A 57,671-nucleotide genomic window follows, 5' to 3' on the forward strand; every position below is an offset into this window, starting at 1 on the left:
ATCAGCTTTGCTACGCGTTTGGACATGAACGGGGCCGGATCGGTTTTCAGCATTTTGGCAACCGCACCCTCGGCCACCGCGTTGCGGTTTTTTGATCCTTCGGGAACGATATCAAGCAACAGCACGGGCGTGCCCGAGTTGGCGATATGGGCGGCAATCCCGGCCCCCATAACACCGGCGCCGATAACGGCGACCTGTTTGATGCTGGTCATTACATCGCCTCCAGAATGGTCGCGATCCCCTGACCCCCGCCAATACATTGCGAGGCAAGTGCGTATTTGCCGCCTTCACGTTTCAGAAGGGCGGCTGCCTTGCCGACAATACGCGCACCCGTTGCACCCAGCGGATGCCCGATGGCCAGTGCGCCGCCATCGATATTGACGGTTTTGATATCCAGACCAAGGTCGGAAATGCTGGCCATTGCCTGCGACGAGAAAGCTTCGTTCAGTTCAACAACATTAAGGTCGGATGCCTTGATACCGGCACGCGCCAGCGCCTTTTTCGAGGCACCAACCGGGCCGATCCCCATGATTTCCGGCAGGCAACCGTCAACAGCAACAGATTTGATCCGTGCCAGCGGTGTGAGGCCGTGTTTCTTGGCATATTCCTCGGAGCAGACCAGAACCGCAGATGCCCCATCGGTCAGCGGCGAGGATGTGCCCGCAGTCACAACACCATCCGCCTTGAAAGCCGGTTTCAGATCGGCAAGGCCTTCGGCTGTGGTGTCGCCGCGAATGCAGCCATCTTCGGCGATTGTGCCATCGGGGCCTTCAATCGGGATGATTTCATCGACAAATTTGCCTGCTGCCTGTGCGGCGGCGGCCTTTTTATGGCTTTCTACGGCAAAGGCTTCCTGATCGGCGCGCGACAGGCTGTATTTGGTTGCGACGTTTTCCGCCGTATCGCCCATGCCCATATATGCCTCGGGCATTTCCTTATACAGGGCCGGGTTTGGCATCGGGTTGAAGCCCATCATCGGCACGCGCGACATGCTTTCGATACCGGCACAGATGAAGGCATCACCGGCACCAATCGCAATGGCACCGGCTGCCTGATGGATCGACTGCATGGATGATCCGCAGAAACGGTTGACCGTGACACCGCCGACCGAGCGTGGCAGACCGGCAAGGAAAGTGATCAGGCGGGCGACGTTAAGACCCTGTTCGCCTTCGGGGAAGGCACAGCCCAGAACCAGATCCTCGATCGTGTTGGGATCGATACCGGTTTTATCCACCAGACCTTTGACGACCTGTGCCGCAAGATCGTCAGGACGGACCTTGGCAAGGGCACCTTTGCGTGCCGGGGTGAAAGGCGACCGGACATATCCGGCAATAACGGCATTGGTCATGGCGAAGTATTCCTTCCTGAGCTGTCAGCGATTCCGGAAAGCAATTGTTACGCTACCGGATCGAGTCCTTTTTCTTTAAGCGCATCAATCGATTGTTGTTCGATGTCACGCAATTCATCCAAAGTGACGTCCAGTGCCTGGCGTTGATCTTCCAGGGCTTCTATCCGTTCCCGGACCCGGGTCAGCAACATCCTGATCTGTTCGGCCTGGGTGGGGTCTGCGCCATAAAGATCCAGATAATCTGCAATCTCTTTCAGCGTGAAACCCAGTCTTTTGCCCCGCAGGATGATCAGCATTCTGGCTCTGTCCTGCCGGGTGTAGATCCTTGTCGTGCCGGCACGTTGTGGTGCTACGAGACCTTTTTGTTCGTAAAACCGGATGGTGCGTGGCGTAACTCCCAGATTTTCGGCCAGTTCGGGAACGGTATAAAACCGGTCGTCAATTTTCGTCATTTGATCGCCCCTATGGTATATATTTTTATCTTTACGTCAATTAGTTTACGTTAACGTCACTTGGATTTTTTCCATTCTGTGTGACATGACGTTAACGTATTGAATTATTGTGCTTTTCCCTCGCGTTTCAGACGCTCTTCCTCGACCAGTTCCTTCTTCGACAATTTGCCGACCATGGTTTTTGGAAGTTCTTCCCTGATCTCGATTTCACGTGGCATTTCGATTCTCGAAATCTTGTCATCAAGGAATGTTCGCAAATCTTCGGCGGTTACATCGGTGACATTGTCCTTCAGACGCACAAAGGCCTTGGGTGCCTGGCCGCGATACTGATCGGGAACGCCGATAACCGTGACCTCGGCGATCTGTTTATGCAGATAAAGCGCTTCTTCGATGGCGCGCGGATAGACATTGTAACCGCTGCATAAAATAACGTCTTTAAGTCGATCAACCAAAAATATATATCCGTCCTGATCGGCATAACCCACATCGCCGGTCTTAAGCCAGCCATCGACAAAGGTTTCCCTGGTTGCGGTTTCGTTCTGCCAGTATCCCGGCATTACCTGCGGGCCGCGAACGCAAACCTCGCCCTTTTCCCCGGCAGGCATGACCTGATCGGGCCGATCAAGCGATCTGATCTGGATATCGGAGCCGGGCAAGGGAATGCCGATTGATCCTTCCTTATTGACGCCTTTGACCGGATTGCATGTGCAGACCGGGCTGGCTTCGGTCAGGCCATAGCCTTCGACCAGTTTGGCACCGGTGATTTCTTCGAACCGGTGTTTGACTTCAACAGGAAGCGGCGCGCCGCCCGAAATGCAGCAACGGACCGAAGACAGGTCATGTTTGAGCGTTTCCGGCGAATTATTGATCGCCGTGTAGATCGTCGGCACACCGGGGAAGATCGTGACGTTTTTCTTGTCGAGTGCCTTTAGCAACGCATCAAGTTCGAAGCGCGGCTGCAGAACAAGTTCCGCCCCGAGATTGATCGACGTGTTCAGTGCCACGGTCATGGCAAAGACATGGAAGAATGGCAGTACGCAAAGCGTAACTTCGTGCCCCGGATTTGCATCGGGCATCCAGCGTGTCAGCTGATCGACATTGGCGCTGAGATTCCCGTGGGTCAGCATTGCCCCCTTGGGGCGACCGGTTGTGCCGCCGGTATATTGCAATACCGCCAGATCGTTGACCGTCACGTCGGCAACGAAGCTTATGGGTTTGCAATCAGCCAGCCGCGAAAAAGGAATATGGCGCAGATCTTTGGGGATTTCGGCAAGTTCGCTTCGTTTGAACAGGCTGAAAAGAACGCTTTTGACCGGGGGAAGGATGTCGCTCATCTCGCAGACGACGATCCGCTTCAGGCAGGTTACATCCAGGCAATCGGCAACCTTGGAATAAATCTGCTTCAGATTAAGCGTTACCATCAGGCGGCAACCGGAATCCTCGATCTGATAGGCGATCTCGCGCTTGGCATAAAGCGGGTTGAAATTGACAACGACACCGCCGCATTTCAGCACGGCATAATAGCAGATCACGTAGTAAGGCGTGTTGGGCAGGCACAGCCCGACCTTGTCGCCTTTACGCACGCCGAGCTGATGAAAGCCTTCGGCGACGCGATCAATTTGTCTGGCAATGTCTTCGTAGTCGTAGATACGACCCAGGAAATCAAGACAGGGGCGCTTGGCAAAACGTTTTGCCGCATCATCAAAAATCTCGTGAACCGGGCGCATGCGCACCGGCGAGCTGATATCGACACCGTTTTGCAGGACAGGCGCGTCTTGGACGTTTATTTGGTTCATACGCGTTAACTCCATTACGTTAACGTCACTTTGCGGGCAAAAAAAACCGCCCGACGCGGAATGGCAAACCGCCATCCCGCATCGAACAGTATAACCGATCAGAACTTGAAATTCGCCTGTAGAGCGATGATGTCGACGTGTGCGTCGTAATCTGCCGCGTAACTGCCAAGGAATGTATCCGTCTCGTCAACGCGTGCCGAGTTTGCGAAGACGTGTGTATATCCGAGGCTTACGGCCGCCCAGTCTGCAACCTTGTATGCGGCACCAAGTGAGACCCAATAACGGTCGGAGTCAGGCAGCCGAACGTTGCGATATTCGGTTTTTATTGGCGATTCATCAAAGGCGACGCCACCCGTAAAGGACCAGTTATCGTCATACTGGTATCTTGCGCCAAGTGATGCAAACCAGGCGCTACCCCACTTGTATTCGTCAGAGGTTGAGCTTTGCGTTCCGGCTTGCGGACTGATGTCACCATCATAATTGAAGGTGAGCGTGTCGATGGAGTTCCAGTTGGTCCACTGGGCGTCTGCCATAACGGTCCACTGACTGCTCAGTTCCTGGGAGACGCCAAAGGTGATTGATTCTGGCGTGGCAACCTTTGCCGTCGCATTCCGGTCGGTATAACCAAGTGCGTTGGCGGCTGTATCAAAGTCTATTTTGCCGTCAAGTTCGTGCTTGATTTCAGAGTTGTAGGAAAGACCGATTTTCGTACCATCAATCACTTCCCAATTGATACCAGCGGCCCAGCCGGCATCCACTGAATCACCACTTACTTCACTGTTTCCTTCACCGGCACCAGCAAGGTTTGGAACCGATCGGGCGAGCGACGCATCCATCTGCTGAATTTGAGGTCCAGCACCGATCGACAACCCGTTATCAAATCTGTAGGCAAGAACAGGCTTGATATTGATGGTTTTGATTTTGGAGGTTGTACCATAAAAGCGCCCTGCAAAATCAGGTTCATAGTCAGTGACGAGTCCCCAAGGTGATGTAATTGAAACACCCAGATTTAACTGGTCATTTAGTTTCCAGACGGCATGGGCGTTAGGTACAAACGCGTCCTGTGCCATATCTTTATAGCTGCCGTTATTGAAGGTTTGAGTATTCGTTACAGCTCCGCCAGAGGCCACAATGTTCTTTGCTTTCGCGACAGGCATAATCAAAGTGCCACCAACACTGTAGCTCGTTTCCTTATATTGCCCGACGGTACCGGGATTGTAGAACATGGTCGAAGCATCGGTTGAGAGCGTCGACATGCCAGCAAAGCTGGAACCCTGTAATGTGCCGCTGGTTTCGCGTACCTGGAAACCTGATGCATGGGCGCTGCCGCTTGCGGCAAGTGCGCAGATAAGTGCTGTTCCGGAAGCTGCCCCCCACAGGCAGCCTTTCTTGAATTTGGACGTCATGGGTTTCTCCCTGGATCATAACGGTTTTTGGAATTTGCGCTTTTTGCGCCCGCTTTTATTTTTGAAGGTCTTTGGCATCGACCCGGATAAAGTCGATGTCGTAACCCTTTCTTTTGAAACTTGTTTTCAGAAGCCTGCCGTCGTCGCCATACCAGAGATCGCGTTGGACATCCCCGGTCATGACATAGTGTGTGGCGGGTATTTCCCGGTTATTGATGGCAAGTGTTTCTGTCCCGGTTTTCCGGGTTGTCACAGCGTAAGGTTCGGCATTGATTACGCTGTAAAGGCTTGTTTTCGTGGTGACGTCCTCGCGCCAGAGCGTAAGGGGCCATGCGCCGTCACAGGCATCGCGTTTCGCAACACCCTTGCCGGCGACCTCGAAACAGTCACCTTCGTATTCAGCCTTGTAGGTATATGGGGAGCCGTCATCATTTGTATCGGTATCAACGGACACAAGTTGATCGTTCCGCCACTTTTCAAGGCGTGAATGGCCATATTGGAATTGAAGAAAAAGGACTTTCACATCGGTGCGTGTGGTGATGGCGGCTGTATAACCATCGGGCGTGTCGGTGATTTCGACCGTTTCAAAGCCGATCGGTTCACCATCCTTCAAGACCTGGTAATTCAGCGTTTCGTCGGCATGTGCCGATGAGATTGCACCAAGGCTTCCGATCAGGCCGGCGGCCAAAGTGCAAAGAACGGTGCTTTTGATAAAGCTGTGCCGCATCCCTGTTCCCCTGACGATAGAAATCAATCCAGCATGGATGAAAGTTTTGCCGCGACTCCCATGGAGCCCTTGATCTTGAGCTTGCCCATCGTAAAGGCGAGCATCGGATCAAGTTTGCCAGCAATCATCTTTTCCAGATTGGCTTTCTTGATTTTCAGGATGCAGTCCGCGTCGCTGATATCGTCGTCGCTGATTTCCGGTTCCGGACCGGTAGCATCAATGACGATATGTCCGTCTTCGCCGCAATCAAAGGCAACCACGGCATTAAGGCCGCGCAATTGCGGAAGTTTCTGTTTTACGGATTCGAGGATATCCTCCACGAACGCCTCCCTCTGAAGCTGATGTTGTTTTTCTGATTATGTCAGCACTGTAACGTAAAGTGACGTTAACGTAAAACAAATTACGATAGGGATATTTAGGCTCCTATTAAGTCACTGATCTGGATAAATAATCAACTGCAGGATTGTGGTTCCAGACAGCAAAAAGGACCCGAAAGTTTCGGGTCCTTTGCAAAGGCATCAAGATGCCGGTACGCGTATAGGTCGTGTTTCGGACGGGCAGTATCAGGAAACGATCTGCCAGCTTCCGTCAGGTTGCATGCAGGCCGTACCATAGCTTTGCTGCTGCTTTCCGCCGATGACCGTTGTTGCCGTATATTCCCGGCAATAGCGGCCAGCCGTATTTTGCCAGGTTCGGGTTGGTGTCATATCGAACTCGCGTTGCGACTCCGGGTTGATCCAGCGCGCCGTCTGTCCATCGGGAATTTGTTGAAGGGCATACCCCGTACAGGCGGCATCTGCCTGATCAAGGCTTTGCCCGACCGAGTATCCACCCAGAAGACCAAGGATCGCACCGCCAATCATCGCGGCATCACGACCGCTGCCTTTACCAATTGTCGATCCGATAGCCGTTCCTGCGCCGCCGCCGATCAGTGCGCCAATCACATCGCGGTTGCATCGCAGGAAATTGCCATCCGAAACAAACATGTCGGATCGATAACCACGGTCATAATTCTTGTGGTGTTGTTTCGCCCGGTAACCGTGTGCAGGTGCCCAGGACGGCGGATCTGCAAAGGCGGTCGCCGGAATTGCGACAGGTGCGGCAATTCCAACCGAAATGGCAATCGCCATAACGTGCCTTGTCCATTTTGAATGTGTCATTTCCGGCGCTCCTCATTTTCATGAAGGATGTAACCGGCACCTGTACCGACCAGCCCGCCGATTACTGCGCCGCAGGAAATACATCCGCCCGTGACGGCTGTACCAACAACGCCAACGCCCGCGCCGATGGCGGCGCCGCTCAGCATTTTCTGATCCCTGTCACCCAAACCGCTGCAGGCCGATAATCCCAATGTGCTCGCAACGGCCAATATAATGGCTGTGTGTCGCATCTCTCTCATGTCCTTCCCATTTTGTTTTGTCGCGGCGGCATTCCGGGAAATGGATAAACCACCGATGAAAGCAGTCTGATCGGGCAATAAGGAAGGGGTTTGGCGGCTTTAAGGGAAGAATGCGGCAGATAAGGTAACAAAAAGGCATCCGGGAGTGCCTTGATTCAGAACGTGTTTCCGGGGTCGATCAATCAAATTCCAGAACATCATTTGCGTTGAAACGGTTCAAACATCCCGATAGCTTGTTGGCGCGATCACGAGCGCGATAACAAAAACGCCAAGATACCAAGGGAAACGTCATGACATTTGCCGCGTGGTTGTCCGTTGCGACAATCTGCATTCTGGGTGCGATGACGCCCGGTCCCAGCCTTGCGGTTGTTTTACGTTATTCCGTCGGGCAGTCCCGTCAGGCTGGGTTTGCCTGCGCGGTGGCGCATGGCCTTGGGGTCGGCTTTTATGCCGTCATCACCATGACCGGCCTTGGCATACTTTTCCAGACGGTTCCGGCATTTCGCAATATCGTCAGCGTTCTTGGCGCGCTTTATCTGATCTATCTGGCGATCAGGGCATGGCGTGCGGCAGGATCGGGTGCGCGGTTCGAGTCCGAGCAGGGCGGGCAGGTTGCCGAAACAATGACGCAGGCGGCGCGTGACGGTTTCATGATTGCGTTTCTGAACCCAAAGATTGCGTTGTTCTTCCTTGCCCTGTTCAGTCAGTTCGTATCCCCGGAATTCGAATGGGGGGGTAAATTCCTGCTGGCTTTTACTGCCGCGGGTATTGATGCGGCCTGGTACTGCCTTGTTGCTGTTGGCTTGTCGCATGGCGCGGTTTTGCCATGGCTGCGCGCACATTCGATGTGGATCGAACGCATCATCGCGATATTGTTTGTCGTGATTGCGATGCGGGTCATCATTGGCATTTTGCCGGTTTGACCAAACGCGTTTTTGATCACCCGGTTAGCCGGTCTGCGACGCAAAGCTTTTTACTTCTTCGATGATCCAGTTCCGGAACGCCCGCACCGTCGGGCGGTTCCAGCGGGATTCCGATGACACGAGCCAGTAGGCATAGGGCGTCGGGGCGCAGATTTTGAACGGTTCAATCAGATCGCCATTGCGCAATGCGTCCTGAATGATGACGGGCCAGCCAAGCATTGCACCATGTCCGGCCATTGCAGCCTCAAGTGCGAGATATCCGTCGGAAAATGTGATTTCCTGCCCCGAAAGCGGTTCATCCGTTCCGGCGGCATTGAGCCAGTCCTGCCAGGCGAAAAAACTGAGGCGGTCGACAATGCGGGGCCCGCGCGCGATGTCGGCCGGCTCGCGAAAGCGGTCCTTGAGTGACGGGGCGCAAACCGGCAGCATCTGCTGTTCAAGAAGCTTGTACGCCCGCAATCCTTCCCAGCCACCGCGACCGAACCGTACCCCGATGTCAACATCGTCACGATCAAACGATGTCAGCCGATTGTCGGTTGAAATCCGGATATCAATTTCCGGATGGCGGTCGCGGAACCGGCCAAGACGCGGCACCAGCCATTTTCCGGCAAAAATCACCCCGGTTGTCACGGTCAGGACGTTTTCGTCCTGCCGCGTTGCTGCGGCAATGCTGTCGCGGATGCGGGTAAATGCATCGCTTAATCCCGGCAGCAAGCGTTGACCTGCTTCGGTCGGGATCATGCCCTTGTCTGTTCGGGCAAAAAGCTCCAGCCCCAGAAATTGTTCAAGCGTTTTAAGCTGCTGGCTAACTGCACCTGGCGTGACGTTGAGTTCGTCGGCCGTGCGCAAAAGTGTTCCGTTTCGGCCAATCGCCTCGGCGGCGCGCAGGCTGTTTAACGGGGGAAGTGGCGTTCGCTTCATTTTAGAAAATCTAAAACCATTTCAAAATACATGAATTGAACCATTCACGCGATCTGTTGGAATGTCAATCACGCAATGCCTATCAGTCTTGGATCGGCAGAGCAGAAGATTTAGTTCATCTAAAGGTGGAAGGTGAAATGAAGGATTTCCTGTGCGGTCTTTTTCAGATGTTCTTTGCGCCACCGGGTGAGCCTGATCCCTTGGCGGGTTTCACGCCCCGGATGCTCGACGATCTGCCATTGCGCCCGTGCGGTGTTTTTACGGGCTACTGTCATTTTCAAAATACAGGAGAACATAATGAGCATCGCGAAAACGACGAAAACCCATCCGTATCATATCGTTGATGTTTTTGCGTCATCGGTGCTTGGCGGCAATCCGCTTGCGGTGGTGATGGATGCGGATGATTTATCGACCACCGTGATGCAGGCGATATCGCGCGAGTTCAATTTGTCTGAAACGACCTTCCTGATGCGTCCGGAAACTGCCGGTGGTGCGGATTGGAAACTTCGCTCCTTTACCGGTGCCGGGGTCGAGGTTGGTGGAACCGGTCATAATGCTTTGGGGGCATGGTGGCTGCTTGGTCATCTTGGTTTGTTACCCGCCGGTCAGAGGGAATTTACCCAGGAAATCGGTGGCCGTGATCTGCCTGTTGAAGTCCTGAAAGGAAAAGACGGGATTACCGTGACCATGGATCAGGCGCCGGCGGAAGGCCGGGCGGTTCTTTCTGATCTGGATGCGCTTGCCTTGGGGCTTGGTGTTTTGCGTGACGACATTGGTATTGGCAATGTACCGGTGCAAACGGTTTACACCGGCACGGCGCATCTTTTGGTCCCGATGCGTAGCCGATCTGTCATTGCCAATGTGGAGCCCGATGTGCGCCGTCTGCGCGATATTCTGACAACGGTTGGGGCGGAGGGGATTTATCTGTTCTCGCTTGATCCGGAAGACAGAAGCATGACCGCGCATGCGCGTTTCTTCAATCCGACTGCCGGTATTGTCGAGGACCCGGCAACGGGCAGTGCCGCGGGGCCGCTGGCCTGGCAACTGGTGAAGTACGGTTATGCGGATGCGAACGCACCGGTCAGAATCATACAGGGCGTTGAAATGGACCGGCCCAGTGTGATTCGCATCGAGCTGGATGGTGATTTCATCAGATTGTCTGGTGGTGCGGTGCTTGCGGCATCCGGGGAATTATTTGTGTAAGGGCGGCTTCGTTTTTACAAGGGTGACCGGCGGGGAGGGCTTGCTTTGCCTTGCCGGTAATCCCGAATTGTCGGATTTGCGTTGAGCGACCCGGTTTCTGCGGCTAGCATGCGGCCAAACAAAGCAAAATTCTGGAAACGTTCGAAAATCTGCCAAAAGTGCCACGGGTGACACATATATTATGTCCCCATGTCGCGGACAAAATCAGACAGGTTCTCGTACTGCTTCGTTGTTTTGCCGTTCGTTCATGCAATTTCGGGCTTTCGGGCCCGTGATACTCAGGCTTTCCCCGCCACCACCCTTGCCGGAGTATTCCGATGACCCAAAATCAGGACGGTGTTGCACCGTCTGAAACCTTGTCTGCTGTGTCCCCAACGCAGCAGAATGAAGACATTCGATCCGCCGATCCTGCGTCACGCGGATTTCGTTACCTTGGTCCGCATATCGGCTTTTTGCTGGCGTTGCTGCTGCTGGCAGCCAACATGCGTGGCAGCATTGTTGCCATGGGGCCGCTTGCCGAGATTGTTGGCGTTGATCTGCAGCTTTCGGGCGTGCAGCTTGGCCTGCTGACGACCATCCCGGTTCTTAGTTTTGGCGTGCTATCGATATTTGCGCCACGTCTTGGGCAGCGGTTCGGGTTGGAGGCAACGCTTCTGACCATGTTGCTGTTTATCGCCGTTGGTCAGGGGCTTCGCGCAACGGGCAGCTATGGCATCATGATTGTCGGCACGATCATTCTTGGATCGGCGATTGCCGTTTTGAATGTGCTGACACCGTCGCTGGTGCGGCGCAGTTTCCCGACCCGTGTTGCCCTGATTACAGCGCTTTACACCTTTACCATGTCGACCGGTGCGACTGTTGCGGCATTTGTTGCAATTCCGATACGAAATGCGGCGGATGGTGATTGGCGGTATTCATTGGGGATCTGGGCGGTGTTTGCAGCCCTTGCCTTCCTGTTGTGGCTGCCAATGTTGCGCTATCGCCACAAGGGGCCGGCACCCGTTTCTGTCACACAGGTTTCGCTTTGGAAAAATGTCGAAGCATGGTGGCTTGCGCTGTTTTTCGGGTGCCAGTCGCTGATGTTTTATACCGGTACGGCCTGGGTCGCGAAGGTCTTCATCGATAGCGGCATTTCAGAGGGTGAGGCCGCAACCCTTCTGACGATTTTTAACGTGTTTGGCATTCCGGCCGCGTTTGCCGCCCCCCTGATCTATTCAAAAATCGCCAACAAGAAACTGGCGATGGTCATTTTGCATGTTCCGCTGATGGTCGGCATTCCGGGGTTTGTTTTTGCCACGACCGAGCTTCCCTATCTTTGGGCGTTCTGCATGGGGCTTGGGCAGGGTGCGATGATCAGCATCGCATTGACGCTGGTGGGTATTCGCGGTGCGGACCCGCAGACCTCGGCACGGTTATCGGGGATGTGCCAGTCGATCGGCTATTTGCTGGCGGCTATCGGCCCAGTTCTGTTTGGTGCCCTGCATGATCTGCTTGGCAATTGGGAGGCGGCCCTGTCCTTCCTGTTTGCGATTGTGTGCATTCAGATGATTGCAGCGCTGCGTGCGGGATCGGCCGAAAAGATCGGCGGATAACGTTTCACGTATCGCCTTCATCAGAGTTGATTGCCCGGACGTCAAACCGTCCGGGCTTTCTTTTGTGCGGGTGATGAGTTTATTCGGCGGCTTCGGCAAGCGGGGTGATATTGCGCGCTTCGTTTGCCAGTTGATCGAGTTTCTGAAGGACTTCGTGGGTTGCGGTTTCCATGCGGGCGAAGGCCGTTTCCGCAGCCACAATATCGCGGTTCCTGAAGGCCGTGATCGCCGCCTGACCGGCTTCGTGTTGTGCCAGATGCGGTGCCCGGATCGCGTCAAAAGACGGCAGATGGCGGAATGGCTTTGATGCCGGGCTGTCATACCATTTGCCAAACCGGCAGGCTTTGGCATCGCCCATGTGGATATCGGCACTGCTGCCCAGTCCGGCCAGAAGTTCGGCAACGGATTTGAAGAAAACGGCATGTTCGGCGCGGGCACTTCGTATGGTCCGGTTTGGAATTTCATACTGAACCAGTTCGGAAACCTGCGTTTCGATCAGGCCTTCGACCTGACCGATAACACCGATGGCCGACCGGATGGCCGCAACCTGCCCGCCGGTTTGTCCGGCGATGCCGGTAATGCCATCGCGGACGGCATCGGTTGCCCTGTTCTGTTCATCAAGGATGGTTGAAATATCGGCGATACGACGCGTCGTGTCTTCCATCTTGGTGCCGATGTCACCCATTTCGCGGGCAACATCATTCATCACATTCTGCCCGCGTGAAACGGCATCATTGCCGCGCGCCATGGCATCGACAATCCCCTGTGTTTCGCCCTGCAGATTGACAATGCGGCTGCGGATTTCCTCGGTCGCGCGTGCGGTCTGCTGGCTAAGGGCCTTGACCTCGCCTGCGACGACGGCAAATCCCTTGCCGGCTTCGCCCGCGCGGGCGGCCTCGATTGTGGCGTTGAGCGCCAGAAGGTTGGTTTCGGCGGCAATTGCTTCGATGGATGCGACAATCTCGCCGATTTTTTCTGATGCCTCGGCCAGGGCATCGACCCGGCCAGATGCGTCCGACACCGCATGTGCAATGTCATCCATGCTACCAACGGCGTCCTTGACGGTTTGCTGGCCATTGCGGGTGGCGGTGATGGCATCGGTCGCGTTATCGGCAGCAGCGCGGCCATTTTCGGCAATGTGGCTGATGCCTGAAACCATTTGATCAATGGCGGCCGAAATCGATTGTGCCTTGCGGTCGACATCCTCGATGACATTCATCATGCGGGCATTGGATACGGCACTTTGGTTGATCGCAACGGACAGATCCATCGTGCGATCAAGCTGCTGATCGGCAAAGGCGTTTTCCGATGCGTTATGGCGTTTGACGGCACTGGCATCGCAATAGGCGGTCAAGGTCAGTTCGATATCGAGCAGCATGACCGATGTCAGCGAAGTGACAATGCTTGCCGCCTGACCGGCATTCCATCGATGGCGGGTAATGATCGCCTCGATCAGGGCATCGGTGATCGCATTATAGGTCGCGACGTAAAGTTTGGGGGTAATGCCGTGGGTTTCGTGGGCCTGGCCGATCTGGCTGGCCTGGATGACGAAAGCCTCGTCAATCTTGCCGTCAAACAGGTTTTTCCAGTGATTTTGTAATGATTTCGTCAGGGACGCGATGGTCGCCTCCGAAAGCGGGGTGGCTTTCAGGTCGTCACTTTGGCTGATGGTTTTGTAAAAGCCTTCGGCGCGTTTGGCCGATTGATCGTGGATCAGTCCGGATGCCTTGCGCAAGGTGCCAAACGTTCCGGGCAGCACATTATAAATATCCAGACGATTTTCCAGTTGCGACACAACCAATTCCCCTTACCCCGATCTGACCGCGCGGATGGCGGTTCTTATACATATGGGTGGGAACTTTAGGGTTGGTGAATTCAATCGGCAATGAAATTCGTTGTCGGGATATATCCGTTGTAAGATGTCATGCAGCGTTTGACTGGGCTGATTCCGTTCGACAGGTTGCAATGATCCAGTCACGGAACGCCCGAACCGCAAAATTGTTTTCCTTTTCTTCGGGATAAACAACGTAATAGGCATGCCGGTTGGGGATCGATACGTCAAAGGGGGCGACAAGCCGCCCGTTATCAAGTTCTTCGCGCACCAGAAATTCCGGCAGAAGGGCCAGCCCCAATCCGGCGACGGCGGCCTGGATCACCATGTGGAAATGTTCGAACCTGGGACCGGCAAGTTCATCGACAACCGCAACGCCGGTTGCGGCCAGCCAGTCCTGCCACGCGCGCGGACGGGTGGAATGTTGCAACAGGGTGCAATTGCGGACCCGTTCACGCGCAATCGGCAGGTCATCATTTTCCTTAAGGATTTTGGGCGCGCAGACCGCAATCAGGGTTTCGCCCATCAGGCGGTGAAACACGCAGCCGGGCATGTTGTCTTCGCCAAAATGGATGGCGATATCGATGCCTTCGCGGGTGAAATTGAATTCGCGGGTCTGGGTGATCAGGTTAAGCTGGATATCCGGCCACGTGGTTTTGAAATCCCCCAGTCGCGGCACCAGCCAGCGCGCGCCAAAGGTCGGCAATGTCCCGACATTCAGCATCCCGCCCGCATCGGAATAGGCCATGACCTGCAAGGTTGCGGCTTCTGCGCGATCCAGAAGATCGCGCACCTGTGCGGCATAGGCTTCGCCCGCCGCCGTCAGTTTCAGGCGTTTCTTCACCCGACGAAAAAGATCCCGGCCCAGATATTCCTCCAGTGCGCGGATTTGTCGGCTGATAGCACTTTGCGTCACGTTCAGTTCCTCGGCCGCACGGGTAAAGCTGAGATGCCGGGCAGAGCTTTCGAAAAATTGCAGGGCTGTGAGGGACGGCAGGACGCGACGCATGTGTTTTGATCCCCAAGTTCATTACCAAATGGAATGATATGGTGCGAATATATCGTTTGTGAGAATTCCTGCCAAGTCTTAGCATTTCAATGGTTCGGAACCCCTCGTGCCACCACATGATCCTTCCGGACAGTAAAATTGATCGGGTAATTGATAATATTACGGAAGGAGAGGCAGAAATGCCCCAGCCAGTTAAATCCCCGCTAGACAGCCAGCTTGGTGCCGTTCTCAAGGCTGTTCTTGGTGCGGAGAAGGCCGATTATCTGTTTCGCATGATTGATGTTCATGATCGGCTTCTGGCCGATCCTGCGAATGAGGTCGGAAAAGTCAGCCGCCTGACGATGGCGCAGGCGCTTAACATGATCCTGTTTGATGGTCTTTTGGAAGCCGTTCCCGAAGGCAAAGCCTATTCCGAGGATAAACTGGCCGCGGGCGAGCCGATCATTTTCGATCATGGTGCCATTCGTACCGTCGATGGCCCGGCAACCGGCGAATTGCCGCGCGGTCATGTTGCCATGGCGCGCATCCTTGCGCCGCTTGGGTTCGATGTTGCCGGTCTTTACCCGCTGTCGCGTTTGAAAATGACGGGTCGGGCGTTTTGCCATGCTGATGAACCTGAACTGATTGCGCAGTTCTTTGTGTCCGAACTTCATGTCGAAGAATTCAGCCCGGCCTTCCAGCAGGCGGTTGCCAATACGGTTGGCAAATCGGTTGATCCGCTGTCGCCCGGTGCCAAGGTCCTGCTGGATCAGTTGGCCGATAACGGCAATATCGGTTTTGCCGATGCCACCAAGCTTCTGCCGGTTCTGGTCAAATGTTTCGGCGCGCAGCACGGCCCGGTAGCCGAGGCCGATTATGAGGTCCTTTTGGCAGAGTCGGCCGAAATGGCGTGGATTTCGACCGAAGGCAATGCGTTCAATCATGCAACGGATCGGGTTGACGATATCGAGGCTGTCGCCAGCGAACAGCGCGCCAAAGGTCGCCCGATGAAGGAAAAGGTCGAGATTTCCAGCACCGGATCGGTGCGTCAGACCGCATTCAAGGCAACCCGTGTCCTGCGTCAGATGCGTGATGCCAATGGCGATCTGGTGACCCGCGATGTGCCCGGTTCCTTCTATGAATTCATCAGCCGCGATCACGTGCGTGACGAGACGACCGGTGAACAAAAACTTGATCTGCGATTTGACAGCAGCAATGCACAGGGCATCTTTAAGATGACTGCCGGAAGCAAGGCGGCATAAGGAAGCAAAAAGGCCGGAATGCCGGAACGGATTGTACCGTTCCGGTTTCAAAACATTCTATCGGGTGACAGGCGATCATGGGATCAGTGGACGAAAATTATGATGTCATCATTGTGGGCGGGGCTGTTATCGGAAGCTCCGCCGCATGGTTTTTGACCGGGCGGGATGATTTCAAGGGCCGTGTTCTGGTCATTGAAAAAGACCCGAATTATGAATTCTGTTCGACAACCCTGTCGGCGGCCTCGATCCGTCAGCAGTTTTCGACCCCGATCAATATTGAAATGTCGGGTTTTGGCATTGAATTCCTGCGCAACCTGAAACGTGATCTTGATCCCGAAGTCGATATTTCCTTCCATGAAAAGGGCTATCTGGTTCTGGCTACCGAGTCCGGGCGCGATATCCTGCGTCAGAATCACGCAACCCAGACCAAGCTGGGGGCCGACATCGTCTGGATGGAACCCGACGAACTGGCGGCCAAATATCCGTGGATGAGCACATCCGATCTGGCGGCGGCCTGCTGGGGCCGTACCGGCGAGGGATGGTTTGATGCCTATTCCCTGATGCAATCCTTCCGCAAACAGGCCCGCCGTCAGGGGGCCGATTATATCGACGGCGAAGTTGTCGAGGTTCTGCGCGATGGCGATCAGGTCACGGGTGTGGTCCTGAAAGATGGACGGCGGTTTGGCTGCGGGGCGCTGATTAACGCGGCGGGAACCGGTGGATCAAAAGTTGCCCGCATGGCGGGGCTTGAAATCCCGGTCGAGCCGCGCAAACGGTGCATCTTTGTGTTTGATTGCCGTGATGCGGCCGACATTAACGCGGCCTGCCCGATGCTGATTGATCCAAGTGGCCTTTATGTCCGCCCCGAAGGCGATCTTTTCATTACGGGCATTGCACCGCCCGCGGACCGTGATCCGGAATGCTGGGACTTCGAAGTCGATTACAGCCTGTTTGACGATATCATCTGGCCGGGACTTTACGAGCGTTGCGAACGGTTTGAGGCGATCAAGATGGTCAATGCCTGGGCCGGGCATTATTCCTATAACCTGCTTGATCAGAACGCGATCATCGGTCCGCATCCCGAGGTAAAGAACTTCTTCTTTGCCAATGGTTTTTCGGGCCACGGATTGCAGCAAAGCCCGGCAGTTGGCCGTGGCCTTTCGGAACTGATCGTCGCAGGCCATTACCAGACCCTTGATATGTCCGTGTTCGGCTATGAGCGCATCCGCGACAATGCCCCGGTTCTGGAACTGAACGTGATTTAAATCGATTTCGTAACGAATATTCGAAATCAATAACTTAACGATGAAAGCCGGAGCAACCCCACATGCCCCGTGACGATATGACCAACCAGACACAAGATGCCGCGATGGACGCCACCACTGTCACGGCACGCCAGAAACACAGCGTTTCAAATGGTATTCGCACTCTGCACCCGATTTATCTGGATCGGGCGCTTAATGCCGAAGCCTGGGATATCGATGGCAATCGTTATATCGATTTCATCGGCGGGATCGGGGTGCTGAATACCGGGCATCGCAATCCGGTCGTGATGGACCGTGTGGCAGCGCAGTGCGAACGTTTTACCCATTCGTGCTTTAACGCGTTGCCCCATGAACCTTATGTCGCGGTAACCGATTGGCTGGCGCAAAACTGCCCGATTGAAGGTCCGGCAAAATCGATGCTTACCAATTCCGGGGCGGAGGCGATGGAAAATGCCCTCAAACTCGCCCGCGCCTTTACCGGCCGGACGGGTGTTCTGGCCTTTGAAGGGGCGTTTCATGGCCGAACCCTTGCGACCCTTGCGCTGACGGGCAAAACCAAACCCTACAAGACCGGGCTTGGGCCGCTTCCGGGGCCGGTTTACCATTTGCCATATCCCTGCCGTGAAACCGGTGTATCGGTGGCCGATGCAATGGACGCAATTGCCAGATTGTTTGCCGTATCGGTCGACCCCGGAAGCATCGGTGCCGTGGTGATCGAACCCGTGCAGGGCGAAGGTGGTTTCAGGGCGTGCGACGCGGCGTTCCTTGCCGAACTGCGCCGTCTTTGCGATGCCAATGGCATGGTTCTGATCGCTGATGAAATCCAGTCGGGCTTTGGCCGGACGGGTAAGATGTTCGCCATCGAGCATGCCAATGTCTGCCCCGACATCCTCGTGATGGGCAAGGGCATTGGCGGTGGTTTCCCGCTGGCGGCGATCACGGGGGCGGAGGATGTAATGAATGCCCTGCTGCCCGGTGGTCTGGGCGGAACCTATTCCGGCAATCCGGTGGCCTGTGCGGCGGCAACCGGTGTGTTCGAGGTGCTGGAAACAGACGGCATTTTGAACCGTGCCAAGCAGCTTGGCGAAAAATATGCCACCCATATTTCCTGGTTGCGTGATTTGCCCGGCGGGCATGTGATTGGCGCGATGCGGGGTATTGGCGCAATGCGCGCCTTCGAATTGATCGCAGATGACGGGGCACCGTCGCCGAAACGTCTGCAAACATTATTGCAACTGGCCCGTGCAAGCGGGCTATTGTTGATGCCAAGTGGTGAACACGCCAATGTGGTGCGCCTTCTGGCCCCGCTGACCATTCCGTTCGAACAGGTCGATGAAGCTTTTGCCATCATCGGCAAGTTGCTGCCAAAGCTGGCGGCGGTGTCGGATGCGGATGACCGGTCGTGATCGCCGTAAAACTCAAAAAGAAGGGAGCTTAACCGTGAGTTTCAAAAACATTCTGACCGAACTGGGCCTGTCCGAGGCCGAGATTTCCAATGGTACGCTTAAGGTTCAGACCCCGGTTGACGGTTCTGAAATTGCGGCTGTTGCCGAAACCGATCCGTCGGAAATGAACGACATCATTGCGCGTTCGAAAAAGGCATTTGCCCAGTGGCGTCAGGTGCCCGGCCCGCGCCGTGGTGAACTGGCCCGTCTTCTGGGCGAGGAACTGCGCGCGGTCAAGGAACCGCTGGGACGTCTGGTGTCGCTTGAATGCGGCAAGATCTATCAGGAAGGTCTTGGCGAAGTTCAGGAAATGATCGATATCTGCGATTTTGCCGTCGGCCTGTCGCGTCAGCTTTACGGTCTGACCATCGCGTCCGAACGTCCGGGCCATAAAATGATGGAAAACTGGCATCCGCTGGGCGTTGTTGGCGTCATTTCGGCGTTTAACTTCCCGGTTGCCGTCTGGTCTTGGAATACCGCGCTTGCACTGGTCTGCGGGAACTCGGTGATCTGGAAACCGTCGGAAAAAACCCCGCTTACCGCCCTTGCCTGCCAGAAAATCTTTGAAAAGGCATTGGCGAAATTTGGTGATGCGCCGGAAGGCCTGCATCATGTCGTCATCGGCGATCGTCGCATTGGCGAAGCCCTTACCGACAGCCATGATGTGGCACTTGTTTCGGCAACCGGTTCGACCCGTATGGGCCGCGAAGTTGCCCCGCGTGTGGCGGAACGTTTTGGCCGTACCATCCTGGAACTGGGTGGCAACAATGCCATGATCGTGACCCCGTCTGCCGACCTTGATATGACTGTGCGTGCGGTGGTCTTCTCGGCGGTTGGCACCTGTGGCCAGCGTTGCACATCCCTGCGTCGCGTGATTGTCCATAAGGACGTCAAAGACGAATTGCTGCCGAAAATCGTTGCTGCCTATAAATCGGTAAAGATTGGCGATCCGCTTGCCGATGGTACGCTTGTCGGCCCGCTGATTGACGAAGACAGCTTCAACAACATGCAAACTGCCCTTGCCAATGCGAAAAAGGATGGCGGGAAAGTGCATGGCGGTGAACGTACACTGGCCGATCAGTATCCGAACGCCTATTACGTCACCCCTGCGGTTGTTGAAATGCCGTCGCAGACCGAAACCGTACGCAACGAGACCTTTGCGCCAATCCTGTATGTCATGACCTATGAAACGCTTGAAGAAGCCATTGCGCTTCAGAACGGCGTGCCCCAGGGCCTGTCATCCTGCATCTTCTCGACCGATCTGCGGGAAACCGAACTGTTCCTGTCGGCGGTTGGTTCGGATTGCGGGATCGCCAACGTCAATATCGGCCCGTCGGGTGCGGAAATCGGCGGTGCGTTTGGCGGTGAAAAAGAAACCGGTGGCGGACGTGAATCGGGTTCGGACGCATGGAAAGGCTATATGCGTCGTGCGACCAACACGATCAACTATTCCCGCGAACTGCCGCTGGCGCAGGGGATTAAATTCGATATCTGATTTTATTGCTGATCAGGTTCTAACAATGAAACGCCGCTGATTATTCGGCGGCGTTTTCAATTCCAAATGCTTTCTCAGAAAAGTAAATCTTGTGATCTTTCTCAAGTAATTGGTTCCCCGGAAGGTTGTCAAATAGCGCGTGATTTTCGGCTATTGTTTTGAACTTTCTGCCTTGTTCAGAAAAGCTATTGTAAAATAGCAACTTCAATTCTTGATTTGACAATTGGGATCGCACCATTCGGGAGTGGTGTTTTCTTGTATGATCACTTTGGTCGATGAATTTGAATATGTTGTATAAATACCTAAAATAATGAGATATCTTATTAGAATATCCGTTCATAAAAAATGTAGAAAAATTATTTATAATTTCTGATTTTGTATATGGTCTATCTTCAATAATATTATATTCTGTTATTATGTAATCTTTGTATTTTTTGTCCATTAATTGACAAATGTATTCAATCGCATCACGGCCTTTGAAAGTCTTTTTTACGTTGTCATGTTCGATTTCTATCGAATCTACAATTTCGTTAAACATGGACAACATTTGAAATAAAGTGTTTTCAAATTTTTGTGCGTTTATTTGCTCGGATTGAATCTCAAGTGCATCAGCTGACCGTATGAGTTCATTTCTCGTTAGTGACAGCTCCTTACGTTGAAGTGCGATAGTTAGCAGCAAGCCAAGCACAGTCACAAAGGTGAAAATTGGATTTAGAGTTCCGCCAAAAAAGTCACCCCATTGCCCCAGACCCTTGAAAAGTTCTGGATCTCTGACGCCAAACCACAGCAATCCTAGTCCAGTTAATGCTGCAACAATTACAGAAATAACAAAGGCAATTGTAGGCCAGTTATTTTCTTTTACATTGTCGCTCATAGGTGGCTTCTCGTCATGTTTCCATGCTTTCAATGGTTGCATGATGTACCGCTTAATTAAATAAAAAAACGGCCCCGAAGGGACCGTTTTCTTTAATTCTGTTTCCAAGCTTTGGCTGATTAGCCAGCCTTCGAGAAACGCTCTGCAACATATTCCCAGTTAACCAGGTCGTTGATGAACGCTTTGACATAGTCCGGGCGCGCGTTGCGGTAATCGATGTAGTAGGAGTGTTCCCACACATCGCAACCGAGCAGCGGGGTCTGACCGTGAACCAGCGGGTTTTCCGCGTTCGGGGTTTTGGTCACGACCAGCTTGCCGGATTTGTCGAGTGCCAGCCAGCACCAGCCCGAACCGAACTGGGTCACACCAGCCTGAATGAAGGCTTCCTTGAAGGCATCGACGGAGCCGAAATCTTCAACGATTTTCTTTTCCAGTTCGCCCGGAATGTTGCCGCCGCCATTTTTCTTCATCATCTGCCAGAACTCGATATGGTTCCAGTGCTGGGCAGCGTTGTTGAAGAGGCCGGCTTTGGATGCATCGCCATAGGATGCAACAACGATTTCTTCGAGCGACTTGCCTTCAAGGCCGGAACCTTCGAGCAGCTTGTTGCCGTTCACAACATAGGCGTTGTGGTGTTTGTCATGGTGAAACTCAAGGGTTTCAGCCGACATGACCGGTGCAAGCGCGTCATAGGCATAGGGGAGTGCAGGGAGTTCAAGAGCCATGATACAGATCCTCGACTTTCGTTATTGGTTTGTGCGGTCAGCACAGGGCTGATGCAACATATCCCCATTACCGCCTGCCGTAAAAGTGAAAATCCCGTGCAACCTGTTGGAAAACTTGTTGCTCTGGATGATCATTGCCTTTTGGCGGGTTCGGAAACGGGCATGATGGAAAACCTCGTGGTCCTAATCCTCGGCCTTTATCTAGGTCAAAGGCAGCAGCACGCAATGGCCAGACGGGCTTTGCGAATTGAGTTACGCTGCATATCCCTTAAACAAGCGAGCCTGCGCATCGTTCCATGAATAGGGAAATTTTCTGAAATCGGTGAATGATCCCCCGACCAGTGGCTTTGTAAAAATCCCCGTGGTTCCGATAGCATCGTGTTATCGGGCGCGTTGTACCCCGAGCCGTCAAACCGGCCAGTCCGTTATTCCTTGTATAGGCTGACCATGTTTTGAATGTCGGTACCATTGCGGATCATGACGTCATATTCCCCCTTTTGCAGGCGGGAAATATCGATACGGCACGGGAAAGAGCCGCAATCTTTGTTCAGCGCAATCGATCCGTCCTGAAAGGACAGGATGACTTCGCCTTTTGCCTGATCAGCATGGATGGTGACACTGTCGGTGGTCGCTTTCGGTGCGACACGGATTGCAGCCAGTGCGGCTGTCGTCACTGTCAAAACTCCGACGAGGGCGATTACAACCGGCTTGCTGCGCAAAGATCTAAACATGTTGTTTCCTCGCGCTTCTTTTTGGTGATGCAAAGATGCGCGGTGAAGACGGGAAAATGGGGGCGCAAATGCGGCATTTCCGTGCCGAATGTTTCGATTTTCCAACCGTCACACGTAAAAAGCCCCCTGAACAAAAGGTTAGGGGGCTTTCTACAATCAGTTGAGATGCGAAATTTTTATGAAATCTCTATTTCCGGCGTTCCATTGCGGCCTTGAGAGCCGCGGCCATGGCACCACCGTCATTTCCGGTATTGCCCTGACCGCCTTGATGATTTCCGCCGCGTTGCGGGTTGTGCCGCCCGGTGTTTGTGCGTGCCTGATGGCCGGGATTGCTTTGATTGCCACGGGACTCGGTACGCTTTTCACGGGTGCCTTCATAATCCGGGGCCGATTTCATCGACAGACCGATACGTTTGCGCGGCGCATCGACTTCCATGACGGTAACCGACACGATCTGTCCCGCCTTGACGACTTCACGCGGGTCGGAAACGAATTTGTCGGCCAGTTGCGAAATATGAACCAGCCCGTCCTGATGGACACCGATATCCACAAATGCCCCGAAATTGGTGACGTTGGTGACGGTACCTTCAAGTTTCATACCTGTCTTGAGGTCCTTGATCTCGTTCACGCCATCGGTAAATTTCGCGGTCTTGAATTCCGGGCGCGGATCACGGCCAGGTTTATCAAGTTCGGCCAGAATGTCGCGGATGGTCGGGACGCCGAACACATCATCGGCATAATCATCCGGGCGCAGCGTTTTGATAAATGGCGAGTCGCCAATCAGGTCTGCCAGCGGTTTGTTGGAACGCGTGCTGATGCGTTCCACCAGTTTATAGGCTTCCGGATGCACCGCCGATGCATCCAGCGGGTTTTCACCGCCGCGGATGCGCAGGAAGCCGGCACATTGTTCGAACGCTTTGGGGCCAAGGCGTTCGACCTTGCGCAAATCGGTACGCGAACGGAACGCGCCGTTGATATCGCGATAGCCGACAATATTGCGCGCCAGTGTTTCCGAAAGTCCGGCAACACGGGTCAGCAACGGAATAGACGCGGTATTAAGGTCAACACCCACACCGTTCACGCAATCCTCGACCACAGCATCGAGCGATTTGGCCAGTTTGGTTTCCGATACGTCGTGCTGATACTGCCCGACACCAATGGATTTTGGTTCGATCTTCACCAGTTCTGCCAACGGGTCCTGCAGGCGGCGCGCGATGGATACCGCCCCACGCAGCGACACATCCAGATCCGGGAATTCCTCGGCGGCAAATTGTGACGCGGAATAAATCGATGCACCGGACTCGTTGACAATGACCTTGGTTGCCTTAAGAGCCGGGAAGCGTTTGAGTAACTGACCAGCAAGCTCATCGGTTTCACGCGAATAGGTGCCATTGCCAATGGCGATCAGTTCGATCTTGTGGCGTGCTGCTAGGGCCGCCAGCGTATTCAGCGCCCCTTCGACGTCATTGCGCGGCTGGAACGGGTAAACGGTTGCGGTATCAACCATCTTGCCGGTGGCATCAATCACGGCAACCTTAACACCGGTACGGACCCCCGGATCAAGACCCATGGTGGCCTTCTGCCCGGCAGGTGCGGCAAGCAGCAGGTCCTTGAGGTTATCGGCAAAGACCTTGATCGCGTCTTCCTCGGCGCGGTCACGAAGCGTGCCGAACAGGTCAAGTTCGATGGATAGCGACAATTTGACCCGCCAGGTCCAGCGAACCGTATCGACCAGCCATTTATCCGCGGCACGGCCACGATCCGCAATACCGACATGGGCGGAAATCATGATCTCGGCCCGGCCCTGCTCGGCCCGGGGGCGGTCTTCGTCGGCGGCACCCAGGGTCAGTTTAAGTTGCAGGATGTTTTCGTTGCGGCCTCTGAACAGGGCCAAGGCGCGATGCGACGGGCAGGTTTTGATTTTTTCGGAATGTTCGAAATAGTCGGAAAACTTGGCACCTTCGGCCTGTTTGCCATCAATCACGCTGGCGCTGATTTCGCCGTCATTCCACAAAAGATCACGCAGTTTGGCGACCAGATCGGCATCCTCGGCAAAGCGCTCCATCAGGATTTGACGGGCACCATCAAGGGCGGCCTTGGTATCTTCGACGCCTTTTTCGGCATCGACGTATTTGGCAGCTTCGGTTTCCGGATCAAGGTTCGGATTGCCATACAGATCATCTGCCAGCGGCTCCAGCCCGGCCTCGCGGGCAATCTGGGCCTTGGTGCGGCGCTTTTTCTTATAGGGCAGGTACAAATCTTCAAGGCGGGTTTTGGTATCTGCCTCGTTGATGGCCTTTTCCAGTTCCGGCGTCAGTTTTTCCTGTTCGCGGATGCTTTCAAGCACGCTTGAACGGCGTTCTTCAAGCTCGGTCAGATAGCGCAGGCGTTCTTCCAGCGTACGAAGTTGGGTATCATCAAGACCGCCAGTTTTTTCTTTGCGGTAACGGGCGATGAATGGAACGGTTGACCCTTCATTGAGCATCTCGATGGTGGCAATGACCTGTTCGGGTCTAACCGAAAGCTCTTCGGCGATACGCTGGGGAATTGGACGCATGGTTTCTCCTTGGTTTGCTCGTCTGCCTGAAATAGCGGCTTTGTCCACCTACGAAAAGGGTATGTTTGTCCAAATTTCTGACAAAGCTTGGATCAGGATTCAGCTTTTGATTCCAGTGGTCTGAAATCCCTGGGGTTTGTGTGGGTTAACTTGGTCAGTATGAAGCTTGCCGATTTCCTATCAGGACGGTATTGCTGTGCTAAGCACAGATCCGAAATTCAGGTGAAAAGTTAATGTCGGGCACCGAGAGCTACAAAAACGTATATAACGATGATTTCTTCGCCTATACGTCCGGGATTTCTTGGAAATCAGCACAAAGGGTTGTGCCCGTTTTCAGGGAACTGCTGCCGTTCTGTCAAAGCGTTGCTGACTTTGGCTGTGCAGAGGGAGTTTGGCTTAAATGCTGGATGAGGAATGGAGTTGAAGATGTTGTCGGTGTTGACGGCGACTACATTGATAAGAATGCGCTTCATATTCCAAAAGAAAAGTTTTTTGCCTTTAATCTGGACGAGGCAGTAGATCTCGGACGTCGATTTGATGTTGTATGCAGTCTCGAAGTTGCCGAACATCTCAGCCCGGAGTGCTCTCGCCAATTCGTGCAATCCCTGACACGACATTCTGACATTGTGATATTTTCCGCTGCTCCTCCGGGGCAGGGTGGTGAGTTTCACATGAACGAGAGGGAATACGATGAATGGCGGGGATTCTTCTTGGAGGAAGGGTACGAGGCCTATGATTGCATCCGTCCAAAACTGCAATCCTTTCAGGATGTCTCGTTCTGGTATCGCTACAATATCGTTTTATATGTGAGGAAAGATAAGGCAGACCAATTGTCAGAACTCATTAAAACGACCAAAGTTGGAGTGGATGCGAAGATTCTTGATGTCGCACCACCGATTTTCAAACTTAGAAAGTTTATTGTTAAATTTATTCCCTATACTCTGCAGAATAAATTAGCTGCGTTGAAATCTAAACTTCGAAGCATTGCAGGATAAAATGGCTGGAAAGTTCCGCGAAACCGTCATTCACGAGGTGCCAAAAGAAAAGGCCGAACCGAAAACCTCGGAAGAAAAGAACGAAGCCATTGCCGGTGCAGACATGGCACCTGTTCTGTCACAGGATGCAATCAATGCGCTGGCCGAAGCCAAGGCCGCTAAGGAAGCTGCCGCCAAGGCGCGCGAAATCGGGGGGCCCAAAGGCCCCGAGCCAACCCGCTTTGGCGATTGGGAAAACAAGGGCCGCTGCATCGATTTTTAATCGACCTTATACGTCGGATAAGGATGTCGGCTGATAATGCGTGCGCAATGTGCGGATGTCGCGTTTTGCCTGGGTCACAAGGCCGGTTGTCTGGATAAGTGCATTTAGTTCACGCAAAACGATGGCGTGGGCCATCCCGAACAATCGGGCGAATGTTTTGCTGTCACGGGCGATATCCTGTCGGGCGGCGACCAGAATTGCCCCCTGAACCGGACTGAGTTCCGGGTTGCTGGCCAAAGTGCGTTCGACCAGATGCAGAAAATGTGCTGCATCTGGTGCGTTATCTTTTTTCCCATGATTTTGGAGCGGGGCACTCACGCGGATTTTTCCGTGCGAAATGACACCATGATCGATTTGGATGTCGGTGTGTCGCTTTGATCACCGGCACTGCCAAGCGGCACCAGAACGTTCAGTTCCGGGTAATAGCCCGCGACACTGCCGCGCGGAATGTCATAGGACACAAACCGGAAATCATTGGCGATCCGTTCGATCCCGTCATCATATTCGCAAATTACGTCAACACGGTCGCCGGACCGGGCATTCAGCATGGCCAGATCATCGGGATGGATAAAGATGACCTTGCGTTCGCCGTAAACCCCGCGATAGCGATCATCAAGGCCGTAAACGGTCGTATTGTACTGGTCGTGTGACCGGAATGTCTGCAAGGCAAATTGCGATCTGCCGCCATCGGCCTTCTGGTTCTGACGGGCCTGTTGGTGGACTGTCTGACGGGGCAGGGCGGTACTGGCAAATGTTGCCTTGCCGCTTGGGGTGTTCCATTCCCGATGGGCGGCATCATTGCGCAGATGGAAACCACGTGGCTTGCGAAGGCGCGTGTTGTAATCGGCAAAGCCCGGAATGGTTGCTTCGATATGGCTGCGGATGCGTTCGTAATCATCGGCAAGGCTTGCCCAGGATACCACATTGCTTCCAACCGTTGCCTCGGCAATGCCAGCGACAATCGCAACCTCGGACAGAAGATGCGGCGATGCCGGGCGGTTAATACCCGCCGATCCGTGCACCATGCTCATTGAATCTTCGACACTGACCACCTGTGACTGACCTTGGGAATTAAGGTCAATCTCGGTCCGGCCCAGACAGGGAAGGATAAAGGCAGTTTCGCCGGGCATTAGGTGCGAATGATTGGGTTTGGTCGCGATATTGACGGTGAGACGAAGGCTTTTCATCGCCTTTTCGACAAGGGCGCTATCAGGGGTCGCACGGGCAAAGTTCCCGCCCAACCCGATAAAGGCCTTGGCACTGCCATCAAGCATCGCACCGATGGCAGCCAGAACATTGTGACCGTGATTGCGCGGAGCCGTGAAACCGAATTCCTTTTCCAAGGCATCAAGGAAGGCGTCGGACGGTTTTTCATTGATGCCCACCGTGCGGTCGCCCTGCACATTTGAATGTCCGCGCACCGGACACAAACCAGCGCCCGGCTTGCCGATATTGCCGCGCAGGAACATGAAATTGGCAATTTCACGAATGGTTGGCACGGAATGAAGATGCTGGGTGATACCCATCGCCCAGGTGCAAATGACACGTTCAGAAGACAGATAGACAGCGGCCGCCTGCTTGATCTCCTGTCGGCTCAGGCCCGACTGGTCTTCGATTTCCGACCAGCTGGTGGCATTGACCGCGGCCCGGTATTCGCGCAGTCCGTCGCAATGCTCATTGAGGAAGGCGTGATCAAGCACAGATGGCGCGCCCTTGGCGGTGGCTTCGTCATCAGCGGCAAAGATCGCTTTGCTCATACCCCGGACGGCGGCCATATCCCCACCCAGGCAGGGTTGGAAATAGTAGCTGGCGATTTCGGTCGAACCGCCATGCAGCATTTCAAGTTTGTCCTGCGGGTCGGAAAACCGTTCAAGCCCGCGTTCCCTGATCGGGTTAAAGACCACGATCTTTGCACCACGCATTGCCGCCCGGCGCAAATCGCCCAGCATGCGCGGATGATTGGTACCCGGATTCTGTCCAAGGACGAAAATGGCATCGGCCTTTTCGAAATCCTCAAGAAGGACCGTACCTTTGCCCACACCGATTGCCTGACGCAAACCAACGCCGCTTGCTTCGTGGCACATGTTTGAACAATCAGGGAAATTGTTGGTGCCAAAGATGCGCACAAAGAGCTGATAGAGATAAGCTGCCTCGTTGCTGGCACGACCTGATGTGTAAAACTCGGCCTGATCGGGGCTATCCAATCCTTTGAGGATGTCACCAATCTCGGCAAAGGCATCTTCCCATGCGACCGGCTGATAGGTATCGCTTTGACGGTCATAGCGCATCGGATGGGTGATGCGGCCGTTCAGTTCCAGCTCGTAATCGCTCAGTTTGCGGAGTTCGGTTACGGTATGCTTGGCAAAGAATGCCGGTGTCGCCCGCTTTTCGGTCGCTTCCCAGGAAACGGCTTTGACGCCGTTTTCGCAAAATTCAAAGGATGACCCGTGCTCGGGATCGCCCCAAGCACAACCCGGGCAATCAAAACCGTCAGGCTGATTGGCCTTAAGCATCGTGCGTGCACCGGTCAGGGGACTGCCGCTTTGCAATAATTGCTTACCGCAACTTTTCAGCGCACCCCAGCCACCAGCGGCCGATGATTTTTTTCCAATAAATATCTCGTTCATGTCGGCATCTATTTGCCAGATCGGAAATTAGGTCAAGTATGCAGACCTAATGGGGTGATAGAAAAAATTTATCAAACAGATCGGGCGATGATTTGAATGTGTTCAAAATGCAATCGGGGCCGGAACCAATGGATGGTTCCGGCCCCGAGCCGTTTTTAGCAATGCTGTAAAGGCAGATTATGCGCCGCGGATTGCCTTGATATTGTTGGCATATTCCGACGGGCCGCCTTTGAAGGTTGCTGATCCGGCTACCAGAACATTGGCACCTGCCGCGATCACCTGTGGGGCGATTTCCGGGTTCACGCCGCCATCGACTTCAAGGTCGATATCACGACCGGTCGCATCGATCATCTTGCGGATGCGTTTGATTTTTTCAAGCTGGCTTGGAATGAATTTCTGGCCGCCAAAGCCGGGGTTCACGGTCATGACCAGCACCAGATCAACCATGTCCATGACATATTCGATCACGCTTTCCGGCGTTGACGGGTTCAGCGACACACCGGCTTTCTTGCCAAGCGACTTGATCAGCTGAAGCGACCGATGCAGATGCGGGCCTGCTTCGGCATGGATGGTGATGATGTCGGAACCGGCATTCGCGAAAGCTTCGATATAGGGATCGACCGGTGCGATCATCAGATGAACGTCAAACACCTTGTCGCTATGGGGGCGCAGTGCCTTGACCACATCCGGACCGATGGTGATGTTGGGCACGTAATGGCCGTCCATGACATCGATGTGTATGTAGTCTGCGCCGGCGGCATCAACTGCACGGACATCAACGCCCAACTGGGCGAAATCGGCGGAAAGGATCGAAGGTGCGATTTTAATGGCGTTTGATGCGGTCATGGCGCGGCAAAGGTCCTGAAGCGGGTTGGGATATGGGAATTTCGCGGTTCTCATACCCCAAAAACGCGGTCCTGTCACCCAACCGGCGCGAATGGCAGCCCTGTCATGTTCCGAGGCAGGTCCTGATCAGGATTTCTTGACCAGCCGCGCACAGAAGAAGCCATCAATCCCGCCATATTCCCGCATATGAAGCGGCAGGATGCGAAGCTCTCCGGCATCGTTGATCGCCTCACTCCAGCCACCCAGTTCATCGGCCGTAATCGGTTTGCGTTCGTAATTCGGGTGGTCGGCCAGGAACGATTTGACCTGATGCTCGCCCTCTTCGGGTTGCAGCGAACAGGTGCAATAGATCAGTTCGCCGCCAACATTCAGAAGCTTGTCAGCCTGATTGAGCAGCTTGGTCTGAATCGGCAGAAGCGATCGCATCAGTTTGTCGTTCTGACGCAGCAGAATGTCCGGATGGCGGCGAATGGTGCCGGTTGCCGAACAGGGGGCATCAAGCAAGACCGCATCGGCACGAGGCGTATCGGGTGCGAGATCGGTGGCATCCCCGATAACAACGGCGGCACCGAGTTCAACACGCTCCAGGTTTTCATAGACGCGTTTCAGGCGGCCTTCGGATTTATCAACGGCAATGGCCTGTGCACCGAAAGCCGCCAGCTGCATGGTTTTTCCACCCGGTGCGGCGCAGAGGTCATAAATGGTTTTGCCCTTGTGCGCCGAAAACAGTTTGGCCGGGATTGAGGCAGCCGCGTCCTGTACCCACCATTTTCCGTCTTTATAGCCCGGCAGGTTGCGGATGCGACGCCCGCCTTCAAGCCGGACCGTACCGGTCGGCAGGACGATACCGTCCATTTTTTCCGCCCATTCGGCGGCCTCGGCCGGGTCTTTGATCGAAAGGTCAAGCATGGCATAGCCAAGGCTTGCCTGTGCAATACCCTGAGCCACGTCGGCGCCATAGGCCTTTTTCCACGATCCGCGCAGCCATGCCGGAACGTTCAATTGCCAGTCTTCGACATTTTCAGGCCATTCAAATCCGTCGCGCTGCAAGCCGCGCAAAACGGCATTGATCAGTTTGGTGTACCGATGAAGCCCGGCATCGCGCGCCAGATTAACCGTGCTGTCAACAGCACCGTGATCGGCTGTATCCATGAAAAACAGCTGGGCAACACCCAGACGTAGGATATTGGTCAGTCGTGCGGCGGTGCGATCTTGTGGCGGGTGATAGCGTGGGGCGAGCATGGCATCAATTTCACCGAGATGGCGCAATGTCGTACCTAGCACTTGGCGCAAAAAATTGCGATCCAGTGACGGCAGGCCATAACCATGTTTTGACAGAAGCTCGTCCAGTGTGACTTCCCCCCCGCGCAGTTCCTGCAGGGTTTTGAGCGCCAGCATCCGCGGATCGGGAAGATCGGCCGGTTGAGTATGGCGGTTATCCGTGCGAGCGCGGCGTTCTGTCAAAAGGGTATCTCCAGTTTCGGGTTATGGCTTGTAAGTAAGCGCCCTTGATAGGGCTGTAAAGCACTTAACCGCAGGATTTCCAGCATGGCTGGCCTGCCTGATGTTTTCCAACGACATTGAAAAACCTTGCGATGGAGACGGGTGCCCGGTAATCCAGACGGATCATTCGAAAGAAACGGGCGACGCCGATGTCATTTGCCGCACTTGCGATTTTTTCCGGCTGCTTCCTGATCGGCTCGATGTTGCTGACCTGGGCGGTGTTGCTTTATCTGCGGCGCAAGGCGATTCTTGATATGCCCAATCATCGTTCCAGTCACGCGGTGCCAACCCCGCGCGGTGGTGGATTGGCCGTGACGCCGCTTTTGGTGTTCATGGTCGGAGCGGTTTTTGTATGGTCGGGGAATGCTGATCTGCCTCAATGGGTCATGCTCGCCGCGGCTGCGGCGCTTGGCATGTTAAGCTGGTTTGATGATCGACATGATCTGTCGCCCGCTATTCGTTTTGCCTGTCAGTTCGTTGCCGTGATCGTCGGTGTGTTCGCGATTGACAGTCCTGTCCTGCAAGGGTTGGTGCCAATGTGGCTGGATCGTATTCTGGTCGTTCTGGCTTGGGTCTGGTTCCTTAATCTGTTCAATTTCATGGACGGGATTGACGGCATTACCGGGGTAGAAGCGGGTTCGATCGGACTGGGTATCTTTATTCTCGCACTTTTGGCTCCATTACCCGAATTTGTTGATCTTGGTTATATCGGGCTTGGCGTTCTGTCTATTATGACCGGTTTCCTGATCTGGAACTGGCACCCTGCGAAGCTGTTCTTGGGAGATGTCGGGTCCGTACCGCTGGGGTTCGTTCTGGGTTGGCTATTGCTGGAACTTGCTGCACGCGGGGCGTGGATGCCAGCATTGATCCTGCCGTCATACTATCTGCTGGACGCGACTTTCACCCTTATCAAGCGGGGGCTTCGTGGCGAGAAGGTCTGGCAGGCACATCGCGAGCATTTCTATCAGCAGGCCACCCGGCGCGGTATGAGCCATGCACGGGTTTCGGCCCTGATTGCACTGGCAAATCTGGCGCTTATCATCGTTATTTTTGTCCCGATGGATATCGTGGTATGGCTGCGTTTGATTCCTGCTGCGATGATACTGGCATTACTGATCGCGGAATTGGTGTTTTTGCCTGTCAGGGGTACGGAGCCGAAATAGTGTGAAAGCTATGCTCGTTCGGATAGCTTGACTTGTCACAGGCCGGACGCGAAAAGAAAATCCGTGCTCGTACCAAAGGGTTGCGGGTATTATGAACCACACAAGAATTCCGGTAAGGGACCGCATGTCGCGTTTATTTCAGCGTAGCCATATTGCCTTTGTCCATGACGTGATGATGGCGGCCATTTCGTTACCCGCAGCATTATATCTGCGGGTCGGCGATGGTGTGGTTTTTTACAATCCGCAAAACATCCTGTTTTCGGTATCGGTTTTTACCGTCATCGCCGCAATGACATTCTGGGTTTTCGGACTTTACCGTGGCATCTGGCGCTATGCATCACTGAACGATCTCATGCGGATTGCCAAGGCGGTAACGGTTGCTGTTGGTGTCCTGTTTTTGGTGCTGTTCCTTACCGCAAGGCTTGACTGGTTGCCACGATCAACGCCGATTATTCAATGGTTCCTGTTGATGGCGATGCTTGGCGGGTCAAGGCTGATTTACCGGGTTGCGAAGGATAAGACGACCGCTCGTGCCATGGTGCGACAGGGAACCCATCGTGTGCCGGTTCTTTTGATCGGAGCCGGAGACGAGGCCGAGGCATTTATCCGTGAAACGTTTCGATCTGCGAACACCCCGTTTGACGTTATCGGTATTGTTTCCCTGACCGATAGCCGTGTCGGGCGGAATATGCATGGCATTGATGTGCTGGCGACCGCAGACAAGCTCGAAGAAACTTTGGGCAAGCTTGCAAAAAGCAAACGTGGTTTGCCGCGCCGTCTGGTTTTAACCGGCGACGCATTGCGTCATGCCGACATCACCAAATGGGTCGAAATTGCGGATCAGAACGGCATGACCCTGGCGCGCTTGCCAAAGCTGAGTGACTTGCGTGAGGGGCTTGCCGATCCGCTGCAAATTCGCCCGGTTGCGATTGAAGATTTGCTGGGACGGCCGCAGGCCCGACTTGATCGTGACAAGGTTCGCCAGATGATTGTCGGACGGCGGGTTCTGGTGACAGGCGCTGGTGGCTCAATCGGATCGGAGCTTGTGCGACAGATTGCGGCCTATGGCCCTGCAAATATTACCTTGCTGGATGCGGGTGAATATAATCTATATGCCATTGATATGGAGATGGCGGAAAAATATCCTGACCTTCCCCGCGAAAGTATTCTCGGTGATGTGCGTGATCGCCTCAGGATTGATCAGGTTTTTGCGGCCCAACAGCCGGAAATCGTTTTCCACGCAGCAGCCTACAAACATGTGCCGTTGGTTGAGCATAACCCGAATGAAGGCATTCTGACCAACACGCTTGGGACCCGTAACGTTGCCGAGGCGTGTCGTGCTGCTGGTGTTGAAACCATGGTTCTGATTTCAACAGATAAGGCCGTAAACCCTGCCAATGTCATGGGGGCGTCAAAACGTCTGGCAGAATGTTATTGTCAGGCGCTTGAAACTCTTCCGTCGGATCAGCGGGGTGGGACACGATTTGTCACCGTGCGGTTTGGCAATGTTCTGGGGTCGACAGGGTCGGTGGTGCCCTTGTTCCGTCGTCAGCTTGAGGCTGGTGGTCCGCTGACCGTGACACATGAGGGCATCACGCGATACTTCATGACGATTGCCGAAGCGGTCGAGCTTGTTTTGCAGGCTGCCGAACTTGGCAAACATGGTGTTACAGAGGGTGGCAAGATTTTCGTTCTCGATATGGGACGACCGGTAAAGATCATCGATCTGGCGCGTCAAATGATCCTGCTGTCGGGGCTGCGGCCAGGCAAGGACATTGATATCAAGGTCACAGGCCTGCGCCCGGGCGAGAAGCTTTATGAAGAACTGTTCCATGATGGTGAGCCGCCGGAGCCGACTGAAACCGATGGGGTTATGCTGGCCGCACCGCGTGTTGTTGATTATGCCCTGATCAAGCAGGTGTTCGATGAGCTCGGCGAGAGTGCTGCAAACCGTGATACGCACAAGACTCTGGAATTGATGAGCCGTCTTGTTCCGGAATTTCAACCGCCTGAGATTGGTGTGAAATCCTTCTTTGCCAAGAGTGAACCTGAAAAGCTGGATAAAGCAGCAAGCGGTCAGTGATCTGACAGTGGCCCCTGGCGCTGACATCTGCGCAGTCCGGCCTGCGGCCATGCAACATTTCGGGGTCCACATTTTGGCGCGTGCGTGATAAAGCTCCGCGCGAAACATGGTTCGGACTCATTGATCATGTGTCGGCCTGAATGAAAATCAGCGATTTTCACTCATCATAAAGCCGATTGCCCGCAAACGTCATTACCCCGTATGCACCAACAGCAATACGGAGTAGGCCGATATATCATCAATGGGTCCGGGGCCTTCATCATTGACGATGTATTGAAAGCGAACCCGATGACTGCTCGTATTGCGCGCGCGCTGATCTCCGTTTCCGACAAGACCGGTCTGGTCGAATTTGCCAAATCCCTTCATGAACAGGGTGTTGAAATCCTGTCCACCGGTGGTTCTGCCAAGGCCATCGAAGCTGCTGGTATTCCTGTAAAGGAAGTTGCCGATCACACCGGTTTTCCCGAAATCATGGACGGTCGCGTCAAGACTCTTCATCCGAAGATTCACGGCGGCCTTCTGGGCCGCCGTTCTCTTTCCAGCCACATGAAGGCGATGGAAGATAACGACATTTCGCCGATCGATCTGGTGTGTGTGAACCTTTATCCGTTCGAGGAAACTGTTGCCAAGGGTGCCGATTTCGATACCTGCATCGAAAACATCGATATCGGTGGACCGAGCATGATCCGTTCGGCAGCAAAGAACCATGAATCGGTTACGGTTGTTGTCGATCCGTCTGATTACGACCGCGTTGTTGCCGAAATGAAAGACAATGCAGGTGCCACGACGGCTGAAACCCGCCGCGTTCTGGCCGCCAAGGCTTTTGCCCGCACGGGGGCCTATGATTCGGCCATTTCAAGCTGGTTTGCCGGTGAGCTTGGTGAAACCTTCCCGCAGCGCCTGAATGTTTCTGGCGAACTGAAACAGACCCTGCGTTACGGTGAAAACCCCCATCAGCAGGCTGCGTTCTACACCAACGGCAAGAACCGCCCGGGCGTTGCCACCGCAACCCAGCTTCAGGGTAAGGAACTGTCGTTCAATAACCTGAATGATACGGATGCAGCGTTCGAGCTGGTATCCGAGTTTGATGAAAAACCGGCTGTTGCCATCATCAAGCACGCCAATCCGTGCGGTGTTGCCGAGGGGACAACCCTGATTGAAGCCTATAACAAGGCGCTGTCCTGTGACCCGGTTTCGGCCTTTGGTGGCATCATCGCGGTTAACCGTACCCTTGATAAGGCCACTGCCGAAGAAATCGCCAAGCTGTTTGCGGAAGTCGTGATTTGCCCGGATGCCGATGACGCGGCCAAGGAAGTTCTGGCAACCAAGAAAAACCTGCGTCTTCTGGTGACCGGCGGCATGGCCGACCCGGAAGGCGAAGACATGACGCTTCGTTCGCTGGCCGGTGGTTATCTGCTTCAGAACCGTGATGCCGGTCGTGTAAAGCGTGACGAGCTTAAAGTCGTCACCAAGCGCAAGCCGACCGAGGCAGAGCTTGATGATCTTCTGTTTGCTTTCCGAGTTGGCAAGCACGTCAAATCAAACGCCATTGTCTATGTCAAAGACGGCAAGACCGTTGGTGTTGGTGCCGGGCAAATGAGCCGCGTTGACAGTTCACGGATTGCGGCATGGAAAGCCGAAGAAGCCGGTAAAAATGCGGGTGAAGGCGAACTGCGCACCATGGGCTCGGTGGTTTCGTCTGATGCGTTCTTCCCGTTTGCCGATGGCCTTCTGGCGGCGGTCAAGGCCGGGGCAACTGCCGTGATCCAGCCGGGTGGCTCGATGCGTGACGAAGAAGTCATTGCCGCAGCCGATGAGCATGACATTGCCATGGTCTTTACCGGCATGCGTCATTTCCGTCACTGATCCGAACCCGGACAGTCACAAGACAAAGGCCGCAGACAATTTTGTCTGCGGCCTTTTATGTTCGGCTATGTTCAGCGATTAGGCTTTACAATCAGACTACTGGTGACGGTTGATTCCGATTTTTACCAGCGGTTTCCGTGTCTGCCGGATCGGGATTGTCTATGATTGCGCCATCCTGCCTGATCGCGGCGGGTTCTTTTGGTTTGTGCGGATCAGATGAAGGCTCATTATTGTGAACGCGTATGGGTGCACGCCAGTCAATACTGCCAAATGAATGACAGGACGGGCAGGTAACGGCCCATTTGTCTGTTTCCGCACCGCATGCACCACACCGCCAACCCGGATCAGGATTGGCATGGCTTGCCTTTACCAGCAATTCACGGGCCTTGGTGGCATCTTTCTTTTCGCGGAATTCCAGATCGGCTAACATCCGATAATGACGTGCCTGTGCCTTTTGGGCGATGGCCTTTTCCAGATTGTTGCGTGCCATACCCCACAAATCGGCATCAAGGGCGGCCTCGGCAATCAAAAGCTGGCTTTCCACATGGTCAGGATTGGTTGCAATCAGCTTTTCGACGCCTTTGACCTTGGTCAGGGCATCTCCGGAAAGGTTGGTCAGATAAATTTTGCCAAGTGCGGCTGATGGTGATGTATGCCAGCTTTGCAGGGCAATCTCGCGAGCCTTTGCAACCTGATCAATGTCAGCATAAAGCTGTGCCAGCAGAACCGCAGCACCGGTAAAGTCAGGACGGGCATTCAACGCCTTGCGAAGAAGTTTGACAGCTTCCGCATTTTCACCGCTGGCTATTGCGTCTTCGGCCTTGGCGGTAATCAGAAGCGCACGGCGACGGGTCAGTTCATCTTCGTTGAAGATACCCGCCTTTTGAGCATCAACCAGAAGCGTCAATGCCCGATCCCAGCGTTTGGCCCCAAGTAAAAGATCAAATAATGTTATCAGAACGGACGGATTGCGCGGGCGCAGGCGGTGAGCGCGTTCCGCGTAATCAAGTGCAGCCGATCGATTACCGGACTTGAGTGACAGTTGGAGCAATCCCCGCAATCCGAAGAAGGCAGAATCCGGCTTTTCCAGCATGGCTTCAAACTGACGCTTGGCGGCATCATTGTTGCCGTCGAGTTCTGCTGCCTGCGCTGTCAGAAGGCGGGTCAGGGTGTCATCTTCAAGATACCTGTCAACTGCACGGGTATGTTTTAGCGCCTGTCGCACGTCGCCCGATGCCAGTTCGAGCAATCCCATGGTCAGGGCCTGCTGACCCTTCTTCCGGCGTCGGCTGCCCAGAATGCGGCCCAGCCAGTTTGGTGAATTTGCAATTGCCGACCAGCAGCGCCAGAGAATGACCAAAAGCCCTGTCAGCGCCAGCAGGCCAAGAGCAACCATGCCGATAGATCCATCAAACCGGTAGCCCAACCATACAATCGTCATGGTGCCGGGGTTATTGGCAAACCAGACGGTACAGGTAACGAGAATGATGGTGATCAGAATAAACAGGCCAAGACGTATCATTGGCTATCCCCCGTGCTGAGGGACTCATCGCCTGTCAGAAGATTGATCGCATGAGCACTGAGTGTGGCAATTGCGCTGTTCAGAAGCTGACGGTTTTTGGCGTCTTCCAACCATTCAGCAATAGCGGTTTTTGCGTTTTCGCCTTCGACACCATCCAGAGCGGCAATAGCCGCATCAAGATCGTCGTTTTCAAGGGCCGTCTCGGCAGTCACCAGACGTCCATCAAGTGAAGCTTCGCCAGCGACATCAACACGTCGAACAGGGATCAGTTTTTTGATATTTGCCCAGGTCGCGGCAAGAATACTGCCGGAATGGTCATCGCTTGCGGCTTGTACCGCTTGTTGTGCCATTGCAGGGAAGGATTGGCGCAGTTTTTCAATTGTCGGTGCGCCATGGTCTGCAAGTGGTTTTAATGCAGCAATCTGTTCCGCAATAACCGGATCATCGGATCCGCTGCGTTCCAGTTGGTTAAGTGCAACCATGAACGGCCCACCGCGTTGCAATGCATCGCGAAGGAGCGTGACGGCCATGGCAATAGCCTGCCCGCGGCTTTCAACACGGAGCCCGGCGGTTGCACGAACTTCTTCTTCCATGGTGGACAGGCGGGCGGAAAGGTCACGCATTTCGGCGGCAACGCCGGAAAGTTCGGATTCAACCCTTGCCAGTTCCTCAATCGGGGCGGTGCGGGTTTCAATTTCTGCCATACGGCGTGCGACCGTATTGTTCAGCGTATCGCCCCGCTCATTGTTAAGCCGTTCGCGCAGCGCATTGATCGTGCCCTCAAGACGCGAAAGCCGTTCGGTCAAACCAGAATCAACAACAACCGTACCTTCGTTCGTATCTGACGAGTTGCCGGTATCGGTCAAAGGCACGTTTTCGGCCTGCTGCGTCAGACTGTCTTCTTTGCCAATCATCGCGTCGTCCCGTTCAGGGGAGCCGGGCGATGATGATGCTGAAGTATCCGTACCGTTCTCAACCGACGTGGATGGAGACGTGCTATCGGCTGCCGGTTCGTTTGTAGTTGCAGCAGGTGCGGGTTCCGCCATGCCTTCCGGAGTGATTTGGGAAAGAATTTCGGTCGGAACATACTGGTTCAATACGGGTTCCGCATCACGCCACCAAAGGGCGCGTGTGAGCCACCCGATTACCAGCGCACCGGCAATAATCAGCACAAACAAAAGAATGGCGCTGCCGCCCCGCTTTTTCGCAGCCGGTCTGGCTCTGTCCGAAACATTTTTATCAGAAGCCGACTTTTGGTTCATACCCGGCTTGATCTCAGGCTTTGTACCTGACGGGTTGCCGTCTGATTTTGTTTTGTCGGTTTTCGTGGTGCCGCTTGCATCAGTATTAGAAGCAAAGGCAGGCTTCGCATTCTCTGTTGCATTGGGGCTCGTTTCCGATTTCTGATCGTCAGAATTTTTGGCAAGGTTTGCATTGCCTTTACTGTCGATCGAAATGGTTCCGGACGAGTCGGCTTTTGTCTCGGCCGGTTTTGCGGAAGCGTCGGTTTTTGGCGTTTCTGGTTTTTTCACGGTCGGACCATTGCAGTTTGCGGTTGTTCCGAGACACCACAGGGCGCGGAAAATCAGGCGAATGCGTTCTCTAGTGCCGAAAGAAGGTATTCCTGTGTCGGGTGTTTTGCCACTTCTGTCTTATGCCATGTAAGGACGCCAAGGCGATCTTTCACTGCTTCGCTAAGACAAATTGCACTTGTACCGACCAGATCTTTTTCCAGCTTGTATCTTTCTATCAGCTTAACAAAGCTTATGGCCGTGCGGGGAGAGAAAAATAACACCGCATCAATATGATGCGCAGAGATCGCGGTTATCACATCGTCGGGCAGATGATCGGATGGAATGGCATCATAGAGGGTTTGGCGGCGAATATTGAAGCCACGGTCTTGCAAAAGTGAACCAAGATCACCTGCAACCTTGCGGGCCGCCGGATGGAAAAGATCCCCTTTTGTCGGGTCAATTTGATCACCAATCAATCGCGCCAGATCTTCGATATCACCATCTGCGCTGTGGATGTCGCCAAAACCGGCCTGGCGCGCCATACGTGCGGTGGCATCGCCAACACACAGCACCGGATAATGTCGTGCGTCGCATTGTTTTGCAAAGGCACGTACCCCGTTGGCCGAGGTAAAGATCAAGGCTTGCACGCCGACAAGATCCAGACCGTCTGCATGCGGTGGAAACTCAATGCGCAACATGGGGGCTGAAAGCAGGCGATAGCCGTGCGCCAGTAACGCGGCTTCAAGTTCCTGCGAGTCGGTTTCCGGTCGGGTATTCAGGATCAATGGCCCCATATCATCCCCGTCTATGGTCCTGAAAGCGTGTGGCGCAACTAGACCGAAATAAAGTCCGGCCCGCCACGTTCTTTGAGCTCGTTACCCGCATCGGTTCCGGCGTCTGCAGCACTTGCGATGTCCGGATCATCAATCAGCCGTTCGGTATCAAGCCGTTCGCTGCCGTCTGGTCGAACAATGCTAACCCGCAAACGCATCGTGCCATCCGGCAGATATTCGGCAAGGGCCGCAATAGGCGTACGACATGATCCGTCCAGCGCACGCAACGCAGCACGTTCTGCCGCGACGCGGATGGCAGAAGCCGGGCAGTTCAATGCCGAAAGCCAGTCAAGCGTCTGATTATCATTTTCCCTTATGGTAATGCCGATCGCACCTTGGGCAACCGCAGGCAACATGTCGTCTTCCGAAATCGGGGCGGTTGCGACTTCCGGCCGGCCAAGCCGGTTCAACCCGGCCATCGCGAGCAGCGTGGCATCCACCTGTCCTTCTTCAAGCTTGCGAAGACGGGTCTGGACATTGCCGCGGAACGTCACGACCTTGAGGTCGGGATATTTGTTCAGGATCATGGCCTGACGGCGCAGAGATGCCGATCCGATCACCGATCCGGCGGGCATTTCAGCAAAGCTTTTGTATTTCAGCGAGATAAAGGCATCGCGTACGTCTTCGCGCGGCAGGATCGTTGGCAAAATCATGCCATCGGGCAGCACAGTCGGGACATCTTTCATGCTGTGGACAGCAAGATCAATCTCGCCGCCCATCAGGGCATCATCGATTTCCTTGGTGAATAATCCCTTGCCGCCGATTTCCGACAAGGCGCGATCAAGAATTTTGTCGCCGGTTGTGGTGATAACGGTAATGGCAATCGCGCCTTCGGCTGCGAGCTCGGGATGTGCCTTCGCAAGTTTGTCCCGGACTTCATGCGCCTGCGCTATTGCCAGCGGAGAGCCACGAGTACCGATGCGAAGTTTTGCAGTGTCAGATATGTTTGTCATGAGGCCGAGTTGTAGTGATAAAATCGGTTGAAAACAAGGGTCGTGGCATGTGTGACGTTCCACGAACAGCACCGGATTATCACGGCGAATAACCCTGTTTCATTGACTTATGTGGTAGTGTTTTCGTTCTAGCGTCTTTCTTGCATGGGCCCATTGCATTGCCTTGGGGTGGAAAGCGGCCGCTGTTTGGGCTACATGACTGTCACAATTGTTGCCAATCAGGACGCGTCAGTCGGGACGCGACACATTGCCGGATCTGCATGACATGATCGTACTGGGTATCGAAACAAGCTGTGATGAAACGGCTGCGGCTGTCGTGAATGACAGGCGCGAAATTCTGTCCAACAGGGTTCTTTCACAACTTGACGATCATCGTCCGTATGGTGGGGTTGTTCCGGAAATTGCGGCACGGGCGCATCTTGAACATCTTGATCGTCTTGTGGCCGAAGCCATGGATGATGCCGGGATCGATTTTGCCGATCTTGATGCGGTGGCCTGTACGGGCGGCCCCGGTCTGATTGGTGGCGTTATGGTGGGCGCCATGACTGCCAAGGGGATTGCCTTTGCCGCGCAGAAGCCGTTTCTGGCGGTCAATCATCTCGAAGGTCATGCACTTACAGTGCGCCTTACGGATGATGTTGCATTTCCATACTTGCTGTTGCTGGTTTCAGGCGGCCATTGTCAGGTCCTGATCGTTGAAGGTGTTGGCCAATACAAACGAATTGGTACCACCATTGATGACGCGGTGGGCGAGGCATTCGACAAAACCGCAAAAATGATGGGACTTGGTTATCCGGGCGGACCTGCGCTTGAGAAAACGGCGGAAGCCGGAAATCCGGATCGTTTCGGTCTGCCGCGCCCGTTGCGCGGTCGTCCGGGCTGTGATTTTTCGTTTTCGGGTTTGAAGACTGCGGTCCGCACCTATCTGGACGGGTTTCCTGTCGAACAGCAGACTGCTGAAGTCAAAGCTGATTTGGCGGCATCGTTCCAGCGGGCAGTCGGTGATACGCTTATTGACCGCACGCGAAATGCGATTTTCGAGTTCATGCGTGATTATCCGACAGGTAAAACTCTGGTGCTTGCCGGCGGGGTTGCCGCGAACAAGTATTTGCGGACGCGTTTGACGGAACTGACCGATCAGGCAGGCATGACATTGGTGGCACCCCCATTGGAATTATGCACCGACAATGCAGCGATGATTGCATGGGCCGGGCTGGAACGTTTTCGTTTGGGGCAGCATGATGATCTTGATTTCAAACCGCGTCCGCGTTGGCCGCTTGATCCGGAGGCACCAAAACGTCCGGGTGCGGGCGTGAAGGCCTGATTTTTTCCAAACGCCAAACTGTTCGAATATTTATCATCGGGGTCGAAAAGAACTATGTCGGATAAGCGCATAACGGTAGTCGGCGGGGGTGCGTGGGGTACTGCGCTGGCCATTCAGGCTGTGCGGGCGGGCGCTGATGTTGAGCTTGTTTTGCGTGACCTTGCCTTGGCAGAACGGATCGACACTTCTGGTGAAAATGACGTTTACCTGCCCGGCATAAAGCTTCCCGAAGCATTAAGGGCAACAGTTGCAATTGATGGATTGCGAGAGTCAAACGCTGTTCTTCTGGTTACACCGGCACAGCATCTTCGAAGCACCTTATCAAAGCTGGCACCCCATTGGCCCGAAACGCTTCCTGCCATTATTTGCGCCAAGGGGATCGAAAAAAAGACCGGTGCGCTTATGGCGCAGGTTGTGAACGAAACACTTGGCGATGTTCCGGTCGCGGTTCTGTCTGGGCCAACATTTGCCCAGGAAGTTGCGAAAGGTCTGCCCGCGGCGATTACACTTGCCTGTTCAGACAGGAATTTGGGCAAGGATCTGGTGGAATTGATCGGTACGTCAGCGTTTCGGCCCTATTTCAGTACCGATGTTGTTGGTGTCGAAGTTGCGGGGGCTATCAAAAACGTTCTGGCGATTGCAAGCGGCGTCGTCGCCGGGCTTGAGCTTGGTGACAATGCGCGCGCAGCCCTGATTACCCGTGGCCTTGCCGAAATGTCACGATTGGCGGTGGCGATGGGGGGGCGGATTGAAACCATGATGGGGCTGGCAGGACTTGGTGATCTGACGCTGACCTGTACCGGTACGTTGTCGCGCAATTACACCTTCGGGTTTGCCCTTGGTCAGGGCAGCAAGGCCGAGGATATTCTGGCCGAACGTCGTTCTGTGACCGAAGGTGTGCATACTGCCGCGTCAATTACAGCCGTTGCGTCGAAATACGGTATTGAAATGCCGATCTGCAGTGCCGTGGATCAGGTGGCCAACCATGATGCGGACCTGCGCAGCACGATCAACGCATTGTTGCAGCGACCGTTTCGTGATGAGCTTGAAACCGGAAAATAATCCGGTCACATCCACGCTATCAGCTTTTGTTCGGCTTGAGCCTTGGGGCAGGTTCTGTCAATTTACCGGTATCAAAACCAATTTTGACAGGGAACGCTGCCATGCATTTTTACATTCGTTGTGTCGACAAACCGGGTCATCTTGCCGTTCGCAAAGCGAACCGGGACGCGCATCTTGCCTATATCAAGGACGGTTTCGCCGACAGGATCGTTGCAGCCGGTCCGACGCTTGATCCCGATCTTGAAGGCATGAATGGCTCCGTCTTCATTATCGAATTTGACACACAGGCCGAGGCCGAAGAATTTGCCGCCAACGATCCATACGGCAAGGCAGGTCTGTTTGAATCAGTGATTATTCGTCCGTTTAAAAAGGTATTCTGATCCATGGCGCATTGGCTGATCAAAACCGAGCCGGGAAGCTGGTCGTGGGACGATCAGGTCAAGAAGGGTGTCGAAGGATGGGACGGGGTTCGGAACCATCAGGCGGCAAAGAACCTTAAGACAATGCAGATCGGTGATCTGGCGTTTTTCTATCACTCGGTGAATGAAAAACGGATTGTCGGCATTGTCGAAGTGGTCCGCGAAGCCTATCCCGATCCAACTGACGCCACGGGCAAATTTGTTCAGGTTGATTTCAAGACCGTCAAACCGGTACCAAATCCGGTGACGCTTGCCGATATCAAAGCTGATCCGCGATTTGCCGAATTGCCGTTGCTCAGACAATCCCGCTTGTCGGTCATGCCGATAGATGATGCATCCTGGAAAGCGATTTGCGAAATGGGTGGTGTTTCGGCATGACGGTCGCGTTGCCGCCACCCGGAACAGTGTTATGCGAGCTTTCCGATCTGGATGCGACCGGGGCCAAGGGCATATCGCTTGACGGAAATGCAGGCCGGGCCGGGATTTTTGTCGTGCGCGACGGCGCAGGGGTTTTCGGCTACGTCAACAGTTGCCCCCATATTGGTGTGCCGCTTGAACTTGAGCCTGATGAATTCATCAGTGATCTTCACAATGAAATCATCTGCTCGACACATGGTGCGCGTTTCAATCTTGAAGACGGCCTTTGTGTCGCCGGCCCCTGCGAGGGGGATATGCTGGAACCCGTCGCCGTAAAGATTGAGAACGAGAAAGTCGTTCTGGTCTGAAATTCTGCGTCATGGTGACGGTCCTAGCCGACCGTCACCTTTTCGATAATCTCATCAAGATGTTTGGTGATGACATCAAGCTGATCCGGTTCGGACAGGCGGTGATCACCGGTTTTGATCAAATCTACGCGGACATCTTTGGAAACCAGTGCATCTGTCAGACGAATTGAGGTCTGCCATGGGACATCTGGGTCCTGCATGCCTTGGATCAGCCGCACCGGGCATTCAAGTTTGATCGGGTTTCGCAAAAGGAGCTGATTTCTGCCGTCTTCGATCAGGGCATGCGTGATCGTATAAGGATCGTCACCATACTCGGTCGGCTCTATTAGTGCGCCGTTTTCGACGATGTCGGATTTCTGGGCATCGGTGAATTGCGCCCACATAAGGTCTTCGGTGAAGTCGGGGGCGGCCGCAATGCCAACAAGTCCGGCGATGCGTTCTTTCCGGGCCAGTGCCGCCAACAGCATGATCCAGCCACCCATTGACGACCCGACCAGAATAAGTGGACCCGTGGTGATTTCGTCAATAATGGCAATGGCATCGCGTGCCCACTGTCCAATGGTTCCGTCTTTGAACATGCCTGCCGATTGTCCGTGACCCGAATAGTCAAAGCGGGTATAAGCCAGCCCCTGCTGTACGCAATGGGCCTCAAGATGGGTGGCCTTTGTGCCGGTCATATCGGACATGAAGCCCCCCAGAAACAGAACGCCAGGCTTTTGTTGGCCTTGTACTTCTGTCAGCTTGCCGGGAGTCGCATGGTATGCGATTTTTAATCCGTCAGGCCGCTCGAGATACTGAGGCGTCGGCATGTCATTTGTCATCCGGGAAGGGTATCCTTGGGTGTTAGTGGTTGGAATTGCATGAGCGCGTCAGAAATCAAGACCCAGTCAGTTTATCGTCCGGAACAGCAGGCGCAAGGTGCGGATTATCGCCCGGCGGTGATTCTGCAAGTTCTGCCGGAACTTGATACCGGTGGTGTGGAGCGCGGTACGGTTGATATCGCGCGTGCCATTGTCGATGGGGGTGGTGTTGCGCTGGTCGCCTCGCAGGGCGGGCGGCTTGAGCGCGAGCTTGACCGGTTTGGTGCCCGTCATATCACCTTGCCACTGAAGTCAAAAAACCTATTTACCATGCGCCGTAATATTGATGCGCTGGTTGATCTTATTCGTGCCGAGGGCGTTGATATTATTCATGCGCGTTCGCGTGCGCCAGCCTGGAGTGCCTATTTCGCCGCGCGCAAGGCTGGCATTCCGTTCGTCACGACATTCCACGGCACTTATTCCGGTTACAACAACCTGTTCAAGAAGCGCTATAATGCGATCATGACGATGGGCGATCAGGTCATCGCCATTTCCAATCACATCGCAGACCATATTCGCAAATTTTATAAAATGGATTCTGCGCGCCTGAATATTGTGCCGCGCGGAACAAATACAGACTTGTTCAACCCGGAGAATGTCAGTCAGGAACGCCTGATTGCACTGTCAAATCAGTGGCGTTTGACCGGTGAAGAATATGTCATCATGCTGCCGGGACGCATTACGCGCTGGAAAGGGCATTGTTTCCTGATCAAGGCGTTGCCCGCAGTATTCGAGGCACTTGGCCATCGGAACGTGCGTTGCCTGATGGTCGGTTCCGATCAGGGGCGCACGGCTTACCGTGATGAAGTGCTGGCTTTGACCAAGAAGCTTGGCCTTGAGGATATCGTGCATATTGTTGAACACTGTGCCGATATGCCCGCTGCCTACATGTTGGCGGATGTCGTGGCATGTCCCTCAATCGAGCCCGAGGCCTTTGGCCGAATTCCATCCGAAGCCCAGGCAATGGGGCGTCCGGTTGTCTCGACGGCCCATGGTGGCGCGATGGAGACCGTTTTGCCCGGTGAAACCGGCTGGCTGGTTACGCCAAATCAAGTTGATCAATTGTCTGTTGCATTGGTGCAGATATTGCGACTGACGCCAGAAAAACGTGCCGCTTTGGCGCAAAAAGGTCGCAGACACGTTATAGAAAACTACTCGCTGACCCAGATGGCAGAGAAAACGCTGGCGGTTTATGAAAAGGCGCTGAAAGGCGCAATCAGGAACGCTGCATGACAGAAACGATCACTTCGGACATGCCGCAAGATGCTGAAATTGTTGCGGGTGTGATGCCCGATGCCAAGCAGGAACGCATCCTCGTCATCAAGCTTTCTGCCCTGGGAGATATCATTCTTGCCATGGGGGCCTTCGCCGCGATCCGGGCGGCGCATCCACGCGCGCATATAACGGTGCTGACGACCCGGCTTTATGTCGATCTGATAAAATCGACGGGCTATTTTGATGCGATTGCGATTGATCGGCGTCCAAAGCTTTATCAGGTGCGTGAGGTTCTCGCACTGCGCCGATTCTTGCGAAACGGGAATTTTGACCGGGTCTATGATCTGCAAACATCGGATCGTAGCGGATTCTATTATCGTTTGTTCTGGCCGGGTAAGGCACCCGAATGGTCGGGGATTGCGCGGGGATGTTCGCATCCGCACGATAACCCGGATCGTGACAGCCTGCATACCATTGATCGGCTGGCAGATCAGCTGCACCGTTCCGGGATTGAAAACGTGCCGCCGCCGTTTATTGCCGGATCGGATATCGATCTGGAACGATTTGGCGTTCGAAGCCCGTTTGTTCTTATTTGTCCTGGCGGTGCCCCGCACCGTCCTGACAAGCGGTGGCCTGCCGAGCGGTTCGGTTTGCTGGCAAAAAAGATTGCCGACTATCGTCTGACGCCGGTGCTGATCGGGACTGATAAGGAAGCCGACGTTCTGAGCAAAATTGACAGCATGTGTCCCAAGGCACGAAACCTGATGGGGCGCACCGGGTTTCTCGATATTGCAGGGCTGGCGGCACGATCCGTTCTGGCGATCGGAAATGACACCGGACCGATGCATATTGCCGCCGCCGCCGGGGCACCTTCTATTGTCCTGTTTTCACGCGACTCAGATCCGAAAAAGAGCGCGCCACGTGGAACAACTGACAATGCTGTCAGTATCGTACGTGAAAATGATTTGCGGGAATTGACAGTTAACCGGGTGATGGATGAGGTGCGTCATCGCCTTGATCTTGTCGATTAATATCGCGGTTTCTGCCATCTCGTTCGTCTGTCATTGTGTTCAGCAGGCAGCAAGGCTTTGAATACTGTTGCAGAAGGCTAAAATCATTGCTTTCTGACTGCGGCCCGATATGCTAGGCAAAGGTCCGTTTCACAGTATGCATGACGGGACGTGCGGCCCGGCGACTTTCTGTGTTACCCGTGACTTGTTTCTGTGCTTTTTGTTTGATTACCAAAGGAGATTATCCATAGCACGACCACGTAAACCGATGCAGCCGACCAAGGACGGTCCGCGCGTCAATGAGGATATCAAAGCTCGTGCCATCTGTGTTGTCGACGCTGAAGGCAACATGTCTGATCCGATGACGGTTCGTGAAGGCATTGAAATGGCGATGGAAGCTGGACTCGACCTTGTCGAAGTCGCTCCGAATGCCGAGCCTCCCGTCTGTAAGCTGATCGACTACGGCAAGTTCAAGTACGAACAAAGCAAGAAACAGAACGAAGCCAAAAAGAAACAGAAGGTTATCGAGGTCAAGGAAATCAAGCTCCGGCCGAACATCGATACCCATGATTACAATGTGAAGCTCCGTGCGGCACAGAAGTTTCTTGGCGGCGGAGACAAGGTGAAAGTCACGTTGCGTTTCCGCGGACGTGAAATGGCTCACCAGGACCTTGGTCTTGGCATGCTGCAGCGTTTTTCGGGGGATCTTGAAGATCTTGCCAAAACCGAACAGATGCCGAAGATGGAAGGTCGCATAATGATTATGGTGCTGGCGCCGCGTTAATCCGCGGCGTTTTGCCTTTCCAAGCAAGAGGGAATGCCATGGCAGCCGGGAATGATCTTCTGATCGTTGGAGTCGATGACGACCCCAAAAGTCTCGTGCTTCTAAAGCGGATCGTCGAAAGCGGCGGTTACAGTTTTGTTGGCGTTTCCTCTGGCAAGGAACTTCTTGAAACTCTGAAAACCAGAAAGCCCCGGATTATCCTGATGGATATCATGATGCCGGGTATGAATGGTTTTGAGGCCTCAATCCGGGTTCGGACCCGTTTCCCCGATCTTGCCTGTGCCATCATCTATGTGACGGCCCGTCAGGGGGAAGAGGACCTGCGGGGCGGTGTTGCCGCCGGCGGTAATGACTTTGTCCTCAAACCGATCAATCGTGAAAAGCTGCTAAGCCGAATCGAAAAGTGGATCGGCCGGGTTCATACCATCAAAACAGCGATTTAAGATTTTGATCGCGGGTCACGGATGGCCCGGTTTTCTCGTTGTCCTCGTGATGTAATGGTCGATGACGCCACCTTCTGGCAGTCTTGGCGGATCAGAAGGTGTTGTGCCGGTTTTGGCATGCTCCTGACCGATGTTTCGTGATGATCGGCGAGAAGCCTAAAAATCCAAGAGAACCGTCGCGAAAAGGTCCTTGAAAAAGGAAGGGGTGGAGTCTATAACCACCCGTCCCCAAAACAGGTGGTGAGGCTGGAAAGATCATTTGATCTTTCAGGGCATGCCCAGCCGCCGTGGGGAATTTCGTGTTTCATTGCTTATGCAAGGATAGAAAAATGCCCAAGATGAAGACCAAAGCGAGCGCTAAAAAACGCTTTAGCCTGACCGCAAAGGGTAAAGTTCGTCGCAATGTCGCTAACAAGCGTCACCTGTTGACTGCGAAACCCACCAAGATGAAGCGCCAGGCACGTGGCACGGAGATTCTCTGTGACGCAGATGCCCGCATCGTCAAAAAATTCCTGCCGTACGGTTAAGGCTAAGGAGAGTTAAATGGCTCGTGTAAAAGGGGGCGTGTCTTCTCACGCCCGTCACCGCAAGGTTATCAAGGCTGCCAAAGGTTACCGCGGTCGCCGTAAGAATGCTTACCGCACTGCAGTGCAGGCCGTTGAAAAAGGTCTGCAGTATGCATATCGCGATCGTCGCGTTAAGAAACGCCAGTTCCGCAGCCTGTGGATTCAGCGTATCAACGCCGGTGCTCGTGAAAACGGTCTGAGCTACTCGCAGTTCATGAACGGCCTCAAGAAGGCTGGCGTTGAACTGGACCGCAAAGTGCTTGCCGACATCGCTGTGCGCGAACCGGAAGCTTTCAAAGCTCTGGTTACCCAGGCGCAGGCTGCACTCGGCTAATAAACCTTTTGTAAAAAGGTTTAATCGGCACTTGCCTGATTTGATCGGGGGCGGCCATATTGGCCGTCCCCTTTCTTTTGTTTATCCCAATTCACTTTAAGCAAAGCGTCGGAAGTTATGGAAAACATCGAAGCATTGCGCGAAGAGGTTCTGGCCGAAGTCGAAAAAGCAGCCGATTTACAGGCTCTTGAAGATGTTCGTATCAGCGCTCTTGGCAAAAAGGGCCGTATTACCGGCCTGATGAAAAACCTTGGTCAGATGGACCCGGATCAGCGCCGTGAATTCGGTCAGACGCTGAACGCTGTCAAAGATCAGGTTGCCGAGGCGATCGACACCCGCAAATCCGGCCTTGAAGATGCAGCATTGAATGCGCGTCTGATTGGCGAGCGGATCGATGTGACCCTGCCCGCGCGCATGGACGAAACTGCTGGTCGCATCCATCCGATCAGCCAGACGATGGACGAAATCATTTCGATCTTTGGCGAGATGGGCTTTGCTCTTGCCGAAGGTCCGGATGTCGAAGACGATTTCCATAACTTTACCGCCCTGAACATTCCGCCGGAACATCCGGCGCGTGAAATGCAGGACACTTTCTATCTGCCTGAGCAGGAAGACGGTTCGCGCCTTGTGCTGCGGACCCATACCTCGCCGGTGCAGATCAGAACCATGCAGTCGAAAACCCCGCCGATCCGCATCATCGCGCCGGGTCGTACCTATCGTTCCGATAGCGATATGACCCATACGCCGATGTTCCATCAGGTCGAGGGACTGGTGATCGACAAGAAAACCCATATGGGGCACCTGAAAGGGTGTCTGCTGGAGTTTGTTAAAACCTATTTCGAACTGGACGAAGTTCCGGTTCGCTACCGTCCAAGCTTCTTCCCCTTTACCGAGCCGAGTGCCGAAATGGATATTGGCTGTTCGCGCAAGGGTGGGGAGCTCAAGATTGGTGAAGGCGACGACTGGCTGGAGATTCTGGGCTGCGGTATGGTTCACCCGCGCGTTCTGGCGGCTTGTGGACTTGATCCGAATGAATATCAGGGCTTTGCCTTTGGCATGGGGATCGAGCGTATCGCGATGCTGAAATACGGCATTCCCGATCTTCGCACCTTCTTCGATACCGATCTGCGCTGGCTGAAACACTATGGTTTCGTGCCGCTGGATGTACCGAATATGGTGAGAGGCTAAGACCATGAAATTCACACTCGACTGGCTGAAACAGCATCTTGAAACCGATGCTTCGATCGACGTGATTGCCGAAAAGCTCACCGATGTCGGACTGGAGATAGAAGGTGTCACGGATCGTGCGGCGGCGCTTAGGGATATCCGGGTCGCCTATATCGAAGAAGCGGGCCAGCATCCGGATGCGGATCGTCTGAAACTCTGCCGGGTCAATACCGGTGAAAAGATCATTCAGGTTGTCTGTGGTGCCCCCAATGCCCGAACCGGCATCAAGGTTGCGCTGGCACAACCGGGCGCGATTATTCCGATTGACGGCTCGAAACTGAAACCGGGCAAAATCCGTGGCGTCGAAAGCCAGGGCATGATGTGCTCGACCCGTGAACTTTGCCTTGGCGAAGATCATGACGGCATTATTGAACTGCCCGAAGATGCCCCGATTGGTGCCCAGGTGGCATCAGTGCTGGGAGCGGATGATCCGATCATTGAAATCGGTCTGACCCCGAACCGGCCGGATTGCACCGGTGTTCGCGGGATTGCGCGCGACCTGGCGGCGGCTGGCATTGGCACGCTAAAGGACGACCCGCGCCAGCAGGCGGTTGCGGGCACGTTTGACAGCCCCGTCGGTGTTTCGATTTCGGCCAATATTGCGCAGAATGCGGCGGTTCCGGCGTTCTATGGTCGTTATATCCGCGGTGTTAAAAACGGCGAAAGCCCGGCGTGGCTGAAGGCCCGTCTCGAAGCCATCGGGCTGCGTCCGATTTCGGCACTTGTTGATATTACAAACCTTGTAACGCACGATCTTGCGCGTCCGTTGCACGTGTTTGATGCTGACAAGCTGTCGGGTGACATCAATGTCCGCTATGCCACCAGTGGCGAGAAGATTGCGGCACTTGATAACAAGGAATACACGCTTTCCGACAGCATGGTCGTGATCGCCGATCAGGCAAAAGCACTTGGCCTTGGCGGTATCATCGGTGGCGAAGAAACCGGTTGTGTCGATGAAACGGTCAATGTCTTTGTTGAATGCGCCCTGTTCGATCCGATCAGTGTTGCAAAGACCGGCCGCAAACTGCAGATCAATTCCGATGCCCGTTACCGGTTCGAGCGCGGTGTCGACCCGCAGTCGATTTCCTGGGGTATAGAGGTTGCGACACGTCTGATTACCGAGATTTGCGGTGGTGAAGTTTCCCATGTCGTGAAGGCGGGCGAGGTCCCTAATCCGCGCAACAGCTTCGATCTTCGTATTGATCGCATTCGGGAGCTGGGCGGTGTTTCGGTTGACGCCGATCAGGCGATTGCGATTCTGAAATCGCTTGGTTTTGAGGTCAGCGGGGCCGCGCCTGTTATCACGGCGGTTGCACCAACCTGGCGTCCGGATGTCATCGGCGAAGCCGATCTGGTCGAGGAAGTTTTGCGCATTGTCGGATATGACAAAATTCCGACGGTGCCGCTGGAACGTGAAACCAGCCTGCCGGTTCCGGCCCTTAGCCCGTTCCAGAAGCGGGTTGGTCTGACCCGTCGGATACTGGCTTCGCGCGGGATGTTTGAAACCGTTACCTGGTCCTTCACCGACTCGCGATGGGCAAAACTGTTTACCGATCTGAAGCCGGGCCTGTTCCTTGCCAATCCGATCAGTTCGGATCTGGATGTGATGCGTCCGAACGTCCTTATAAATCTGATCGCGGCAGTTGGTCGTAACCAGTCGCGCGGTTTCGCCGATCTGGCGTTGTTTGAGGCCGGGCCAGAATTCTTTGGCGATCAGCCGGGGGATCAGCGTCTGGTAGCTGCCGGTTTGCGATCAGGGGCAACCACCCCGCGCAGTTGGACCGGTTCGCGCCGTGATGTCGATCTGTTTGATGTTAAGGCAGACGCAGAAGCGCTGCTTGAAGCGCTTGGTACGGCATCAGCCAACGTGCAGGTCAATGCCGAAGGGGCACCATCATGGTATCATCCTGGTCGTTCGGCGGCATTGCAGCTGGGCCCGAAAAATGTCCTTGGCTATTTTGGCGAACTGCACCCGAAAGTGTTGAAAGAACTGGGTGTTAAGGGGCGCGTTGTTGCCTTTGAACTGTTTGTTGAAAATGTACCGATGCCCAAGAAAAAGGGAACGGGACGGCCTTTGCTGAATGCATCAAGCTTCCAGTCGGTTGAACGCGACTTTGCCTTCCTTCTGGATGCAAATGTTCAGTCCGAGGCCATCGTCAAGGCAGCCCGCAGTGTCGACCGGAACCTGATTTCGGATGTTACGATCTTTGACCTTTATGCAGGCAAAGGTATCGAGGATGGCAAGAAATCGGTTGCTTTCTCGATCACCCTGCAGCCGACCAAGGCAACCCTGACCGAAGAGGAAATCGACGGGGTTTGCAAGAAGGTTGTTGCCGCTGTCGAAAAGGCAACAGGCGGTTCCCTGCGCGCCTGATGTGCAGTTGAAAGATTATATGAAAAACGGGCTGTCCATTGGATGGCCCGTTTTTTGTGGCAGGGGTGCGAAAAGTGGTTCTTATCCGCCGGGACGTTTGCGCAGGATGGCAAATTCATCTTCATCAAGGTCGATGGCAATCATGTCCGGACCATTGGTGTATATGCGCCATTCCATATCGGTATCATCGCATTCGATGTTGAGCTGATCGACCAGGTTATTCCACGTGCAGCTTTCGCGGTCATCATCGGCGTCAAGTCGACCGGTTCCGTTATCAGAAAGATGCATCACCAGAAGTTCTTCGTCCTCGTCAACGGAATAAACGGCATAAGTTTCGTTAGCGAAACGATAATTGATTTCCGTGCCATTGAGCTGACGCCATCCCCGCGGCAAAGGCGCATCAACATCCCGCTCGGCGAACATATAGGCCAGTTTCTGCATGTGATTGTCGGGCATGGTTCTCATGTCGGAACCGCAGGCAGCCAGCAAAAGGGCTCCGCTTAGTGCGATGGCGATCCGGAAATTAATATCGGTCATATGATGCTCCGTAACGGTCGATGGGCATTCAAGCGGGCAGCTTTTACCGGCCCCGTCCTTCTCCGGATTTTCCAAGCAAGATGCTTGCCATCGGTAATTTTGCGGCAGGCGTTCAGTAGTTCTAGGGCGTTCCCCGCAACGTGAAAATGAACGTTGCCCCGGGATCGGTTATGGGGCGGGAGGTATCAAGCCATATCCTGCCGCCATGCTGTTCGGCAATTTTGCGGCATAAAGAAAGGCCAAGGCCGGTCCCGCTGAATTCATCTTTATGCAGGCGCTGAAACAGGCGGAAAATACGTTGGGCATGTTCCGGATGAATGCCAATTCCGTTGTCGCGAACTGAGAAACGCCAAAATCCTGCGGTTTCCGGATCGGGTATGACGCGGATATCAATATGAGGTGGCACACCGGGACGACGGTATTTGATGGCATTCGACAGCAGGTTCTGAAACAGACGGGACAGACTGATGCGGTCACCGTTGATTACAGGCAGGTCATTATGGGTGATGGTGGCCTGTTCCTGAACAATAATGGCTTTGAGATCGGCCTGGGCTTCATTCAGCACCTGATTGCAGTCGATTTGGGTCATTTCATCGTCGCTGCTACCAGTCTTGGCATATTCCAGCAAATGACTGATCAGTTTATGCATGCGTTTTGCGCCATCGACTGCATAGTCGATATATTCGTCGGCCTCCTGGTCGAGGGACCCGCCATAACGACGTTTCAGAAGCTGGGTATAGCTTGCAACCATGCGTAATGGCTGTTGCAAGTCATGGGATGCGACATAGGCGAACTGTTCAAGATCTTCATTGGTGCGTTTGAGCTGATCGAGGGTATCGCGCAGCTTGTTCGCATTTTCGACAAACTGGGTTACATCCCGTGCACTGCTGAAGGTCATGCCTTCAAACGGTCCGATACCGTGCCAGGCAAGCCAGCGATTTTCTCCACGCTGATCGAGGATACGAAAAACCAGTTCGCTCTCCTGAAACTCGCCAGATGCCTGATCCATGAAACTTGCGCGAACCATTTCCCTGTCTTCCGGAAGAAAAAGGGCTTCGAATGGTTTTCCAATCAAATCATAAACCTGCTTGCCAGCGAGTTCGGCCAGTGCCGGGCTCAGGCCGCGCAGAATACCATTCGTATCCAGGGCAATAGAAGGTTCCGGCGTATGATGCAGGTAGGTTTCGAACGGATGGCAAAGTTCCTGCTGTGGTGCGGTTTCCAACAACAGGACAGTGACGGTTTCAGCCTCTTCTTCAGCCCGGTGTTGGGCCATCAGATAGAAACGCTGCATCTGGTCGGCAGATGTACGCAAATCCACCATGGTGCCGATACGTTTGTCCTGCCACCGATTTTCGATCAGGGGTGCGCGCAATTGTGCCCGTGATGCGTCGCTAAGCTGCGAAAGGAATGCCTCGGCGGTTGGCTTGATGTCGGCAAAGGCAAGTCCGAGTATTTCCGGCCAGTTAAGCCGGGACGTAAGAGTTCCCGCCGGATCCTTTGTCGACCAGCTTAAAATTGCACAGCCACAATCAGACAGGGTGTTTTCTGAATCGTTGAAATGTTCGGCCAGATCGGCAGCGCGCAAATGCTGTCGTTTCAGACGCTGCCAAAGCCAGACAGAAAGTCCCGCCATAATCAGCAGAACGATCAGAAACAACGATGCGTGAAGCATGATCGCTTCGCGCCAGTTGCCCAATAAAATGTGCCGGGGAATGTAGGTGACAACGATGCGGTCAAACTGTGGCAGGATACTATATGCCAGCAGCATTACGGTATTGCCATGCATGCATAACAAACTGCCGCGAGAGGCTTTTTGTTTGTCTATTTCATCAAAAAGATCATCAACCAAATGAGGCGGAATGGTGCCATTGATCTGATTGCGTTCATTATCCAGAACGCCAACGGAAAGATCGGGATTTTCATCAGTGACGCGTTGCAGGTCGATTGTGCTGTTTTGCGCAAGCACGGCACTCAGATGATAGGTGACCGCCATCATTTGTGCACGCGCCTGATCAATCGCGCTGTCGTAAAGCGTTTTCTGGATGAAGAAGAAGGAAAACAGCAGGATCACCATGCCGGTAATCGTAAGGGCTGCAAGACGCTTTCGCAGTTTGCTTAATCCGCGTCTGGACAATGACGGCTCGATGGATGTCAGAAACATTTTCTTTGTTGCACCCTTGCCTGATCATGCCCAACTGCCCCGTCATCAAAGCCTATGTTTTTTTGGTTCGGTTGAAAAGCATTCAACCGGTAATAATGCGTCTGTTCTCATATAAAAAAACGCGCGATGACAGCAACTTGCCCTTGCTCGGGGCCTGTTGCGGTCATCAGGAAGGGACGATCATGCAAATCCGGGGTAGGCTGAAGGCGAATTCGCAGAACCGAATTCAAACACAGTGCTTCTAATTGCAGTTAAAAACCCCTATAAACCCGCTGTTGGCGATTGGTTTTTATCGCCAGGACGGCCAAGACGATCCGAGATTGCCGGTATCGCCCGCTTGTATCGCGGCAGAACAGCTTTTGCTGCCGCGCCTCTCCCAGATGTCGCTGCCCCGATCGGGTGGGCTGACCGGGAAGATGCAAACGGCGTGACACCGGCTTTGTGATAAATGATCGATGTTGAACGCGATCGTGTTTTGGCAATAACCGAACCGAATTTTTGACATAACCATCGTCCAGTGCCAGAAGCAGCCATATGACCGATCTTAAGAACATTCGAAACTTTTCGATTATCGCGCATATCGACCACGGTAAATCGACCCTGGCCGACCGTCTGATCCAGCTTACCGGCGGTCTCACCGATCGCGAGATGTCCGAACAGGTCCTCGACTCGATGGATATCGAACGCGAACGCGGGATCACCATCAAGTCGCAGGCGGTGCGTCTGAAATACACGGCCAAGGACGGTCAGGAATATACCCTGAACCTGATGGATACGCCGGGCCATGTGGACTTCGCCTATGAAGTGTCGCGTTCGCTTGCCGCATGCGAGGGATCGCTTCTGGTGGTTGATGCCGCTCAGGGTGTCGAGGCGCAGACGCTGGCCAACGTTTATCAGGCGATTGATAACAACCACGAAATCGTGCCTGTCCTGAACAAGGTTGATCTGCCTGCCGCAGAACCGGACCGCGTCAAGGAACAGATCGAAGAAGTGATTGGCATTGACGCCAGTGATGCGCTGATGATTTCGGCCAAAACCGGACTGGGCGTGCCCGATGTGCTCGAAGCATTGGTGCATCGTCTTCCGGCACCTACGGGCGATCCGGCGGCACCGCTTGAAGTTCTTCTGGTCGATAGCTGGTATGACTCCTATCTGGGTGTCATGATTCTGGTGCGTGTCAAAGAAGGCACGCTGAAAAAAGGCCAGAAAATCCGCTTCATGAACGCCAAGGTCACCCATACGGTTGATCGCGTCGGCGTGTTTACGCCCAAGCCGCTTGCGCTTGATGAAATGGGGCCGGGTGAAGTCGGCTTTATCAATTGCGGTATGAAAACCGTTGCCGAATGCGAAGTCGGTGACACGATTACCGAAGAAAAACGCCCCTGCGCAAAACCTCTTGCCGGGTTCAAGCCGTCCATTCCGGTGGTGTTCTGTGGCATTTTCCCGGTTGATACCAGCGAATATGATGTCCTGCGCGATGCGCTTGAAAAGCTGCACCTTAACGATGCATCCTTCCAGTT

At 54.2% G+C, this 57,671-nt stretch carries 54 protein-coding genes (2 of these 54 only partly in view); 27 read left to right on the forward strand and 27 right to left on the reverse strand.

What is annotated here, in order from left to right:
- From AUP42_RS07435 to AUP42_RS21505, 9 genes are all read right to left on the reverse strand, one after another.
- Positions 1-212, reverse strand: partial view of a 3-hydroxyacyl-CoA dehydrogenase/enoyl-CoA hydratase family protein gene (locus AUP42_RS07435; protein ID WP_062950361.1) — the start only. 2,113 nt of this gene lie to the left of the window's left edge; only the first 212 of its 2,325 coding nucleotides appear in the window; the start codon lies at positions 210-212; its stop codon lies off the left edge, out of view.
- Positions 212-1,348 carry a thiolase family protein gene (locus tag AUP42_RS07440; protein WP_062950362.1) on the reverse strand — a complete coding sequence of 379 codons (1,137 nt, stop codon included), beginning with the start codon at positions 1,346-1,348 and terminating at the stop codon, positions 212-214. Before AUP42_RS07440 ends, AUP42_RS07435 begins: the two co-directional genes overlap by 1 nt.
- A gap of 47 nt (positions 1,349-1,395) precedes the next feature.
- Complete coding sequence (locus AUP42_RS07445) at positions 1,396-1,800, reverse strand: MerR family transcriptional regulator (protein WP_062950364.1); 405 nt, start codon at positions 1,798-1,800, stop codon at positions 1,396-1,398.
- Between the two features lie 104 nt (positions 1,801-1,904).
- Positions 1,905-3,596, reverse strand: coding sequence for a long-chain-fatty-acid--CoA ligase (locus AUP42_RS07450; RefSeq protein ID WP_062950366.1), 1,692 nt, complete (start codon positions 3,594-3,596; stop codon positions 1,905-1,907).
- A gap of 98 nt (positions 3,597-3,694) precedes the next feature.
- Positions 3,695-5,002, reverse strand: coding sequence for an OmpP1/FadL family transporter (locus tag AUP42_RS07455; RefSeq protein ID WP_062950368.1), 1,308 nt, complete (start codon positions 5,000-5,002; stop codon positions 3,695-3,697).
- A gap of 55 nt (positions 5,003-5,057) precedes the next feature.
- Entirely contained in the window at positions 5,058-5,729 is a 672-nt protein-coding gene (locus AUP42_RS07460; protein ID WP_062950370.1) for a DUF6134 family protein, read from the reverse strand.
- A gap of 23 nt (positions 5,730-5,752) precedes the next feature.
- Entirely contained in the window at positions 5,753-6,049 is a 297-nt protein-coding gene (locus AUP42_RS07465; RefSeq protein ID WP_062950372.1) for an SCP2 sterol-binding domain-containing protein, read from the reverse strand.
- Between the two features lie 243 nt (positions 6,050-6,292).
- Positions 6,293-6,889 carry a hypothetical protein gene (locus tag AUP42_RS07470; protein WP_062950374.1) on the reverse strand — a complete coding sequence of 199 codons (597 nt, stop codon included), beginning with the start codon at positions 6,887-6,889 and terminating at the stop codon, positions 6,293-6,295.
- Positions 6,886-7,035 carry a glycine zipper domain-containing protein gene (locus AUP42_RS21505; RefSeq protein WP_170954113.1) on the reverse strand — a complete coding sequence of 50 codons (150 nt, stop codon included), beginning with the start codon at positions 7,033-7,035 and terminating at the stop codon, positions 6,886-6,888. The genes AUP42_RS07470 and AUP42_RS21505 overlap by 4 nt, the downstream gene beginning before the upstream one ends.
- A 383-nt stretch (positions 7,036-7,418) precedes the next feature.
- Between AUP42_RS21505 and AUP42_RS07480 the strand changes: the two genes are divergently transcribed.
- Positions 7,419-8,051, forward strand: coding sequence for a LysE family translocator (locus tag AUP42_RS07480; protein ID WP_062950376.1), 633 nt, complete (start codon positions 7,419-7,421; stop codon positions 8,049-8,051).
- Between the two features lie 24 nt (positions 8,052-8,075).
- Here the strand turns inward: AUP42_RS07480 and AUP42_RS07485 are convergent, their stop codons facing one another.
- Positions 8,076-8,972, reverse strand: a complete 897-nt coding sequence (locus tag AUP42_RS07485; RefSeq protein WP_082824692.1) for a LysR substrate-binding domain-containing protein — start codon at positions 8,970-8,972, stop codon at positions 8,076-8,078.
- A 297-nt stretch (positions 8,973-9,269) separates the two neighbouring features.
- On the opposite strand from AUP42_RS07485, the gene AUP42_RS07490 reads away from it, so the two are divergent.
- Both AUP42_RS07490 and AUP42_RS07495 read left to right on the forward strand, forming a co-directional pair.
- Entirely contained in the window at positions 9,270-10,175 is a 906-nt protein-coding gene (locus AUP42_RS07490; protein ID WP_062950380.1) for a PhzF family phenazine biosynthesis protein, read from the forward strand.
- A gap of 317 nt (positions 10,176-10,492) precedes the next feature.
- A complete protein-coding gene (locus AUP42_RS07495; RefSeq protein WP_062950383.1) occupies positions 10,493-11,767 on the forward strand; it encodes a CynX/NimT family MFS transporter in 1,275 nt (424 codons plus the stop codon).
- A gap of 79 nt (positions 11,768-11,846) precedes the next feature.
- Here AUP42_RS07495 and AUP42_RS07500 read toward each other — a convergent pair whose 3' ends face one another.
- Positions 11,847-13,562, reverse strand: a complete 1,716-nt coding sequence (locus AUP42_RS07500; RefSeq protein WP_062950386.1) for a methyl-accepting chemotaxis protein — start codon at positions 13,560-13,562, stop codon at positions 11,847-11,849.
- Positions 13,563-13,689: 127 nt separating this feature from the next.
- On the reverse strand, positions 13,690-14,607 hold the full coding sequence (gcvA, locus tag AUP42_RS07505; protein ID WP_062950389.1) for a transcriptional regulator GcvA: 918 nt from the start codon (positions 14,605-14,607) through the stop codon (positions 13,690-13,692).
- 179 nt (positions 14,608-14,786) lie between these two features.
- Here gcvA and AUP42_RS07510 point away from each other — a divergent pair, with 179 nt between their 5' ends.
- The 4 genes from AUP42_RS07510 to AUP42_RS07525 all read left to right on the forward strand — a co-directional run bounded on the left by AUP42_RS07510 (position 14,787) and on the right by AUP42_RS07525 (position 20,053).
- The gene (locus tag AUP42_RS07510) at positions 14,787-15,848 is read left to right on the forward strand and encodes a DUF1338 domain-containing protein (RefSeq protein ID WP_062950392.1); all 1,062 of its coding nucleotides are present in this window, start codon (positions 14,787-14,789) and stop codon (positions 15,846-15,848) included.
- A gap of 77 nt (positions 15,849-15,925) precedes the next feature.
- The gene (locus tag AUP42_RS07515) at positions 15,926-17,113 is read left to right on the forward strand and encodes an NAD(P)/FAD-dependent oxidoreductase (protein WP_062950393.1); all 1,188 of its coding nucleotides are present in this window, start codon (positions 15,926-15,928) and stop codon (positions 17,111-17,113) included.
- Between the two features lie 62 nt (positions 17,114-17,175).
- The gene (locus AUP42_RS07520; RefSeq protein WP_082824694.1) at positions 17,176-18,519 is read left to right on the forward strand and encodes an aspartate aminotransferase family protein; all 1,344 of its coding nucleotides are present in this window, start codon (positions 17,176-17,178) and stop codon (positions 18,517-18,519) included.
- 34 nt (positions 18,520-18,553) lie between these two features.
- A complete protein-coding gene (locus AUP42_RS07525) occupies positions 18,554-20,053 on the forward strand; it encodes an aldehyde dehydrogenase family protein (RefSeq protein ID WP_156484576.1) in 1,500 nt (499 codons plus the stop codon).
- Between the two features lie 40 nt (positions 20,054-20,093).
- Here AUP42_RS07525 and AUP42_RS07530 read toward each other — a convergent pair whose 3' ends face one another.
- From AUP42_RS07530 to AUP42_RS07550, 4 genes are all read right to left on the reverse strand, one after another.
- The gene (locus AUP42_RS07530; RefSeq protein ID WP_062950394.1) at positions 20,094-20,927 is read right to left on the reverse strand and encodes a putative phage abortive infection protein; all 834 of its coding nucleotides are present in this window, start codon (positions 20,925-20,927) and stop codon (positions 20,094-20,096) included.
- Positions 20,928-21,046: 119 nt separating this feature from the next.
- Positions 21,047-21,652 carry a superoxide dismutase gene (locus tag AUP42_RS07535; RefSeq protein ID WP_007088675.1) on the reverse strand — a complete coding sequence of 202 codons (606 nt, stop codon included), beginning with the start codon at positions 21,650-21,652 and terminating at the stop codon, positions 21,047-21,049.
- A gap of 425 nt (positions 21,653-22,077) precedes the next feature.
- The gene (locus tag AUP42_RS07545; RefSeq protein ID WP_062950398.1) at positions 22,078-22,383 is read right to left on the reverse strand and encodes a hypothetical protein; all 306 of its coding nucleotides are present in this window, start codon (positions 22,381-22,383) and stop codon (positions 22,078-22,080) included.
- 187 nt (positions 22,384-22,570) lie between these two features.
- Entirely contained in the window at positions 22,571-24,940 is a 2,370-nt protein-coding gene (locus AUP42_RS07550; protein ID WP_062950399.1) for a Tex family protein, read from the reverse strand.
- 233 nt (positions 24,941-25,173) lie between these two features.
- Here AUP42_RS07550 and AUP42_RS07555 point away from each other — a divergent pair, with 233 nt between their 5' ends.
- Positions 25,174-25,935, forward strand: coding sequence for a class I SAM-dependent methyltransferase (locus AUP42_RS07555; protein WP_062950401.1), 762 nt, complete (start codon positions 25,174-25,176; stop codon positions 25,933-25,935).
- Position 25,936: 1 nt separating this feature from the next.
- The gene (locus AUP42_RS21510) at positions 25,937-26,197 is read left to right on the forward strand and encodes a DUF1674 domain-containing protein (RefSeq protein ID WP_062950403.1); all 261 of its coding nucleotides are present in this window, start codon (positions 25,937-25,939) and stop codon (positions 26,195-26,197) included.
- A 6-nt stretch (positions 26,198-26,203) separates the two neighbouring features.
- On the opposite strand, the gene AUP42_RS07565 is transcribed toward AUP42_RS21510, so the two are convergent.
- The 4 genes from AUP42_RS07565 to AUP42_RS07580 form a co-directional block, all read right to left on the reverse strand.
- Entirely contained in the window at positions 26,204-26,515 is a 312-nt protein-coding gene (locus AUP42_RS07565) for a hypothetical protein (RefSeq protein ID WP_156484577.1), read from the reverse strand.
- Positions 26,512-28,824 carry an FdhF/YdeP family oxidoreductase gene (locus AUP42_RS07570; RefSeq protein ID WP_062950405.1) on the reverse strand — a complete coding sequence of 771 codons (2,313 nt, stop codon included), beginning with the start codon at positions 28,822-28,824 and terminating at the stop codon, positions 26,512-26,514. Before AUP42_RS07570 ends, AUP42_RS07565 begins: the two co-directional genes overlap by 4 nt.
- Positions 28,825-29,001: 177 nt before the next feature.
- Complete coding sequence (gene rpe, locus AUP42_RS07575; RefSeq protein WP_062950593.1) at positions 29,002-29,670, reverse strand: ribulose-phosphate 3-epimerase; 669 nt, start codon at positions 29,668-29,670, stop codon at positions 29,002-29,004.
- Between the two features lie 126 nt (positions 29,671-29,796).
- Positions 29,797-31,134, reverse strand: coding sequence for an RsmB/NOP family class I SAM-dependent RNA methyltransferase (locus AUP42_RS07580; RefSeq protein ID WP_062950407.1), 1,338 nt, complete (start codon positions 31,132-31,134; stop codon positions 29,797-29,799).
- 188 nt (positions 31,135-31,322) lie between these two features.
- Here AUP42_RS07580 and AUP42_RS07585 point away from each other — a divergent pair, with 188 nt between their 5' ends.
- The 3 genes from AUP42_RS07585 (at position 31,323) to purH (ending at position 36,285) form a co-directional block, all read left to right on the forward strand.
- Positions 31,323-32,336, forward strand: coding sequence for an MraY family glycosyltransferase (locus tag AUP42_RS07585; RefSeq protein ID WP_062950410.1), 1,014 nt, complete (start codon positions 31,323-31,325; stop codon positions 32,334-32,336).
- A gap of 124 nt (positions 32,337-32,460) precedes the next feature.
- Complete coding sequence (locus AUP42_RS07590; RefSeq protein WP_062950412.1) at positions 32,461-34,419, forward strand: polysaccharide biosynthesis protein; 1,959 nt, start codon at positions 32,461-32,463, stop codon at positions 34,417-34,419.
- Positions 34,420-34,707: 288 nt separating this feature from the next.
- Complete coding sequence (purH, locus tag AUP42_RS07595) at positions 34,708-36,285, forward strand: bifunctional phosphoribosylaminoimidazolecarboxamide formyltransferase/IMP cyclohydrolase (protein WP_062950595.1); 1,578 nt, start codon at positions 34,708-34,710, stop codon at positions 36,283-36,285.
- A gap of 91 nt (positions 36,286-36,376) precedes the next feature.
- Here purH and AUP42_RS07600 read toward each other — a convergent pair whose 3' ends face one another.
- Complete coding sequence (locus AUP42_RS07600) at positions 36,377-37,807, reverse strand: heme biosynthesis protein HemY (protein WP_062950414.1); 1,431 nt, start codon at positions 37,805-37,807, stop codon at positions 36,377-36,379.
- Positions 37,804-38,979: a COG4223 family protein gene (locus AUP42_RS07605; protein WP_231858194.1), complete on the reverse strand. Its 1,176-nt coding sequence runs from the start codon at positions 38,977-38,979 to the stop codon at positions 37,804-37,806. The genes AUP42_RS07600 and AUP42_RS07605 overlap by 4 nt, the downstream gene beginning before the upstream one ends.
- Before the next feature lie 10 nt (positions 38,980-38,989).
- On the opposite strand from AUP42_RS07605, the gene AUP42_RS21870 reads away from it, so the two are divergent.
- Positions 38,990-39,214, forward strand: a complete 225-nt coding sequence (locus AUP42_RS21870) for a hypothetical protein (protein WP_231858191.1) — start codon at positions 38,990-38,992, stop codon at positions 39,212-39,214.
- A gap of 178 nt (positions 39,215-39,392) precedes the next feature.
- Here AUP42_RS21870 and AUP42_RS07610 read toward each other — a convergent pair whose 3' ends face one another.
- On the reverse strand, positions 39,393-40,115 hold the full coding sequence (locus AUP42_RS07610; RefSeq protein WP_062950418.1) for a uroporphyrinogen-III synthase: 723 nt from the start codon (positions 40,113-40,115) through the stop codon (positions 39,393-39,395).
- Positions 40,116-40,153: 38 nt separating this feature from the next.
- Positions 40,154-41,107, reverse strand: a complete 954-nt coding sequence (hemC, locus tag AUP42_RS07615) for a hydroxymethylbilane synthase (protein ID WP_062950420.1) — start codon at positions 41,105-41,107, stop codon at positions 40,154-40,156.
- A gap of 265 nt (positions 41,108-41,372) precedes the next feature.
- On the opposite strand from hemC, the gene tsaD reads away from it, so the two are divergent.
- From tsaD to AUP42_RS07640, 5 genes are all read left to right on the forward strand, one after another.
- A complete protein-coding gene (gene tsaD, locus AUP42_RS07620) occupies positions 41,373-42,431 on the forward strand; it encodes a tRNA (adenosine(37)-N6)-threonylcarbamoyltransferase complex transferase subunit TsaD (protein WP_062950422.1) in 1,059 nt (352 codons plus the stop codon).
- A gap of 54 nt (positions 42,432-42,485) precedes the next feature.
- Positions 42,486-43,493, forward strand: coding sequence for an NAD(P)H-dependent glycerol-3-phosphate dehydrogenase (locus tag AUP42_RS07625; RefSeq protein WP_062950424.1), 1,008 nt, complete (start codon positions 42,486-42,488; stop codon positions 43,491-43,493).
- A 101-nt stretch (positions 43,494-43,594) separates the two neighbouring features.
- The gene (locus AUP42_RS07630) at positions 43,595-43,873 is read left to right on the forward strand and encodes a YciI family protein (protein WP_062950426.1); all 279 of its coding nucleotides are present in this window, start codon (positions 43,595-43,597) and stop codon (positions 43,871-43,873) included.
- Between the two features lie 3 nt (positions 43,874-43,876).
- The gene (locus tag AUP42_RS07635) at positions 43,877-44,290 is read left to right on the forward strand and encodes an EVE domain-containing protein (protein WP_062950428.1); all 414 of its coding nucleotides are present in this window, start codon (positions 43,877-43,879) and stop codon (positions 44,288-44,290) included.
- Positions 44,287-44,637, forward strand: a complete 351-nt coding sequence (locus AUP42_RS07640; RefSeq protein WP_062950430.1) for a Rieske (2Fe-2S) protein — start codon at positions 44,287-44,289, stop codon at positions 44,635-44,637. The genes AUP42_RS07635 and AUP42_RS07640 overlap by 4 nt, the downstream gene beginning before the upstream one ends.
- 23 nt (positions 44,638-44,660) lie before the next feature.
- Here AUP42_RS07640 and AUP42_RS07645 read toward each other — a convergent pair whose 3' ends face one another.
- Positions 44,661-45,323 (reverse strand): alpha/beta hydrolase, encoded by a 663-nt coding sequence (locus AUP42_RS07645; RefSeq protein ID WP_197468253.1) that lies wholly within the window; start codon positions 45,321-45,323, stop codon positions 44,661-44,663.
- Positions 45,324-45,497: 174 nt separating this feature from the next.
- Here AUP42_RS07645 and AUP42_RS07650 point away from each other — a divergent pair, with 174 nt between their 5' ends.
- From AUP42_RS07650 to pheT, 8 genes are all read left to right on the forward strand, one after another.
- Positions 45,498-46,730, forward strand: a complete 1,233-nt coding sequence (locus tag AUP42_RS07650; RefSeq protein WP_062950434.1) for a glycosyltransferase family 4 protein — start codon at positions 45,498-45,500, stop codon at positions 46,728-46,730.
- Positions 46,727-47,743, forward strand: a complete 1,017-nt coding sequence (locus AUP42_RS07655) for a glycosyltransferase family 9 protein (RefSeq protein ID WP_097051715.1) — start codon at positions 46,727-46,729, stop codon at positions 47,741-47,743. The genes AUP42_RS07650 and AUP42_RS07655 overlap by 4 nt, the downstream gene beginning before the upstream one ends.
- 247 nt (positions 47,744-47,990) lie before the next feature.
- Entirely contained in the window at positions 47,991-48,506 is a 516-nt protein-coding gene (infC, locus tag AUP42_RS07660) for a translation initiation factor IF-3 (protein WP_062950436.1), read from the forward strand.
- A gap of 38 nt (positions 48,507-48,544) precedes the next feature.
- Positions 48,545-48,949: a response regulator gene (locus AUP42_RS07665; RefSeq protein ID WP_062950438.1), complete on the forward strand. Its 405-nt coding sequence runs from the start codon at positions 48,545-48,547 to the stop codon at positions 48,947-48,949.
- A 329-nt stretch (positions 48,950-49,278) separates the two neighbouring features.
- The gene (gene rpmI / locus AUP42_RS07670; RefSeq protein ID WP_007088699.1) at positions 49,279-49,476 is read left to right on the forward strand and encodes a 50S ribosomal protein L35; all 198 of its coding nucleotides are present in this window, start codon (positions 49,279-49,281) and stop codon (positions 49,474-49,476) included.
- Between the two features lie 16 nt (positions 49,477-49,492).
- A complete protein-coding gene (gene rplT, locus AUP42_RS07675) occupies positions 49,493-49,849 on the forward strand; it encodes a 50S ribosomal protein L20 (RefSeq protein WP_062950441.1) in 357 nt (118 codons plus the stop codon).
- A gap of 117 nt (positions 49,850-49,966) precedes the next feature.
- Positions 49,967-51,037, forward strand: a complete 1,071-nt coding sequence (pheS, locus tag AUP42_RS07680; RefSeq protein ID WP_062950443.1) for a phenylalanine--tRNA ligase subunit alpha — start codon at positions 49,967-49,969, stop codon at positions 51,035-51,037.
- A 4-nt stretch (positions 51,038-51,041) separates the two neighbouring features.
- A complete protein-coding gene (gene pheT, locus AUP42_RS07685) occupies positions 51,042-53,450 on the forward strand; it encodes a phenylalanine--tRNA ligase subunit beta (protein ID WP_062950444.1) in 2,409 nt (802 codons plus the stop codon).
- Positions 53,451-53,531: 81 nt separating this feature from the next.
- Here the strand turns inward: pheT and AUP42_RS07690 are convergent, their stop codons facing one another.
- Positions 53,532-53,987: a hypothetical protein gene (locus AUP42_RS07690; RefSeq protein WP_062950445.1), complete on the reverse strand. Its 456-nt coding sequence runs from the start codon at positions 53,985-53,987 to the stop codon at positions 53,532-53,534.
- A gap of 121 nt (positions 53,988-54,108) precedes the next feature.
- Positions 54,109-56,151 carry a sensor histidine kinase gene (locus AUP42_RS07695; RefSeq protein WP_062950447.1) on the reverse strand — a complete coding sequence of 681 codons (2,043 nt, stop codon included), beginning with the start codon at positions 56,149-56,151 and terminating at the stop codon, positions 54,109-54,111.
- A 534-nt stretch (positions 56,152-56,685) separates the two neighbouring features.
- Between AUP42_RS07695 and lepA the strand changes: the two genes are divergently transcribed.
- Positions 56,686-57,671, forward strand: partial view of a translation elongation factor 4 gene (gene lepA / locus AUP42_RS07700; protein ID WP_007088706.1) — the 5' portion only. Its footprint extends 820 nt past the window's final position; 986 of the gene's 1,806 nt are visible here — the first part of the coding sequence; the start codon lies at positions 56,686-56,688; its stop codon lies off the right edge, out of view.

The sequence above is a fragment of the Thalassospira lucentensis genome (assembly GCF_001613805.1).
GTDB lineage: Bacteria > Pseudomonadota > Alphaproteobacteria > Rhodospirillales > Thalassospiraceae > Thalassospira > Thalassospira lucentensis_A.

Excerpts from the sequence above, each read along its gene's own strand:
- AUP42_RS07645 (WP_197468253.1), bottom strand. The coding sequence starts at position 45,323 with ATGTCCGATATGACCGGCACAAAGGCCACCCATCTTGAGGCCCATTGC.
- AUP42_RS07630 (WP_062950426.1), top strand. The coding sequence starts at position 43,595 with ATGCATTTTTACATTCGTTGTGTCGACAAACCGGGTCATCTTGCCGTT.
- infC (WP_062950436.1), top strand. The coding sequence starts at position 47,991 with ATGCAGCCGACCAAGGACGGTCCGCGCGTCAATGAGGATATCAAAGCT.
- hemC (WP_062950420.1), bottom strand. The coding sequence starts at position 41,107 with ATGACAAACATATCTGACACTGCAAAACTTCGCATCGGTACTCGTGGC.
- rpe (WP_062950593.1), bottom strand. The coding sequence starts at position 29,670 with ATGACCGCATCAAACGCCATTAAAATCGCACCTTCGATCCTTTCCGCC.
- AUP42_RS07450 (WP_062950366.1), bottom strand. The coding sequence starts at position 3,596 with ATGAACCAAATAAACGTCCAAGACGCGCCTGTCCTGCAAAACGGTGTC.
- AUP42_RS07550 (WP_062950399.1), bottom strand. The coding sequence starts at position 24,940 with ATGCGTCCAATTCCCCAGCGTATCGCCGAAGAGCTTTCGGTTAGACCC.
- AUP42_RS07665 (WP_062950438.1), top strand. The coding sequence starts at position 48,545 with ATGGCAGCCGGGAATGATCTTCTGATCGTTGGAGTCGATGACGACCCC.
- AUP42_RS07695 (WP_062950447.1), bottom strand. The coding sequence starts at position 56,151 with ATGTTTCTGACATCCATCGAGCCGTCATTGTCCAGACGCGGATTAAGC.
- AUP42_RS07535 (WP_007088675.1), bottom strand. The coding sequence starts at position 21,652 with ATGGCTCTTGAACTCCCTGCACTCCCCTATGCCTATGACGCGCTTGCA.
- AUP42_RS07520 (WP_082824694.1), top strand. The coding sequence starts at position 17,176 with ATGCCCCGTGACGATATGACCAACCAGACACAAGATGCCGCGATGGAC.
- purH (WP_062950595.1), top strand. The coding sequence starts at position 34,708 with ATGACTGCTCGTATTGCGCGCGCGCTGATCTCCGTTTCCGACAAGACC.
- rpmI (WP_007088699.1), top strand. The coding sequence starts at position 49,279 with ATGCCCAAGATGAAGACCAAAGCGAGCGCTAAAAAACGCTTTAGCCTG.
- AUP42_RS07690 (WP_062950445.1), bottom strand. The coding sequence starts at position 53,987 with ATGACCGATATTAATTTCCGGATCGCCATCGCACTAAGCGGAGCCCTT.
- AUP42_RS07590 (WP_062950412.1), top strand. The coding sequence starts at position 32,461 with ATGTCGCGTTTATTTCAGCGTAGCCATATTGCCTTTGTCCATGACGTG.
- AUP42_RS07460 (WP_062950370.1), bottom strand. The coding sequence starts at position 5,729 with ATGCGGCACAGCTTTATCAAAAGCACCGTTCTTTGCACTTTGGCCGCC.
- AUP42_RS07515 (WP_062950393.1), top strand. The coding sequence starts at position 15,926 with ATGGGATCAGTGGACGAAAATTATGATGTCATCATTGTGGGCGGGGCT.
- pheT (WP_062950444.1), top strand. The coding sequence starts at position 51,042 with ATGAAATTCACACTCGACTGGCTGAAACAGCATCTTGAAACCGATGCT.
- AUP42_RS07570 (WP_062950405.1), bottom strand. The coding sequence starts at position 28,824 with ATGAACGAGATATTTATTGGAAAAAAATCATCGGCCGCTGGTGGCTGG.
- AUP42_RS07485 (WP_082824692.1), bottom strand. The coding sequence starts at position 8,972 with ATGAAGCGAACGCCACTTCCCCCGTTAAACAGCCTGCGCGCCGCCGAG.
- AUP42_RS07650 (WP_062950434.1), top strand. The coding sequence starts at position 45,498 with ATGAGCGCGTCAGAAATCAAGACCCAGTCAGTTTATCGTCCGGAACAG.
- AUP42_RS07585 (WP_062950410.1), top strand. The coding sequence starts at position 31,323 with ATGTCATTTGCCGCACTTGCGATTTTTTCCGGCTGCTTCCTGATCGGC.
- AUP42_RS07470 (WP_062950374.1), bottom strand. The coding sequence starts at position 6,889 with ATGACACATTCAAAATGGACAAGGCACGTTATGGCGATTGCCATTTCG.
- AUP42_RS21510 (WP_062950403.1), top strand. The coding sequence starts at position 25,937 with ATGGCTGGAAAGTTCCGCGAAACCGTCATTCACGAGGTGCCAAAAGAA.
- AUP42_RS07490 (WP_062950380.1), top strand. The coding sequence starts at position 9,270 with ATGAGCATCGCGAAAACGACGAAAACCCATCCGTATCATATCGTTGAT.
- AUP42_RS07600 (WP_062950414.1), bottom strand. The coding sequence starts at position 37,807 with ATGATACGTCTTGGCCTGTTTATTCTGATCACCATCATTCTCGTTACC.
- AUP42_RS07635 (WP_062950428.1), top strand. The coding sequence starts at position 43,877 with ATGGCGCATTGGCTGATCAAAACCGAGCCGGGAAGCTGGTCGTGGGAC.
- pheS (WP_062950443.1), top strand. The coding sequence starts at position 49,967 with ATGGAAAACATCGAAGCATTGCGCGAAGAGGTTCTGGCCGAAGTCGAA.
- AUP42_RS07510 (WP_062950392.1), top strand. The coding sequence starts at position 14,787 with ATGCCCCAGCCAGTTAAATCCCCGCTAGACAGCCAGCTTGGTGCCGTT.
- AUP42_RS07640 (WP_062950430.1), top strand. The coding sequence starts at position 44,287 with ATGACGGTCGCGTTGCCGCCACCCGGAACAGTGTTATGCGAGCTTTCC.
- AUP42_RS07555 (WP_062950401.1), top strand. The coding sequence starts at position 25,174 with ATGTCGGGCACCGAGAGCTACAAAAACGTATATAACGATGATTTCTTC.
- AUP42_RS07455 (WP_062950368.1), bottom strand. The coding sequence starts at position 5,002 with ATGACGTCCAAATTCAAGAAAGGCTGCCTGTGGGGGGCAGCTTCCGGA.
- AUP42_RS07445 (WP_062950364.1), bottom strand. The coding sequence starts at position 1,800 with ATGACGAAAATTGACGACCGGTTTTATACCGTTCCCGAACTGGCCGAA.
- gcvA (WP_062950389.1), bottom strand. The coding sequence starts at position 14,607 with ATGCGTCGCGTCCTGCCGTCCCTCACAGCCCTGCAATTTTTCGAAAGC.
- AUP42_RS21505 (WP_170954113.1), bottom strand. The coding sequence starts at position 7,035 with ATGCTGAGCGGCGCCGCCATCGGCGCGGGCGTTGGCGTTGTTGGTACA.
- AUP42_RS07625 (WP_062950424.1), top strand. The coding sequence starts at position 42,486 with ATGTCGGATAAGCGCATAACGGTAGTCGGCGGGGGTGCGTGGGGTACT.
- AUP42_RS07545 (WP_062950398.1), bottom strand. The coding sequence starts at position 22,383 with ATGTTTAGATCTTTGCGCAGCAAGCCGGTTGTAATCGCCCTCGTCGGA.
- AUP42_RS07495 (WP_062950383.1), top strand. The coding sequence starts at position 10,493 with ATGACCCAAAATCAGGACGGTGTTGCACCGTCTGAAACCTTGTCTGCT.
- AUP42_RS07530 (WP_062950394.1), bottom strand. The coding sequence starts at position 20,927 with ATGAGCGACAATGTAAAAGAAAATAACTGGCCTACAATTGCCTTTGTT.
- rplT (WP_062950441.1), top strand. The coding sequence starts at position 49,493 with ATGGCTCGTGTAAAAGGGGGCGTGTCTTCTCACGCCCGTCACCGCAAG.
- tsaD (WP_062950422.1), top strand. The coding sequence starts at position 41,373 with ATGATCGTACTGGGTATCGAAACAAGCTGTGATGAAACGGCTGCGGCT.
- AUP42_RS07480 (WP_062950376.1), top strand. The coding sequence starts at position 7,419 with ATGACATTTGCCGCGTGGTTGTCCGTTGCGACAATCTGCATTCTGGGT.
- AUP42_RS07610 (WP_062950418.1), bottom strand. The coding sequence starts at position 40,115 with ATGGGGCCATTGATCCTGAATACCCGACCGGAAACCGACTCGCAGGAA.
- AUP42_RS07440 (WP_062950362.1), bottom strand. The coding sequence starts at position 1,348 with ATGACCAATGCCGTTATTGCCGGATATGTCCGGTCGCCTTTCACCCCG.
- AUP42_RS21870 (WP_231858191.1), top strand. The coding sequence starts at position 38,990 with ATGGCGCTGCCGCCCCGCTTTTTCGCAGCCGGTCTGGCTCTGTCCGAA.
- AUP42_RS07655 (WP_097051715.1), top strand. The coding sequence starts at position 46,727 with ATGACAGAAACGATCACTTCGGACATGCCGCAAGATGCTGAAATTGTT.